Raw genomic sequence first — 57671 nt, 5'->3', positions numbered from 1 at the left:
CTCGGCCGCCACCGCACCGCGGGTCACCACGCCATGGCGGTCGAGCAGGGTGCGGGCAATGGCGTGCGCGCGGTGGGTCGGATCGGGTTCGGTGGCGGGGAGCAGGGACCAGCGGCCGCTCACCGTCGGCGGACCCGTACGCGAGGCGGGGCGGGCCGCCGCCGTCAGGCTGCCGTACCGCCCGCGCGGCACCGTCCGTCTGGCGCGATGAGCCGTCGACCCGGCGGTGCGGCCCGAGCCGAGCAGCGAACGGAGCGGCGCCAGGGTGTCATTGGTCAGCCGGCCCGACCAGGCCAGGTCCCAGATGACGTCGGCCAGTTGGGGATCGGTGGCGTCCGGGTGGGTGGTGGCCCGGACCTGGTCGGCGAGCTGGCGGAAGAACAGACCATAGCCGGGGGAGAGGGCGCTGAGCACCGACTCGTGGAGCGCGGTGAGCTCCAGTGGATGCGGCTGGGGCAGCAGCAGTGGGGCGGCGTCGGCGAGATAGAGGGAGATCCAGCCGTCCTTGCCGGGCAGCGAGCCCGCTCCGGCCCAGACGACTTCGCCCGTCGTGGTGAGCTCGTCGAGCATCCCCGGGGCGTACCCGGACACCCGGGACGGCAGGATCAGCTTCTCCAGGGCGGAGGCGGGCACCGCGGCTCCCTGGAGCTGCTCCACCGCGCGGGCAAGTCCGTCGATGCCGCGCAGGCTGTTGCTGCCCAGGTGCTGCCACTGCGGGAGGAAGCTGGCCAGGGCAGCAGGCGGGACGGGCTCCAACTCCTGGCGCAGGGCGGCCAGCGAGCGTCGCCGCAGCCGCCGCAGCACGGTCGCGTCGCACCACTCCTGGCCGATGCCGGACGGGTGGAACTCGCCCTGTACGACCCGCCCGTTCGCCGCGAGGCGCTGAAGGGCGCCCTCCGTGACGGCCACACCGAGGCCGAAGCGGGCCGCGGCCTGGGTCGAGGTGAACGGCCCGTGCGTACGCGCGAATCGGGCGAGCAGGTCCCCGAGCGGATCCTTGACCGGTTCGGTGAACGCCTCCGGAACGCCCACCGGAAGCGCCGTGCCCAGGGCGTCGCGCAGCCTGCCCGCGTCCTCGATCGCCGCCCAGTGGTCCCCGCCCGCGATCCGGACCCTGATGGCCCGGCGCGATGCGGCCAGATCCCGCGCCCACTGCGGATCGCCACCGCGCTCGACCAACTCGGCGTCGGTCAGCGGGCCGAGGACCCGCAGCACGTCGGCGACGCCCTCACCGTCCTTGATCCGGCGGTCCTCGGTGAGCCACTGGAGCTCGCTCTCCAGCTCGGCCAGCACCTCCGCGTCCAGCAGCTCGCGCAGCTCGGCCTGACCGAGCAGCTCGGCGAGCAGCCGCGAGTCCAGCGAGAGGGCGGCGGCGCGCCGCTCGGCGAGCGGCGAGTCCCCCTCGTACAGGAACTGCGCGACATAGCCGAACAGCAGCGAACGGGCGAAGGGCGACGGCTCGGGCGTGGTGACCTCGACCATCCGGACCCGGCGGGACTCGATGTCGCCCATCAGCTCGGTCAGCCCCGGCACGTCGAAGACGTCCTGGAGGCATTCGCGGACCGCTTCGAGGACGATCGGAAAGGACCCGAACTCGCTCGCCACCTGCAGCAGTTGGGCAGCGCGCTGACGCTGCTGCCACAGCGGGGTGCGCTTGCCCGGACTGCGCCGGGGCAGCAGCAGCGCACGCGCCGCGCACTCGCGGAACCGGGAGGCGAACAGCGCGGAGCCGCCCACCTGATCGGTGACGATCTGATCGATCTCGCCCTTGTCGAAGACGGCGTCCGCCGCGCCGACCGGGGCATGCTCGCTGTCGTACGTCGTATCCAGCTGGACCGGGTCCTGATCGAGCAGGTCCAGGCTCATCAGATCCGCGTCGGGCAGCCGCAGCACAATGCCGTCGTCGGCGTGCATGACCTGCGCGTCCATGCCGTACCGCTCGGCGAGGCGGGCACCGAGCGCCAGCGCCCAGGGGGCATGCACCTGGGCGCCGAACGGGGAGTGGATCACCACCCGCCAGTCGCCCAGCTCGTCGCGGAAGCGCTCCACCAGGATCGTCCGGTCGTCCGGGACATGGCCACAGGCACGGCGCTGCTCGTCGAGATAGGCGAGGACATTGTCGGCGGCCCATGCGTCCAGACCGGCGGCCAGCAGCCGCAGCCGGGCGTCCTCTTCAGACAGCGCGCCGACCTCGCGCAGGAACGCGCCCACTGCACGGCCCAGTTCGAGCGGGCGGCCCAGCTGGTCGCCCTTCCAGAACGGCAGGCGGCCCGGCACGCCGGGGGCGGGCGAGACCAGCACCCGGTCGCGCGTGATGTCCTCGATGCGCCATGAGGTGGTGCCCAGGGTGAAGACATCGCCCACCCTCGACTCGTACACCATCTCCTCGTCGAGCTCACCGACCCGGCCGCCGCCCTTCTTGGGGTCGGCGCCCGCCAGGAAGACGCCGAACAGACCGCGGTCCGGAATTGTGCCGCCGGACGTGACCGCGAGCCGCTGCGCGCCCGGCCGGCCCGTGACCGTCCCCGCGACGCGATCCCACACCACGCGCGGGCGCAGCTCGGCGAAGGCGTCGGAGGGATAGCGCCCGGCGAGCATGTCGAGGACGGCGGTGAAGGCCGACTCGGGGAGCGCGGCGAAGGGCGCGGCCCGGCGCGCCAGCGCCAGCAGGTCGTCGAACTGCCAGGTGTCCAGTGCGACCATCGCGACCAGCTGCTGGGCCAGCACATCCAGCGGGTTGGACGGGATGCGCAGCGCTTCGATGGAGCCGCTGCGCATCCGCTCGGTCACCACAGCCGCCTGCACCAGATCGCCGCGGTACTTGGGGAACACCACACCCGTGGAGATCGCGCCCACCTGGTGGCCCGCGCGGCCCACGCGCTGGAGGCCGGAAGCGACGGACGGCGGCGACTCGACCTGGACCACCAGGTCCACCGCGCCCATGTCGATACCGAGCTCCAGGCTGGAGGTGGCGACCACCGCGGGCAGCCGGCCCGCCTTCAGGTCCTCCTCGACCAGGGCGCGCTGCTCCTTGGAGACCGAGCCGTGGTGCGCGCGGGCGAGCAGCGGTGGTGCGCCCCGCGCGGCCCCGGACTGCGCCATGATCTCGGCCGGCGGTGCCTCTTCGGGCATCGCCTCACCCGTGGCGCGCTCGTACGCGATCTCGTTGAGGCGATTGCACAACCGCTCAGCCAGCCGGCGGGAGTTGGCGAAGACGATCGTCGAGCGGTGCGCCTGGACGAGATCGGCGATCCTCTCCTCGACATGCGGCCAGATCGAGGGCTTCTCCGCGCTGCCGTCGGGCGAGGACGAGGCGTCCGAGGCGGGGGAGCCGCCCAGCTCTCCCAGATCCTCGACCGGCACGACCACCGACAGGTCGAACTCCTTGCCCGAGGGCGGCTGGACGATCTCCACCTTGCGCTGCGGCGAGAGATAGCGCGCCACCTCGTCCACGGGCCGCACCGTCGCCGACAGACCGATCCGCCGGGCCGGGCGCGGCAGCAGCTCGTCGAGCCGCTCCAGCGACACGGCGAGATGCGCGCCCCGCTTCGTCCCGGCGACGGCGTGCACCTCGTCGAGGATCACCGTCTCGATGCCCGTGAGCGCATCCCGCGCCGATGAGGTCAGCATCAGGAACAGCGACTCGGGCGTCGTGATCAGGATGTCCGGCGGCTTGGTTGCGATCGACCGCCGCTCGGCGGCCGGGGTGTCGCCGGAGCGGATACCGACCCGCACCTCCGGTTCGGGCAGCCCCAGCCGCAGGGACTCGTGCCGGATCCCGGTGAGCGGGCTGCGGAGATTGCGCTCCACATCGACCGCGAGGGCCTTGAGCGGAGACACATAGAGCACACGGCAGCGCTTCTTCGGGTCGGCGGGCGCAGGCGTGGAGGCGAGCTGGTCCAGCGCGGCGAGAAAGGCGGCCAGCGTCTTGCCGGAGCCGGTCGGGGCGACGACCAGCACGTCCGAACCCTCCTCGATGGCCCGCCAGGCCCCCTCCTGCGCGGCGGTGGGCGCGCTGAAGGCTCCCGTGAACCAGCTCCGGGTCGCGGGAGAGAAGGAGTCGAGTGCAGTCCTGGCCATGCCCCCCATCGTGCACCGCGCCACTGACAACGGGTGTCCAGGACATGGACGTGCAGGTCAGGGACTTGGAGGGAGGGCGCAGAATGGGTCCATGGCGGCGGTGCGTAAGGACGAGTGGGCCAGGCACTGGCAGTATCCGGGCGTGCCAGGACTCGACCTGCTCCGTGCCCGCTATGTACGCCACTCCTTCGCCCGGCACAGCCATGAAGGCTTCGTCCTCGGCGCGGTCCGCCGCGGCATCGAGGACGTGGTCATGCCGCAGGGCACGATCCGGGCCCGTCCGGGCACCGTCGTCATGATCAACCCGGAGGTGCCGCACTCCGCGCACGCCGGGGTCCCCGAAGGCTGGTCGTACGCCACGCTCTACCCGTCCTCGCAGCTGATCGCAGACATCGCCGAGGAGGAGACGACCCTGCGCGGCACCGTGGGGTTCGCCGAGACCATCGTCGATGACGAGGACACCGCCCGGCTCATCGCCGCCGTGCACCGGGCCGCGGAGGAGGGCAACGCGCTCGCCGCCGACAGCCTCCTGCGGATCGCCGTGGTCCGGCTGCTGCGCAGCCACGGCCAGTCGCTGCCCGCGCGCACGCCGCTTGCTGCCGGAGCCCGCACCGCCGCCCTCGCAAGGAACCTCCTCGAGGAACGCATGGCCGAACCGCCGTCCCTGGAGCGGCTGGCGCACGAGCTCGGCACCAGCCCCTTCGCGCTGCTGCGCGCCTTCAAGGCGGCATACGGCATGCCGCCGCACAGCTGGCTCACCAACGCGCGCGTGCGTAGCGCGCGCCGCCTTCTGGAGGCCGGAACGGCGCCCGCGGAGGCCGCCGCCGCGGTCGGCTTCACCGACCAGCCGCATCTCAACCGGCATTTCACCCGGATCGTCGGGGTTCCGCCGGGGGCCTACCAGCGGGAGCGCGCAAGAACGTACAAGACCGGCGGCGGCGGGCAGGCGTAGCGTCCGGGACGTGGCAGAAGAGCAGATGGCACCCACACAGACAGGTGCAGAGACACCCGTACAAACCATGACAGAGACACCTGCACGGACAGTGACCGAAACACCTGCACAGACGGGGGCAGAGACACCCGCAGAGACAGGCACCCGGCCCGCGGCGAAACCCGACAGTGCCGTCGTCCGTGACGCGCTCGGCGTCGGCCTCGCCGTCGGCCTCTCCGGCTTCGCCTTCGGTGTGACCTCCGCAGGAGCCGGCCTCACCCTGCTGCAGACGTGTGCGCTCAGCCTGCTGGTCTTCACCGGCGCCTCGCAGTTCGCTCTCGTCGGCGCGCTCGCGGCCGGCGGAAACCCGCTCACCGCCGCAGCGGGGGCCTTCTTCCTCGGCGTACGCAACGCCTTCTACGGGCTGCGGCTGTCCCAACTGCTCGCACTGCCCCGCTTCCTGCGTCCGCTCGCAGCGCACTGGGTCATCGACGAGACCACGGCCGTCGCGCTCGCCCAGCCGACGCGGCGGGCCGTACGCCTCGGCTTCACCGTCACCGGGCTGACGCTGTACGTGCTGTGGAACCTGACCACGCTCCTCGGGGCGCTGGGCGCCGAGGCCCTTGGTGACACCGACGCCTGGGGCCTTGACGCCGCGGGTCCGGCGGTCTTCCTCGCGCTGCTCGCGCCCATGCTGCGTACGACGACCGAGCGGGCCGTCGCCGGGCTCGCGGTCGTACTCGGGCTCGGGTTCCTGCCGGTGCTGCCCGCAGGGGTGCCGGTGCTGGCGGCGGCGCTGGCCGCGCCCGCCGTCCTGTGGTTCAAGGGCCGCACGATCGCCAGGAACGAGAAGAAGCTCGCAAAGAGCCAGCACCAGCAGCGGAACCAGCAGAGGAGCGAGGACCGATGAGCATCTGGATCGCGATCGCGGCAACCGCCGTCGGCTGCTATCTCGTCAAGCTGGCCGGCCTGCTGGTGCCGGCCGGCGCCCTTGAGCGCCCGCTCGTCCAGCGGCTGGCCGCGCTGCTGCCTGTCGCTCTGCTGGCGGCGCTCACCGCGCAGCAGACGTTCAGTACGGACAGTTCCCTGGTCGTCGACGCCCGCGCGGCGGGGCTTGCGGCGGCAGCGATAGCCCTGGTTCTGCGCGCACCCTTCCTGGTGGTCGTCGGAGCGGCAGTGGCGGTCACGGCGGGCGTTCGCGCGCTCGGAGGCTGACCTCGGGTGCCCCGGACAGTGGCCGGGGCCCGTTGCGTCATCCGATGGCGTGACCGTGCGCCCGCAGCGTACGCAACGCCTCGATCGTCACGATCGGCCGCGCCTCGAGGGCGGTCCCGGGCGCCCACTGACGCCAGTTGACCGGCCAGCCGCCGTCCTCGCGTTGTTCGGCGGCGAGATGCTGCAGCGAGCGCGCCATCTCCTCGTCCGTGAACCACCGGCGGGCGAGCGACTGCGGCGTACGGGCGTAGTGGTACGGAAAGTGGTGCTCGCCCGGCGCGTAGCCGGGCGCGACCGGGTAATCCTCCAACCGGTCCGGGTCGAGAGCCGCGAGGCGCTGCTTGCGCACCAGCCGGCCGAGCCGGTCCGCCGTGGCCTCGGCGCGCGAGCGGTCCGGCACCCCGTCCAGGAAGGCGACAGCCGCCTCGATCTCGTAGGGATGGGACTTCTCGAGTCCGTCGACGGCGGCCCAGCAGAAGTCGGTGGCCCGGAACAGCCATGCGTGCCACACCTGATTGCGGTGCAGCAGTCCGACCACCGGGCCTGTCGCCAGCAGGTCGCTCGGAGGGTCGTCGACGATCGGGATGAAGGGCGCGGCCGGATAGCCGCGCTGTGAGGGGTGGATCGCGGGCAGCGCCCCGTCGCTCGTCGACACCTCGGTGAGATAGCGGCACATCCGCTCCACGCGCAGCCCGCCGCAGCGGCCGATGGAGTCCAGGATGCGCAGGGCGTGCGCCGTGTGCAGGGGCTGGCTGACCGGCCCGCGAAGATCGGGTTCGAGTGCGTGGCCGTAGCCGCCGTCCTCGTTGAGGTAGGCGGCCAGGGCGGTCTCGACGGTGTCCGAGTCGCCGCCCAGGAAGTGGTACGCGAACCTCCGCTGCTCGAGCACCCGGGCGGTCAGCCAGATGAAGTGCTCGGCGCGGGAGAGGGCAGACGTGCGCGAGGGCGCGGGGGTTGCTCCGGTTCCAGCCATGTTGCAGACCGTAGAGCGGAAAGGGCTTTCGGCATGCGGGACGGACGGACCGCACCCCCGGGGGCGGGATACTGGCGTCATGCGGTTGACGATTTTCTGGGAGCGGATGGCGGACCACTTCGGTCCTGGCTATGCCGACTCCTTCGCGCGCGACCATGTGATGGCCGAGCTCGGGGGCCGAACGGTGCATGAGGCGCTTGCGGCCGGCTGGGAGGCGAAGGACGTGTGGCGCGGGGTCTGCGCGGCGGTCGGTGTCCCGCCCGAGAAACAGTGATCTGCTCGCGAATTGATCAGCGGGAGACGGTTCGAGCCACGAGATCCGGTGCGGCCGATGAGCGGCGGCGGCCGTAGGCGACACTGGCAAGGTGGCCGAGACCGACAAGACCGAGCAGGACAGCACAGCGCAGGACGTGACCGATCGGGACACGGCCGCCCAGGACGCGACCGCTCAGCACACGACCGAGCACACAGCTGATCAGAATGTGATCCCGCCGGGCACGCCGCCCGCCCCACCAGTGGCCGGATCCGGTGCGCGCATGCCCCGCTGGCTGCCGCGTGCCATGGTGCTCGGGCTGGCGCTCTACGCCTGCTTCCAGCTGGGCAGTTGGGCCTTCCATCAGCTCATCGGGCTGCTGATCAACATCCTGATCGCCTTCTTCTTGGCGCTGGCGATCGAGCCGGCAGTGGGCAGGATGGCTGCGCGCGGTATGCGCCGCGGGCTGGCCACCTTCCTGGTGTTCTTCGTCGTGCTGATCGCGGGCGCCGGCTTCATCGTGCTCCTCGGCTCGATGCTGGCGGGTCAGATCGTCGACATGGTCGAGGGTTTCCCCAGGTACATCGACTCGGTCATCCGCTGGATCAACGACACCTTCCACACCGAGCTCTCCCGGGTGGAGGTCCAGGAGAGCCTGCTGCGCTCGGACTGGCTGCGGAAGTACGTGCAGAACAGCGCGAGCGGAGTGCTGGACATCTCCGCCACGGTCCTCGGCGGGCTGTTCAAACTGCTGACGATCTTCCTGTTCTCCTTCTACTTCGCGGCCGACGGGCCCAGGCTGCGGCGCGCGCTGTGCTCCGTACTGCCGCCTGCCAAGCAGACCGAGGTGCTGCGCGCCTGGGAGATCGCCGTCGACAAGACCGGCGGCTATCTCTACTCGCGCGGTCTCATGGCGCTGATCTCCGGAATCGCGCACTACATCCTGCTGGAGATCCTCGGCGTGCCGTATGCACCGGCGCTCGCCGTCTGGGTGGGGCTGGTCTCGCAGTTCATCCCGACGATCGGCACCTATCTGGCGGGCGCGCTGCCGATGCTGATCGCCTTCACCGTCAACCCCTGGTACGCGCTGTGGGTACTCGGATTCGTGGTGATCTACCAGCAGTTCGAGAACTACGTGCTGCAGCCCAAGCTCACCTCCAAGACGGTCGACATCCATCCTGCGGTGGCCTTCGGCTCGGTCGTCGCGGGTACGGCGCTGCTGGGAGCGGTCGGCGCGCTGATCGCGATCCCGGCGGTGGCCACCCTTCAGGCGTTCCTCGGCGCGTATGTGAAGCGGTACGCGGTGACCGACGACCCGCGGGTCCACGGCCACCGGCGACGAGGCGGCGGCCAGGCGCTGGCACGGCTGCGCGGCCTGGTCCAAAAGGACCGCGATGCCCACAGGGGCGCCGAGACCGGCGATACAGGCCAGAGCGAGGGCGCCGGGCCGGAGACCGACGACCGGCCCTGAGGCGGCCGTGTGGTGCCGCTTGACACCAAAATCGAACATCCATTCTTATGGGATTCCGGCCCTCGGTTCCGCCTCGGTCTTCCGTCTCGGTTTCCGGGAGTTATCCACAGGCTGGACGGACGTCGGGGCCCATTGTCAGTGGCAGGGGTTAGCGTCTTTGACGTGAAGCGATCGACTCAAGCAAATCGGGTGGAACCCATGGCAGGAACCGACCGCGAGAAGGCGCTCGACGCCGCGCTCGCACAGATTGAACGGCAATTCGGCAAGGGCGCGGTGATGCGCCTGGGTGAGCGGCCGAACGAGCCCATCGAGGTCATCCCCACCGGGTCGACCGCACTCGACGTCGCGCTCGGCGTCGGCGGCCTGCCGCGCGGCCGTGTGGTGGAGGTGTACGGCCCGGAGTCCTCCGGTAAGACGACCCTGACCCTGCACGCCGTGGCCAACGCCCAGAAGGCGGGCGGCGCGGTGGCCTTCGTGGACGCCGAGCACGCCCTCGACCCCGAGTACGCGAAGAAGCTGGGCGTCGACATCGACAACCTGATCCTGTCCCAGCCGGACAACGGCGAGCAGGCGCTCGAGATCGTCGACATGCTCGTGCGCTCCGGCGCCCTCGACCTGATCGTCATCGACTCCGTCGCCGCGCTGGTGCCGCGTGCGGAGATCGAGGGCGAGATGGGCGACTCGCACGTCGGTCTGCAGGCGCGGCTGATGAGCCAGGCGCTCCGGAAGATCACCAGTGCGCTGAACCAGTCGAAGACCACGGCGATCTTCATCAACCAGCTGCGCGAGAAGATCGGTGTGATGTTCGGTTCGCCGGAGACCACGACCGGTGGTCGCGCGCTGAAGTTCTACGCCTCGGTGCGGCTCGACATCCGCCGTATCGAGACCCTGAAGGACGGCACCGACGCGGTCGGCAACCGCACCCGCGTCAAGGTCGTCAAGAACAAGGTCGCGCCGCCCTTCAAGCAGGCCGAGTTCGACATCCTCTACGGCCAGGGCATCAGCCGCGAGGGTGGCCTGATCGACATGGGCGTGGAGCACGGCTTCGTCCGGAAGGCGGGCGCCTGGTACACGTACGAGGGCGACCAGCTGGGCCAGGGCAAGGAGAACGCCCGCAACTTCCTGAAGGACAACCCCGATCTCGCGAATGAGATCGAGAAGAAGATCAAGGAAAAGCTGGGCGTCGGCGTCAAGCCGGAGGCCCCGACCGCCGAGCCCGGCGCGGACGCTGCCGGCGCCGGTGCGGCCGCACCGGCCGGGGACGCGGCGAAGTCGGTGCCCGCGCCCGCCTCCAAGGCCAAGTCGGCCAAGACGGCGGCGGCCAAGGGGTAGCCCGTGGCCCGGCGAACCGAATGGCCGGGCGACAGCGCCGACTCGTCGAGGGCCGAGAAGGAGCTGTCGCCCCAGGGCCCGGCAGAGCGGGCGCGGGCGATCTGTCTGCGCCTGCTCACCGGGACCCCGCGCACTCGCAAGCAGTTGGCGGATGCGCTGCACAAGCGGGAGATCCCCGCGGAGGTGGCCGAGGAGGTCCTCTCCCGTTTCGAGGACGTGGGACTGATCAACGACGCGGCTTTCGCGGACGCGTGGGTGGAGTCCCGGCACCACGGCCGGGGCCTTGCCCGGCGCGCTCTGGCGCGGGAGCTGCGCACCAAGGGGGTGGACTCGGCCCTGATCGACGAGGCGGTCGGTCAGCTCGACTCCGACCAGGAGGAGGAGACCGCGCGCGAACTGGTCGCGCGCAAACTCCGCTCGACCCGCGGCCTGGACCGCGACCGCCGACTGCGCCGTCTTGCGGGCATGCTCGCCCGCAAGGGCTACCCGGAGGGCATGGCCCTGAGGGTGGTCCGCCGGGCGCTCGAGGAAGAGGGTGAGGACGTGGAGGACTTGCCGGAGGACGGCGGCTTCTAGACCGCGCCGGGGCCGCGGCCGCCCCGGGACGCGACTGCCGGTGCGCGTCCGCCGGGCTCGGCACTCGCAGCGCCGGTCTCTGCCCGTGCGGCTCCTGGCGCACCGGGACGACGACGCCCGCCGTGCATCCACTGGGCCCGGGGGTCCCCGCCCAGCAGTCCCGTCCGCCGTGGGCACTGCTGGCGCTCCCGGCCGGGCGGCCGGTACTCACCGCGGGCTCCGGCGCCAGGGACGCCACGACCCCCGTAGGCGCCGGCCCTCAGCGACCGGCAACCACCGCCGCGCCCCGTCAGCGTTCGACCGGCAGTCCCGCTGACTTCCAGGCCTGGAAGCCTCCCACCAGGTCCGTCGCGCGGTGCAGGCCCAGCCGGCGCAGGGACACTGCCGCCAGCGACGAGGCGTAGCCCTCGTTGCAAATGACCACGACCCGCAGGTTGTGGCTGACCGCCTCCGGGGCGCGGTGGCTGCCCTGGGGGTCCAGTCGCCATTCGAGTTCGTTGCGCTCCACGACCAGCGCGCCCGGGATCAGCCCGTCCCGCTCGCGCAGCGCGGCATAGCGGATGTCCACCAGGAGCGCGCCCTCAGCGGCCGCCTCGAAGGCCTCCTTCGGGTCGACCCGGTCCAGGTCCTCGCGTACCCGCTCGAGAAGCTCGTCTATGCCGAGACGCTCGCTCACTGCCAGTCCTCCGGACGCTCGACCTGCTCAAGACGGAGCACCGCGCCGGACCGGCTGAAGCGCCGGAGCAGCGGCAGCGGCGGATAGTACGCATGGACCGAGACCGCATGTTCGGTCGTCGACTCGTTGAGCACCTCGTGCACATGGTGCTTCCCGAAGGCCCGGCTCTTGCCCGCCCCCAACTGCCGCTCGCGGTCGACCCCTTCGTTCAGCTCCAGGGTCTTCCAGCCGCTCGCGGGCAGCCGCACGGTGAGGGAGTTCTCCTTCAGCTCGCCCGTGGCCGTGGCGAACGCGCCGTGCGATTCGGCGTGGTCGTGCCAGCCGGTGCCCGTGCCCGGCGGCCAGCCGATCAGCCAGGCCTCACTGCCGCCAGGGCCTTCGAGCCGTACCCACGTACGGCCCTCGGGATCGAGCGGGAGCGATGCGATGAGTTCGGCGTCAGTGGCAGAGCGCTGCACGAAGTCGAGCAGCTCGGCGGCGGTCGGCGCCGGCGCCTCCGTACGTACGGAAGTGGAAACAGGCTGGGACACGGATACCGTCCTGGAAGTTCGCTGAAGGGCGCGCAGGGCGGGCAGGCCACGGCGCGAGGGAAGACGAATTCAGCAGGACGGCCGACACACGCAGCCCGCATAGCGGACGAGGTCCATATGGACCCTCCGCCACAGGCGCACATCGGTGTCGGTCACGCTCCGGAGTACATCATGCGCGCCCTCGAGGGTCAATTGATGTCCGCTGTGCGGTCACTGCGTTCCGCTGACGGGGAGCCACCGCGCGCCGCGTCCGCCGCCGAGTACAGCTCCGCAGGCCGCACGCCCGCGAACGACGCCACGAGATGACCGTCCGGCCGTACCAGCAGCACCGTGTGCGCCGAAGCGCCGGGGTAGCTCTCCGTCACCAACAGCTCTGCCCGTACCGGCAGCGCGGTGACCGCCGCCGCCAGTCGCGGCATCACGCCCGCACTCACCCAGTGCCGCCGGTCCCACACTCCCGTGCCCGGAGCGACGAGGACCACCAGCAGCTGCCCCTGCCCCAGCCGGTCCCGCAGCCGTGCGCTCGTCCCGTCCGGTGTGGTGACCTTCACATCCGCGACCGGTGCGCCCGCCTCCGTACCGACGAATGTCTGCGAAGGGGCGTATTCGGGTGCGAGTGGGGAGTGCGTGTAAACGGGGGGCGCGCCCAGCGGGCCGTGCCCCAGATGGCCGTCGGTGAGCAGGGCGTCGTGCCCGCGCGCGGCACCCGGGAGGTACGTGCGCAGCCCGCTGCCGCCGCGCAGTATCGGCAGCGACTGGTCCGCCGCGCGCAGCCGGGCGGCGACGGCGGCCCGCCGCTCCGCCTGGTAGCTGTCGAGCAACGGCTCGCACCGGCCGTGGTGCCAGGCGTGTGCCAGCTTCCACGCCAGGTTGTCCGCGTCCCGCAACCCTTCGTCGAGCCCCTGCGTGCCGAGCGCCCCCAGCAGATGTGCGGCGTCGCCCGCGAGGAAGGCCCGGTCCACCCGCCAGCGCCGCGCGAGCCTGTGGTGCAGCGTGTAGACGCCGGTGTCGATGAGCTCGTACGGAGGTGTCTGGCCGCACCAGCCGGCGAGCGTGTCCCGTACGCGCGCCACCAGGGCGTCGGGGGTGACCAGTTCGCCGCGCGGCGGCAGCAGCCAGTCCAGCCGCCAGACGTCGTCCAGCAGCGGCCGGGCCGTGACCTCGTCACCGCCCGTGCGCCACGGCGGCTGGCGGTGCAGCAACGCCTCGTCCGGCCAGGGGAGCTCGGTGCGCAGGGCGGCGACGGCATGCCGCTCCACCGCGGTGCGGCCGGGAAAGCGGATGCCGAGGAGCTTGCGGACCGTCGACCTGGCCCCGTCGCACCCGACCAGGTGACTGCCGCGCCACCAGGTCGCCCCGGGCCCGCGGGTGTGCACGCTGATCCCGTGTGCGTCCTGCTCCAGTGAGTCCACGCGGCTGTCGGTGACAAGCCGGATCAGCGGCTGCGCGGCGACCGCGTCCCGCAGGCCACGCGCGAGGGAGTGCTGGGGGATGTGCAGCGGCGCGGGGGCGCCCTCGTCGCCGAACGCGAGTTGCCGTACGTCCTGCCGGCGTCGCATGGAGCGCCAGCCGACCCAGTGGGCTCCTTCGTCACGGACAGTGGTGCAGCCGAGCCGTTCCACCATCGAGGTGATGTCGGGGCGCAGGACGACCGTGCGGGCGGGTCGCAGCTCGTCCTTCTCGCCGCCCTCGTCGAGCACGACGGAGGGGACGCCCTGCTGGGCGAGGGCGAGCGAGAGCGCGAGCCCGACGGGGCCCGCGCCGACAATGATCACCGGGTCCACGGCGCGACTCCTCGGGCCCGAAGGGTCGTACGGAAAGGTTCGGTTGGAGGCCGGTGCACGATCACAGAACGTATGCAACCCACTGCGGGTGCCCCCGTCAAGCGACGGAGGCAGCGGCACCGCGCGCCGCTGCCTCCGTGGATCCCTGGAGCCTTGGAACCGTACGGTCAGATGTCGCCGCCTCCGGCGCCGGACTTGAAGTCACCGGCCACCGAGATCGGGGCCGTGTCCTCGACGGTTGTGGCGCCCAGTACCGCGCCTGTGCTCTTCTTGGCGCGTCGCAGCTTGCCCTCCAGCCAGCTCGCGAACGAGGTCAGCGTGAAGTTCACGGCGATGTAGATCAGGGCGATGACGGTGAAACACGCGATGGTGTTGGCGCCGTAGTTGGCGCTCATCGGACGAGCCGATGCCAGCAGTTCGGAGTAGGTCAGCACCGCGCCGCCGAGGGCGGTGTCCTTCACGATGACCACGATCTGACTGACGATGGCGGGCAGCATGGCGGTCACCGACTGCGGCAGCAGCACGTACCGCATCGTCTGGCCCTTGCGCATACCGATCGCCTTGGCCGCGTCGGTCTGGCCCTGAGGGAGTGACAGGATTCCGGCCCGTACGATCTCGGCGAGCACCGAGGCGTTATAGAGGACGAGACCTGTGACCACGGCGTACAGGGGACGCTGTTCGGAACTGACGTCGGTGAACTGGGAGTACGCCTCGTTCGCGAAGATCATCAGGACCAGAACCGGGATGGCTCGGAAGAACTCCACGACAACGCCGGACGGCATACGCACCCAGTGGTGATCGGAGAGTCGGCCGATGCCGAACAGCGCTCCGAGGGGCAGCGCGATCACCAGGGCGAGGCCCGCAGCGATGAGCGTGTTCTCAAGCCCCGGCCAGAGGTATGTCTCCCATGGCTGGCTGCTGGTGAAGAACGGCTTCCACTTGATCCAGTCGAGCTGGTGCTTGGAGTTGAGGCTGTCGTACACCCACCACAGCACACCCGCGAGCGCGAGCAGGAACAGCACCGTGTACAGGACGTTGCGCTGTTTGGCGCGCGGTCCCTGTGCGTCATAGAGGACGGACGTCATCGCTTCACCGCCACCTTCTTGCTCACCCAGCCGAGGATCAGTCCGGTCGGGAGGGTGAGGCAGATGAATCCGAACGCGAAGATGGCGGCGATCAGCATGAGTTGGGCCTCGGCCTCGATCATGGTCTTCATCAGCGCCGCGGCCTCGGCGACACCGATCGCAGCGGCCACCGTGGTGTTCTTGGTCAGCGCGATGAGCACATTGGCCAGCGGATTGACGACCGAGCGGAAGGCCTGCGGGAGGATGATCAGTCGCAGCACCTGGGTGAAGCTCAACCCGAGGGCACGCGCTGCCTCCGCCTGGCCGACGGGGACCGTGTTGATGCCCGACCGCAGCGCCTCGCACACGAAGGCCGAGGTGTACGCGATCAGACCGAGCACCGCCAGCCTGAAGTTGATCTTCTCGAAGTCCCCCTCCGCGCCGAGGGTGACGCTCAGCGTCTGGAACAGGCCCAGCGAGGTGAAGAGGATGATGACGGTCAGGGGGATGTTCCGGACCACGTTTACGTAGGTGGTACCGAAACCGCGCATCAGGGGGACCGGGCTGACCCGCATTCCGGCCAACAGCGTTCCCCATATCAGGGAACCGAGGGCGGAGTAGACGGCGAGTTGCACCGTCACCCAGAAGGCCCCCAGTAGGTCGTAATCTTGAGAAAAGTCGAACACGATCTCCCGCGCTTCCGCGTGTGGCGTGTGGAAAGGGCCGGCGCGCCGCCCGCATGGCGGCGCGCCTCGTCACCCCTGCTGCACTACTTGACGATGTTGCCGATCTTCGGCGCGGGCTCGTTCTTGTAGTTCGCCGGGCCGAAGTTGGCCTTCACGAACTTCTCCCAGGAGCCGTCGGAGACCATCTTGGTCAGGGCTGCGTCGATCTTCTTCTTGAGGTCGGCGTCGCCCTTCTTCAGGCCGATGCCGTAGTTCTCGTTGCTCATCTTGAAGCCGGCCAGCTTGAACTTGCCCTTGGCCGAGTCCTGCGAGGCGTAACCGGCGAGGATGGAGTCGTCGGTGGTCAGCGCGTCGATGACCTTGTTCTCCAGGCCCGTGAGGCACTCGGAGTAGCCGCCGTACACCTGCAGCTGAGCCTTGGGCGCGAGCTTCTCCTTGACGTTCGTCGCGGAGGTCGAGCCGGTGACCGAGCAGAGCTTCTTGTTGTTCAGGTCCGCCGGGGACTTGATCGTTTTGTCGTCGGCGCGGACCAGGATGTCCTGGTGGGCCAGCAGGTACGGGCCCGCGAAGTCGACCTTTGCCAGGCGCTTGTCGTTGATCGAGTAGGAGGCGGCGATGAACTTGACGTCACCGCGCTCGATCGCCGTCTCGCGGTCGGCGCTCTTCGTCTCCTGGAAGGTGATGTCCTTGGCGTCGTAGCCGAGCTCCTTGGCGATGTACGTGGCGACGTCGACGTCGAAGCCGGTGTACTTGCCGTCGGGCGTCTTCAGGCCGATGCCCGGCTGGTCGATCTTGATGCCGATCGTGATCTTCTTGCCGCCCCCGCCCCCGCCGGCCGAGTCGCTGTCCTTCTTGTCGGAGCCACAGGCCGTGGCGGCCAGGGCGAGCGCGAGCACAGCGGCCGAAGCGGCGGTGACCTTGCGAAGCTTCATGGTGACTTCCCTAGAGTTGACGCGATGTAAGTGATCAGCTGGTCTGGGACTCAGTGGTGCAGGATCTTCGACAGGAAGTCCTTGGCCCGGTCGCTGCGCGGGTTGCTGAAGAACTCGTCGGGCGTGGCCTCTTCGACGATCTTGCCGTCGGCCATGAACACGACCCGGTTGGCGGCGGAGCGCGCGAAACCCATCTCGTGGGTGACGACGACCATCGTCATCCCGTCCTGGGCCAGCTGCTGCATGACCTCGAGCACCTCGTTGATCATCTCGGGGTCGAGCGCAGACGTGGGCTCGTCGAAGAGCATGACCTTGGGGTTCATGGCCAACGCCCTTGCGATCGCGACTCGTTGCTGCTGCCCCCCGGAGAGCTGAGCCGGGTACTTGTCGGCCTGCGATCCGACGCCCACCCGGTCGAGCAGGGCGCGAGCCTTCTCCTCGGCGGTCTTCTTCTCCGCCTTGCGGACCTTGAGCTGGCCCAGCATCACGTTCTCGAGCACCGTCTTGTGCGCGAAGAGATTGAACGACTGGAAGACCATGCCGACGTCGGCGCGCAGCCGGGCGAGCTCCTTGCCCTCCTGGGGCAGCGGCTTCCCGTCGATCGAGATGGCTCCGGAATCGATCGTCTCCAGGCGGTTGATCGTGCGGCACAGCGTGGACTTGCCGGACCCGGAGGGCCCGATCACGACTACGACCTCGCCGCGGGCGATGGTCAGGTCGATGTCCTGGAGCACATGCAGCGCGCCGAAGTGCTTGTTGACGTTGCTCAGCACGACCAGGTCGCCCGGGGTGGGTACGGCGTCCTCGGGGCCCTTGGTCACTGAAACTCCGCTCATCGGCTTCTTGCTCCGTCCTCCTCGGTTGGAAGGACGTTAATGAGGCGGTGCGACCAGTGTCATTACATCTGAGCGGAAATTGAGCATAACGATCCGGCTGCAACCGGACACTATGTGTGAACGGGGAGGTGATCGGCGTACCGGGTGGGTAACGGAAACGGGCTTGCAACGGGAAGCCTCTTGACTGTCCCTGCGGGCATGGGTCTTGTTGCCCTGGTACTCAGGGCAACCATGCCCGGATACTGCACACGTCCGCGATACTGCATGCGACCGAGTCACTGCGGACGACCGCGATACTGCACATGACGACCGCACGACCGGAGGGGGGCCATGAGACTGCTGCTCGTCGAGGACGACGACCATGTGGCCGCGGCCCTGTCCGCGGTGCTCGCGAAGCACGGCTTCGAGGTGGTGCACGCCCGCAACGGCGAGGAGGCCCTGCACGCCGTGCTGCCCGCCTCGCATCCCGCCAAGCCGGCGTTCGGGGTCGTACTGCTGGATCTGGGGCTGCCGGACCAGGACGGCTACCAGGTGTGCGGCAAGATACGGAAGCTCACCGCGACGCCCGTGATCATGGTGACAGCGCGGGCCGATGTCCGCTCCCGCATACACGGGCTCAACCTCGGCGCCGACGACTATGTCGTCAAGCCGTACGACACCGGGGAGCTGTTGGCCCGCATCCATGCGGTCAGCCGGCGCACCGCGAGCGGCGACGAGGCCGGCGCGAGCGCCGCCGACAATGCGCTGCGGCTCGGCCCGGTCACCGTCGAACTGTCCACCCGGCGCGTCAGCGTCGACGGTGCGACGGTGCAGCTGACCCGCAAGGAGTTCGACCTGCTGGCGTTGCTTGCGCAGCGGCCGGGTGTGGTCTTTCGCCGGGAGCAGATCATCAGCGAGGTGTGGCGCACCAGTTGGGAAGGGACCGGCCGCACGCTCGAGGTTCATGTGGCGTCCCTGCGCTCCAAGCTCAGGATGCCCACCCTGATCGAGACCGTGCGCGGCGTCGGCTACCGGCTCGTCGCGCCCGCGGGCGCGTAGGACCCGTACACGCCGGTGCGTACCCGACTTCTTCCTCTGCTCATCGTCCTCATGGCGGGCGTGCTGCTCGCGCTCGGCTTTCCGCTCGCCGTGAGTGTGGCTGCCGCGCAGCAGCAGCAGGTCGTCGTCGACCGGATCGACGACACCGTCCGTTTTGCGGCACTTGCGCAATTTGCCACGGAAGGCTCGCGGCTGGACGAGAGACTGCCCACGCTCCAGGAGCAGCTCAACCGCTACTACGCCACCTACGGCATCAGGGCGGGCGTCTACTACCGCGACGGCGAGGCCATGGCGCGCGCCCCCGAGAACAGCTGGTTCGTGACGGAAGAGGGGGTGGCGCGCGAGGCATTCGAGGAGGCGCTGTCAGGGCGGCGCAGCCAGGACCCGCCGCAGGTCTGGCCGTGGCAGCAGGGCGCCCGGCTGGTCGTCGCCTCGCCGGTGGTGCGGGACGGGGACGTTGTCGCCGTCGTGTTCACCGACTCGCCCACGGGCCAGCTGCGCTCGCGCGTACTGCGGGGCTGGCTGCTGATCGCGGCCGGCGAGTCCGCGGCGATGCTGCTCGCCGTCGGCGCCGCCATCCGCCTCACGGGCTGGGTGCTGCGGCCCGTAAGGATCCTGGACGCGGTCACGCACGACATCGCGACCGGGCAGATGAACTCACGCGTCGCGGCGGCCGGCGGCCCGCCGGAACTCAGGCGCCTGGCCCGCTCGTTCAACGAGATGGCCGACAACGTCGAAGAAAGCCTGGAGCAGCAGCGGGCGTTCGTCGCCGACGCCTCCCACCAGCTGCGCAACCCACTGGCCGCACTGCTGCTCCGGATCGAACTCCTCGCACTCGAACTGCCCGACGGGAACGAGGAGATCGCCTCGGTCCGCACCGAGGGCAAGCGCCTCGCCCAGGTTCTCGACGACCTGCTGGACCTGGCGCTGGCCGAGCACGCCTCCGCCGCCCTCCACCTGACCGATATCGGCGAGCTGGCCGCCGAGCGGATCGCCGCCTGGCGTCCACTCGCCGACGAAAAAGGCGTCCGGCTGACCGAGAACGGCGCCGCGGTCACCGCCTGGGCCGACCCGATCGCGCTCTCCAGCGCCCTCGACGCGGTGATCGACAACGCCCTGAAGTTCACCCCGCAGGGCGAGGAGGTCACCGTCTCGGTCGCCTCCAACGGCGATACGTCCAGCATCGTGATCACCGACCGCGGCCCCGGACTGACCGACGAGGAGCTGGCCCGCATCGGCGACCGCTTCTGGCGCAGCGGCCGCCACCAGAACGTCAAGGGATCGGGCCTCGGGCTGTCCATCTCGCGAGCCCTGCTGGCGGCGGGCGGCGGTTCGATCGCATACGAGCATCACGACCCGCGGGGCCTGAAGGTGACGGTGACGGTCCCGCGTACCTCGCCCACTGCCTGAGCGAGCGATACGTCGTTGAGTGCTGAGCGAGCGGTACGTCGCTGAGGGCTGGGCGGATGTCGGCTACGGCTTGACCGAGCGGTAGTAGCGCGTTGCGCCTTCGTGCAGCGGCAGCGGATCCGTGTAGAGAGCGGTACGCCCGTCCACCAGCTGGGCCGGGTGCACGGTATTGCCGATCCGGTCGCGGCTCCTGATCACCGTACGGGTGAAGCCCTCGGTCATCTCCGGATCCATCCGATCGGTGGTGACCAGCAGATTCGCCACGGCCACGGTCGGCACGGTCACTCCGTTCTGCGCTTCCAGGTAGGCGTCGGCCGGCATCACGGCCGAGCGGTAATAGCTGGTCGCCGGGCCGGTGGCGTGCAGCTTCTCGACGAGATCGGCCTCAATCGGCACCAACCGGATCTGGAAGCGCTCGGACAGCTCCTCCACAGCGGCTGTGGGCAGTCCGCCCGACCAGAAGAACGCGTCGAGATCGCCCGCCTCCAGCCGTCCCGGCACGGTGTCGATACCGGCCGGGAGCGGGCTGATGTCCCGCTTCGGGTCGATGCCCGCGGCCTTCAGCAGCCGCTCGGCGATCAGCCGTACACCGGACCCCTCCTGCCCGATGCCCACCCGCTTGTGGCGCAGATCGCGGACGGACAGCACCGGCGAGCCCCGGGGGACGATCAGGTGCACGTAGTCGTCGTACAGCCGGGCACAGCCGCGCAGGTGCGTGGCGCCCGGCTTGTTGTCCCGCTTGTACTTGGCGACCGCATCGGCCGTGGCGATGGTGAAGTCGGCCTCGCCGGTGGCCACCCGCGCGAGATTCTGCTGCGAGCCCTCACTGGTCCGCAGATCTATCGTCACTTCCGGCATGTCACGGGCGAGTGCGTCCTTCAGCAGTACGCCGTACCGCTGGTAGACGCCGTTCTGCGACCCGGTGCTGAAGGTCAGCTCCCCGTGCGGCGTCGGCTCCCCGAACGGCAGCAGCCACCACAGCAGCAGCCCGAACACCGTGAGCGCGACCGCGGAGCCCTGGAGGGCGCGGCGGCGGCTGATGCGGAAAAGGGCCGGGAACATAGCGGCGATCCTGCCAGCTCACTCCCGGTAATGGCCAGGGCCCTCATCCGGCGGTCAGCAGCCGCGCCGCGAGTCGGCCCGCCCCTGCATGAAGATGAGCGCCACCAGGGCCAGTCCGACCACGGCACCCGCAAATTGCGCGCCGATGAAGCCCGGGACCGAGCCGGGCGCTATGCCGGCGAACGTGTCGGTGAACGCGCGGCCGATCGTCACCGCCGGATTGGCGAACGAGGTGGACGAGGTGAACCAGTAGGCGGCGCCGATGTAGGAGGCGACGGCGACCGGCACGAAGCGCAGACGGTCCGTGCGGGCCAGGCCGAAGATCAGCAGGATCAGGCCCGCCGTGGCCACGACCTCGCCCAGGAGGAGATTCCCGGCCGAGCGCTCATGAGTGGACCACTTCACCAGGGGCTCGCCGAACATCGCGTCGGCCAGTACGGCGCCCGCGATCGCCCCCACGATCTGGGCGGGGACGTACACGACCGCCTCCCGGGTGGTGACCCCGGCGCCGCCGCGGCGGGCGGTCCACCACTCGGCGAGGGTGACGGCTGGGTTGAAGTGAGCGCCCGAGACCGGGCCGAGCAGCGCGATCAGGACACCGAGTCCGAAGACTGTGGCGAGGGAGTTGGCGAGGAGCTGTAGGCCGACATCCTGGGTCAGCTCGGTGGCTTGGATGCCGGAGCCGACCACCACGGCGACCAGAGCCGCGGTGCCGACCAGCTCGGCCGCGCCGCGGGCGATCAGCGGGGTGCGGGGAGGAGCGGCGCCCGGCGCGGGCCGGGGCTCGGCAGATGTGGCTGACTCCGCCGTGGTCTCGGTACCGGCGGCCCGGGTGGCGCTCAACGGGACTCCTTCGTGCGGACGCAACAGGACAACGTGCTCAGGGCGTGGTCAGGGGCAGGAGCGCTTGAGGTTCGCTTCGGCGGTGCTGCGCGCGGTCTCGGCCAGATCGGAGAACTGGCCGGCGAGCGCCTCGATGACCTCGGGCCTCAGCCGGTAGTACGTGAACCGTCCGCACGGCTCGGTATCCACGACCCCCGCCTCGCGCAGCACCTTCAGGTGGTTGGAGAGGTTGGTCTGCTTGGCGCCCGTCTCCTCGACCAGGTGCGTGGTGCACAGCGTCTCGCGGGCGAGCAGAGTCACGATCTGGAGCCTGAGCGGGTCGGCCAGCACCCGGATCAGGTCAGTGTCGACTGACGTCATCATGGGCTGATACTGTCACATCATCCGGAGCTGATACCAGTCCGGGCTGAATCGCAGGGCCCGTTGAACCTGACCGGGTTCACTGGCCCGCTTCACTGGCCCGCTTCACGAAGGAAGAACCGATGTCCTCCACCCCGCTCGCCTCGGTCCTCTTCGTCTGCGTCCACAACGCAGGGCGCTCGCAGATGGCGGCTGGATTCCTCGCCCACCTCGCGGGCGACCGCGTCGAGGTGCGCTCCGCCGGCTCGCTGCCCGCCGACCAGGTCAACCCGGCCGCGGTCGAGGCGATGAAGGAGGTCGGCATCGACATCTCCGGCCAGGCGCCGAAGGTGCTGACCACCGAGGCCGTCCGGGCAAGCGACTACGTCATCACCATGGGCTGCGGCGACGCGTGCCCGATCTTCCCCGGCAAGAAGTACCTCGACTGGGCCCTTGAGGACCCGGCGGGCAAGGGCGTCGAGTCCGTCAGGCCGATCCGCGACGAGATCAAGACCCGCATCGAGGCGCTGATCGCCGAAATCGACGCGAAGCCGGAGGCCTGACCGAGGGGGAGCGCGGCGATCCCGATATGCGGAGAGAGCCCCTGCGGGATTCCTCCCGCAGGGGCTCTCGGTTGCGTTTGCGACGTCAGGCGACGGCACCCTCCCCGTGCGCCAGCTGCCATTCCCTGTTGAAGGAGCCCAGGGGGATGCGGTGCTGGATGACGGGCGTACCGAAGATCGACAGCTGCAGTTGCAGCCATCCCGTCAGATCCACCCCGCCGTAGAGCTTCCAGGACCCCACGAGGGAGCTGGGCGTGGCAGCGGCGGAGGCTTCACCGCGTACGTACGGCGCGAGGTCGCCAGTGACGCCGACCGCGCCGTACAGCCCGACCGTGGCCTCGGCGCCCATGGCGGCCTTCACCTGGCCGGCGGCGGTCACCTTCGCCCGTACCGGAGTGCTGGTCATGTCGGCAGTGCTGACCGGCTTCCAGCCGCCCGCCTTCGAATAGCTGCCGCCGATCCGGAAGTCGCCCTTGAGGTCCTGCCGGACGTCGACGGTGACGGCTCCGTCCGCGGCCACCTGGACGTACGCGGTCAGGTCGAGGTTCACCACGACCGGCACAGGCCCGACCTGGATCACGGGATCCGCGTGCAGCTTGGCGAACGGGATGCGCACCGGCTTGCCGTTCGCGACGGCCTTGCCCTTCAGCTCCCACCCCGAGGTCCAGTCACCGCTCAGTCCGAGGAAGGCGGAGTCGGGGGCGATGACGGAAGACCCGTCGTAGGAGAACTCGACCTCGGGCGCGAGCTGCACATAGCCCGCGACCGACGCCGCTCCCGACACGGGCGCGCCCTCGGTGACCGGGAGCGGAACCGAAGCTCCCAGATCGATCCGCAGGCTTCCGAGCGGCACTTTCGCACCCTGGGGGCCGAAACGGATGTTGCCCGTCTTCGCCCAGGAGACCTTCACTCCCTGGACCAGCGGCTCGACGTCCACTGTCGCCGGGTCGACCGGGACTGTGCCCTGGGCCTTGTCGTCACCGAGCAGGGCGCCCAGCGTGGCCGGCTCGGTGCGGACCTCGGTGCCCTTCTCGGTCTTTCCCGCCACGTCGGTGACCTTGGCGAGCAGCCCGTCGGGAGCCCCGGGCGCGGGCCCGCTGGCGATGATGTCACCGACGGCGGGAGCGCTCTCGGCGGGTGTGGTCGGACCCGCCGAAGGCGCCTTCTTCTCGGTGGATATGACGGCCCGTCGACTGGTGCGGTCGTAGGAGGCCACCTTCAGCGGCGACTGCTTCGCCTTTTCGCCACCGCCCGCGCGGGCGAGGGCGGTCGGCTTTCCTTCCGGCACTCCCGCCACGGCGAGCTGCTTTGCGGGGCTGGGGTCCGCGGTCGCAACGGTGGTGGGACGAACTTCGGCGCCGGCGGCCGCGGGGGAGGGTGCTCCGGTCCCGGCCGAACAGCCGGTGGCGAGCAGGGAGATGGAAGCCAGTGTCACTAACAGGACATGTCTGACCAGGGGCTTACGCACGTAGGAGTCCTCGGGGCGTGTGGTGGGGGGTACGCGTCATGGGTTGGACTCGCGAGTACCAGCGAGTAACAACCGGCCGTACGATCCCACACGCATCGCAGTCGCCGCGGAGATTCGGTGAAATCGCGGGGGATGATCTGCACCACGTTGCCGTCCCGCCGCGGCAGGGCGCCGGAGGCCTTCCGGATGTCCCGCCCCCGGGGCCGGATCCTGCCGGGAGGCTCCGGGGCCGGGAGGTACTTCAGGTACCGCCTACCCTTACTGCATGAGCAGCAGTGACCGGAGCCAGGCCGTGGACATCAATCGAACATATGAGGTGCGCACCTACGGGTGTCAGATGAATGTCCACGACTCCGAGCGGCTGTCGGGCCTGCTGGAGGACGCAGGCTATGTCCGCGCCCCCGAGGGCGCCGACGGTGACGCCGACGTCGTCGTCTTCAACACCTGCGCGGTGCGGGAGAACGCCGACAACAAGCTGTACGGAAACCTCGGCCGGCTCGCGCCGATGAAGTCCAAGCGGCCGGGGATGCAGATCGCCGTCGGCGGCTGCCTGGCCCAGAAGGACCGCGACACCATCGTCACCAGGGCGCCATGGGTCGACGTCGTCTTCGGAACGCACAACATCGGCAAGCTGCCGGTGCTGCTGGAGCGCGCCCGCATCCTGGAAGAGGCGCAGGTCGAGATCGCGGAGTCGCTGGAGGCCTTCCCCTCGACGCTGCCGACCCGCCGTGAGTCCGCGTATGCCGCATGGGTATCCGTCTCGGTCGGCTGCAACAACACCTGCACCTTCTGTATCGTCCCGGCGCTGCGCGGCAAGGAGAAGGACCGCCGGCCCGGCGACATCCTGGCGGAGGTCGAGGCACTCGTCGCCGAGGGCGTCTGTGAGATCACCCTGCTCGGCCAGAACGTCAACGCATACGGGTCCGACATCGGCGACCGCGAGGCCTTCAGCAAGCTGCTGCGCGCCTGCGGAAGGGTCGAGGGTCTGGAGCGGGTCCGCTTCACCTCGCCGCACCCCCGCGACTTCACGGACGACGTGATCGCGGCGATGGCCGAGACGCCGAACGTCATGCCGCAGCTGCACATGCCGCTGCAGTCGGGTTCGGACACGGTTCTGAAGGCGATGCGCCGCTCGTACCGGCAGGAGCGTTTCCTGGGGATCATCGAGAAGGTGCGCGCCGCGATTCCGCACGCGGCCATCTCCACCGACATCATCGTGGGCTTCCCCGGCGAGACCGAGGAGGACTTCGAGCAGACCATGCACACGGTGCGTGAGGCCCGCTTCGCGAACGCCTTCACCTTCCAGTACTCCAAGCGCCCCGGGACCCCGGCGGCGACCATGGACGGGCAGATCCCGAAGGAGGTCGTGCAGGACCGCTACATGCGCCTGGTCGCCCTTCAGGAGGAGATCTCCTGGGAGGAGAACAAGAAGCAGATCGGCCGGACCCTGGATGTGATGGTCGCGGAGGGTGAGGGCCGCAAGGACGGTGCCACCCACCGGCTCTCCGGCCGAGCCCCCGACAACCGTCTGGTGCACTTCAATCCGAGCTTGCGAGGATTGAACGACAAGCACAGCACCAAGCCGGACGAGGAGCTGCGCCCGGGCGATGTGGTGACCGTCGAGATCACCTATGCCGCGCCGCACCATCTGCTTGCCGAGGGCGCCGCGATGTCCGTACGGCGGACCCGCGCGGGCGACGCCTGGGAGAAGCGGCACGCCGCCGAGGCCGCGAAGCCGGCGGGCGTGATGCTGGGGCTGCCGAAGATCGGTGTGCCGGAGCCGCTGCCTGCGGCCGCGGCGCCCGGGTGCGGCTGCGACTGACGGACGCGGTACGGGACCGACTGCGTGGGCTGAGTGGCCCGGGGTGCGGTTTGCGACTGACCCGTCGCGGGCGGCCGAGCGGCGAGCGAGCACCCGGATCGGCCGCCTCGTGAGCACGCATTAGGCTGCCGATCATGCTTGTCGCCGCCGCCGTGTGTCCCTGCCCGCCGCTGCTCGTTCCCGAGGTCGCCGCGGGTGCCGCGCCCGAACTGGACGCGGCGCGGACCGCGTGCGCCGACGCCGTCGGGGTGCTGGCCGCAGCCCGGCCAGATCTGCTCGTCGTGGTCGGGCCCGCCGAACAGCACGGCCGTGGCCCGCACCCCGCGGGCGCGACCGGTTCCTTCCACGGCTTCGGTGTGGACATCGACGTACGGCTCGGAGCGGGCGAGGGCCAGGAGCGGCCGCTGCCGCCTTCGCTGGCCGTCGGTGCCTGGCTGCTCACCTGCGCACAGTGGGCACTCGCCCCGGTGGAGGGCCTCGGTGTCGGTGAGCCGCTCGCCAGTGAGCGCTGCCTGGCCGTCGGGCGCGAGCTCGGCGCCCGGGCGGAGCGGGTCGCGCTGCTGGTGATGGGTGACGGCAGCGCCTGCCGCACGCTGAAGGCTCCCGGTTATCTGGACGAGCGGGCGGCCGACTTCGACGAAGGGGTCGCCCGTGCCCTGGGCGCGGCCGACGTGGAGGCGCTCAAGGCGCTGGACGCGTCACTGGCGTACGAACTCAAGGCGGCGGGTCGCGCTCCCTGGCAGGTGCTTGCGGGGGCGGCCGAGGGCGCGGGCCTGGCCGGCCGGCTCCTCTACGAGGACGCGCCCTACGGCGTCGGCTACTTCGTCGCTGCCTGGTCGTAGCGGACTGGAACGCGGCACAGCGGCGCGGACCGGGCCGCGTACGGCGGCGCACTGCCGCCGAACAGCGGTACAGCGGCGGACGGCCGCGGAACGAGTCGTTCCGCGGCCGTCCGTCGGTGAATATCAGGAAGCCGGCGGCGTAGTGCCGTCGCCCTTCTTCGCGTCGTCCTTGTGGGCAATGCGGCCCAGGGCGTCCTTGGCCTTGCCGGCGCCAGCCTCGACCTTGTCTCTGTACTTGCCCTTGGTCTTCTCGTCGACCGTCCTGGCGGCCTTGTGCAGACCGTGCTCAATCTTGCCCCCGTGCTGCTGCGCGAGGTCAGAGACCTTGTCTTTGGCCGGGGCGAGTTTGGCCTTCATCGTGTCCTTGAAGCCCATGGGCCACCTTCCCTCGTGGGGACTTACTTGCGGGCGCCCTCGCCGGCTTCGTTGTCCGCCGCCTCCTCGGCCGACTGCTGCTTCGGAATCTCCACGCCCTCAGCAGGTGCGGTCTCGGCGGCCGCAGCCTCGCTGTCCCCGGTGGCCTCATCCGCCGCGTCCTTCAACGCCTCGGCCTCGGAACCGCCCTCAGCCGCGGGCTCGGCCATCAGAGTGTCGGCTGTCGCCTCCTCGGTTGATGCCTCGGTTGATCCCTCGGCGGTCGACTTGGACCCAAAAAACCGTGCAAAAACACCCATATTTGCTCCATAGCGTACTCGTGTGGGCGAAGTTCCGCGCCGCCCGGAGCGTCCCATTGCGCCGCCCGCGAGCACCGGTCGGAAAACCGGCGTTCGGAACCTCGCAACAGGCAACGAACCCGTCCCTGTACCGTCACCTCGCTCGTTCGGGGACACGTCCGCGGGTTTGCGAGACTGGGGCAGTGAAAAGAGCAGCTCCCGCACCGCGGGTCATCGCCGTCGTCGGTCCCACTGCGGCCGGAAAGTCCGATCTGGGCGTCTTCCTCGCCCAGCGGCTGGGCGGCGAAGTCGTCAACGCCGACTCCATGCAGCTCTATCGGGGGATGGACATCGGCACCGCCAAGCTGACGACCGACGAGCGCGGCGGTATCCCGCACCAGCTGCTCGACATCTGGGACGTCACCGAGACGGCGAGCGTTGCCGAGTACCAGAAACTGGCCAGGGCCGAGATCGACCGCCTGCTCGCCGAAGGCCGTACGCCCGTCCTGGTCGGCGGCTCCGGGCTGTATGTGCGTGGCGCCATCGACGCCCTCGAGTTCCCCGGCACCGACCCCGCGATCCGCGCCCGGCTGGAGGAGGAGCTCACCGCTCACGGCTCCGGCGCCCTGCACGAGCGGCTCGCTGCCGCCGACCCCGAGGCCGGCCGGGCGATCCTGCCCAGCAACGGCCGACGCATCGTGCGGGCTCTCGAAGTCATCGAGATCACCGGCAGGCCCTTCACCGCCAACCTTCCCGGCCACGATGCCGTGTACGACACGGTCCAGATCGGCGTCGACGTGGCCCGCCCCGAGCTCGACGAGCGCATCGCCCTGCGCGTGGACCGGATGTGGGAGGCAGGCCTCGTGGACGAGGTGCGCACGCTGGAGGCGCGGGGGCTCCGCGAGGGGCGTACGGCCTCGCGCGCGCTCGGCTACCAGCAGGTGCTCACGGCGCTCGCGGGGGAGTGCACCGAACAAGAAGCTCGCGAGGAGACCGTGCGCGCCACCAAACGCTTCGCGCGCCGACAGGACTCCTGGTTCCGGCGGGACCCGCGTGTGCACTGGCTGAGCGGCGCTGCCGAGCACCGGTCGGAACTTCCGCATCAGGCGCTGGCGTTGGTCGAACGAGCGGTCACAGCCTGATCACGTGATTGCATCGGGACGCACTGCCCGTCATTTCGGGCCCCTGGGGCGTGCCATCATCGAGCATCGATCGACGTGGAGTCCGAATTGGGAGGGCGCGTGGCGATGGAGGCCGGCCCTCGCGACAGAGAACAGGAACGACGGGACGCAGCGGACAGCGCGTCCCGTCTGAGTCCCGATGGACCAGATGACCATGGTGTGATCCCGGACGAGGTGATCACGGACGAGGTCGAGGTCGAGCTGCGCCCGCCGCGCAGGCTGCGGATCTGGCAGCTCGCCCCCATCGTGATGCTCGCCGCGGTCGGCTCCCTGATGTTCGCCTTCCCTCTCGCCTTCGGTACCGGGGACGGCGGAGCGGTCGTCGCCATGCTGGGGCTGTTGATCAGCTGCTGCGCCGCGGGCTGGGGCGTGATGGCGGCGCGCCGAGTGGGCCACACCTGGCCGGGCCTGCCGCCGCGTGGCTCCGGCGAGCGCCCCGACTGGCGGGTCATCGCCCTGTACGTCGGCGTGGGCGTGGTGCTCGTCGCACTCGCGGTCTGGCGAGTGGCCCGGCTCCGCTGAGGACCGGGCGCCGCTGTACAGGGATGACGGTCCGGGCGTCCCTGTCCAGGCATGACGAGAACCAGGTACGCGGCCAGGTACGCGCGGTGTCCGAGGCTCCTCGTACGATGGACGGCGTGAGCCATTCGAAGACCTCGCCGATCGCCTTCCTCAAGGGCCACGGGACCGAGAACGACTTCGTGATCGTCCCCGACCCGGACAACGTCATCGACCTGCCCGCCCCCACCGTCGCCACGCTCTGCGACCGTCGGGCCGGCATCGGCGGCGACGGCCTGCTGCATGTCGTACGGTCCGGTGCGCACCCAGAGGCGCGCGCCATGGCCGACGCGGCCGAGTGGTTCATGGATTATCGCAACGCCGACGGTTCGATCGCGGAGATGTGCGGCAACGGCGTACGGGTCTTCGCCCGCTACCTGGAGCGTGCGGGCCTCGTCGAGGCGGGCGACCTGGCAGTGGCGACCCGCGGCGGCGTCAAGAAGGTGCATATCGCCAAGACCGAGTCCATCAGCGGCTCGGCCGGAGGTGACATCACGGTCTCCATGGGCCGCGCGCTGCTCCCCGAGGACGGCGTCACCGTCACCGTCGACGGCCGCAGCTGGCCCGCGCTGAATGTGAACATGGGCAATCCCCACGCGGTCGCCTTCGTCGACGACCTGGACCACGCCGGAGATCTGTTCTCCGCGCCCCCCTTCAGCCCGGCGTCCGTCTATCCGGACGGGGTGAACGTCGAATTCGTCGTCGACCGGGGCGAGCGCCATGTCGCCATGCGCGTGCACGAGCGTGGCTCCGGCGAGACGCGCTCCTGCGGCACGGGCGCATGCGCCGTCGCCGTCGCGGCGGCCCGCAGGGACGGCGCCGACCCGGCGGCCACCGGTGTGCCCGTCACGTACACCGTGGACCTTCCCGGTGGGCGTCTGGTGATCACCGAGCGGCCCGACGGCGAGATCGAGATGACCGGTCCCGCGGTGATCGTCGCCGAGGGGCACATCGACCCCGCGCTCATCGCTCCGATCCACCCCCGGTAGCGCTGCTTAGGCCACTGCGCGTAGAGCGGCGTGCACAGACCGAAACCGTGATCGTATAGAGCTTCGCTCGAATGGGTGATCCCTTTCACGCTGAGCGAGAGCGGGACTGCTCCACGTGGTGGGCTCGGTAGCATCAAGCACCGGCCCGGAGGGCACACCTGCCCTACCCACCGCCGGTCGAAGCTGCCGGAGGTGCCCATGAGTGCAGAGGCCACCAACCCTGGTGCCCACAGCCGCAGGCGCGGCCGTCCCAGGATCGACCTCCGCAGGCTGGGCCGTGCCGCGCTGCTGGGGCCCGCCGCCCGCGACCGGCTGCCCGACGCGATCGGCCATGTCGCCGATGCGCACCGCGCCCACCACCCGGACGCGGACCTCGCCATCCTGCACAGGGCGTATGTTCTGGCTGAGTCTTCGCACCGCGGACAGTTCCGCAAGAGCGGCGAGCCGTACATCACGCACCCGCTCGCCGTCACGCTGATCCTCGCCGAACTGGGCGCGGAGACCACCACATTGACCGCCTCCCTCCTCCACGACACCGTCGAGGACACCGAGGTGACGCTCGATCAGGTGCGGACCGAGTTCGGTGCCGAGGTCTGTTATCTGGTCGACGGCGTCACCAAGTTGGAGAAGGTCGACTACGGCGCGGCGGCCGAGCCCGAGACCTTCCGCAAGATGCTCGTCGCCACCGGCAACGACGTCCGCGTGATGTCGATCAAACTCGCCGACCGCCTGCACAACATGCGCACGCTCGGCGTGATGCGTCCCGAGAAGCAGGCACGCATCGCCAGGGTCACCCGCGACGTTCTGATCCCGCTCGCCGAACGGCTGGGCGTCCAGGCGCTCAAGACGGAGCTGGAAGACCTCGTCTTCGCGATCCTCCACCCGGAGGAGTACGAACGCACCCGGGCGCTGATCGCCGACAATTCCTCCGCCTCAGGCGCGCTCGACGCGATGGCGGAGAGCTTCAGATCGGTGCTGCGGGACGCCGGCATCGCCGCCGAAGTCCTCATAAGGCCACGGCACTTCGTCTCGGTACACCGCATCAGCCTCAAGCGGGGCGAGCTTCGGGGCACAGACCTCGGACGGCTGCTCGTGCTGGTCGGCGAGGACGCCGACTGCTATGGCGTCCTCGGCGAGCTGCACACCTGCTTCACGCCGGTGATCTCCGAGTTCAAGGACTTCATCGCCGCCCCCAAGTTCAACCTGTACCAGTCGCTGCACACCGCCGTCGCCGGCCCGGAGGGCGCGGTCGCCGAAGTGCTCATCCGTACGCATCAGATGCACAAGGTCGCCGAGGCCGGAGTGATCGCCCTCGGGAATCCGTATGTACCGGTCGAAGGGGCCGAGCCTGCCGACGGCGAGCGCGCCGACCCCACCCGGCCCGGCTGGCTCTCCCGCCTCCTCGACTGGCAGCAGTCCACGCCCGACCCCGACACCTTCTGGACCTCGCTGCGCGCCGATCTGGCGCAGGACCGCGAGATCACCGTCTTCCGCGCCGACGGCGGCATGCTCGGCCTGCCGGCCGGCGCAAGCTGTGTGGACGCCGCCTACGCGCAGTACGGCGAGGAGGCGCACGCCTGTATCGGCGCACGCGTCAACGGCCGCCTGGCGACGCTGAGTACGGTGCTGAGCGACGGTGACACGGTGCATCTGCTGCTCGCCCAGGACGCCGCCTCGGGACCCTCGCCCGACTGGCTCGACCACGCCCGCACTCCCGGCGCGCGCATCGCCATCACCACCTGGCTCGCGGAGCATCCGGAGGGCGCGAAGGTGCAGGCGGCCGCCCCCCGCAGACCCGCGCCCGTCACCGCCGACCGGCCCGCCGCGGCCAATGCCGTCGTCGACCTGCCGGACGCGACCGTACGACTCGCGGGGTGCTGTACGCCGGTGCCGCCCGACGCAGTCACCGGGTTCGCCGTACGCGGCGGCACCGTGACGGTCCACCGCGAGAAGTGTCCCGCCGTGGCCCGGATGAAGTCCCTGGACCGGGAGCCAGTCCCGGTGCGCTGGGGCGACGCGGCCGAGTGCAGAGTGACCCTGGTCGCCGAGTCCTTCGGCCGCCCGAGGCTGCTCGCCGACCTCACCGAGGCCATCGCCACCGAGGGCGCGGCAATCGTCTCGGCGACCGTCGAACCGCCGAGTCAGCAGCGCGTACGGCACACGTACACCCTTCAACTCCCGGACGCAGCAGGTCTTCCCGCCCTGATGCGGGCCATGCGCGATGTGCCGGGTGTGTACGACGTGAGCCGCACCCAGCATCCGGCGGCCACCGCCTGACCCCGTTCGGGTGGGCGCGACGCGCGCCGTCACGGTCCCCGCCGGGTGCGCTGATAGCCGTAGGTCATGCTGCTCACATCTCGGCGCCTGCGTGCCGCCCTGCTGGCCACCTCCGCGGCCACCCTCGTCGCCGCGGCCCTGCCCCCACCCGTACCGCTCGGCATCGGCGATCCGCTCTTCCCGCACCTCGGCAATCCCGGCTACGACGTCACTGCGTACGACATCGCTCTCACCTACAGCGGCAGCAACACCAAGCCGCTGGACGCGGTCACCAAGATCGACGCCCTGACGACGGAGCGACTGGACCGCATCAACCTCGACTTCACCAACGGCACGGTCAGCTCGGTGGAAGTCAACGGCCGGCCCGCCGAGTTCTCGAAGGCCGGAGAGGACCTGGTGGTGGAGCCGGAGAACGCCGTGGCGCGCAACGCCCGCCTGCGGATCACGGTCCATCACACGAGCGACCCCGGCGGTTCCGCGGACGCCGGGGGCTGGGTGCGCACCTCCGACGGACTGGCGATGGCGAACCAGGCCGACGCCGCGCGCCGGGTCTTCCCCTCCAACGACCACCCCGCCGACAAGGCCTACTTCACCTTCCGGATCACCGCTCCCAAGGAGCTCACGGCGGTGGCCAACGGGCTGCCGACGGTCAGGACCGCAAACGGCGACACCACCACCTGGGTGTACCGGACCAAGCACCCCATGGCCACCGAGCTGGCGCAGGTCTCGATCGGCCGCTCCGCCGTCCTCGCCCGCACGGGGCCGGGTGGAATGCCGGTGCGCGACGTGGTTCCGGCCGCCGACCGCAAGACGCTGGAGCCCTGGCTGAAGCGGACACCGGCGCACCTGGAGTGGATGGAGAAGCACGTCGGCCGCTACCCCTTCGAGACGTACGGAGTGCTGATCGCCGACGCGCAAACCGGATACGAGCTGGAGACCCAGACACTCTCGCTGTTCGAGCGCTCGCTCTTCACCAACGGCGCGTTCCCCGAGTGGTACGTCGACTCGATCATGGTGCACGAGCTCGCCCACCAGTGGTTCGGCAACAGCGTCTCGCCCCGCACCTGGTCCGATCTGTGGCTGAACGAGGGACATGCCACCTGGTACGAGGCGCTGTATGCAGAGGAGACATCGGGGCAGGAGACATCGGGGCAGCCGGGACGGTCGGTGCTGGAGCGGATGCGCGAGGCGTACAAGTACTCCGATCAGTGGCGGGCCGACGGCGGGCCGCCCGCGGCGCCCAAGCCGCCGTCGCCGGGACAGAAGATCAGCCTCTTCCGGCCCGTGGTCTACGACGGCAGCGCGCTGGTTTTGTACGCCCTGCGGCAGACGATCGGGACAGGCGCCTTCGAGCAGCTGGAGCGCGCCTGGGTGCGGGAGTACCGGGACGGGACGGCGACGACCGCGGACTTCATCGCGCTCGCCACGCGGATCTCGGGGCGTGATCTGTCGAAGTTCTTCCAGGAGTGGCTGTACGCGAAGCGGACGCCTGCGATGCCGGGGCACGCAGACTGGCGGAGCACCGCTGCGACGACGCCCCCGACCCGCTGAAATCGGGGTGACGGCCCAGGCACGCGCGTGCGACCATCAACAGGTCGGCGACGCGGCCGGGGCCGGAACCTCTCCGGAATCATCCGGGAATCATCCGGACCCGTTACGCGTTGTGACTGACGTACCGGACTTTCCCGTGCGGGATTTTCCTCCGGCACTTTTCATCACTCTTCGATCGACGTAAGGATCCAATGACCTCCTCTTCATCCCCTTCCCAGGACGAGCAGAGCTTCGCGGAGACGCGCACCGAGAGCCTTCGGGCCGATGCCCTGATGGAAGAGGACGTCGCCTGGAGCCACGAGATCGACGGAGAGCGGGACGGCGATCAGTTCGACCGCTCCGAGCGCGCCGCGCTGCGGCGTGTGGCGGGTCTCTCCACCGAGCTCGAGGACGTCACCGAGGTCGAGTACCGGCAGCTGCGCCTGGAGCGTGTGGTGCTGGTCGGCGTATGGACCTCGGGGACGGTGCAGGACGCGGAGAACTCCCTCGCCGAGCTGGCGGCACTCGCCGAGACGGCGGGCGCGCTGGTGCTCGACGGCGTCATCCAGCGCCGTGACAAGCCGGACCCGGCCACCTTCATCGGCTCGGGCAAGGCGCGGGAGCTGCGCGACATCGTGCTCGAAACCGGCGCCGACACCGTCGTCTGCGACGGTGAGCTCAGCCCCGGTCAGCTCATCGCACTCGAAGACGTAGTCAAGGTGAAGGTGGTCGACCGGACCGCCCTTATCCTCGACATCTTCGCCCAGCACGCCAAGTCCCGAGAGGGCAAGGCGCAGGTCGCGCTCGCGCAGATGCAGTACATGCTGCCCAGGCTGCGCGGCTGGGGTCAGTCACTGTCCCGGCAGATGGGTGGCGGCGGCGGTGGCGGCATGGCCACTCGTGGTCCCGGTGAGACCAAGATCGAAACGGACCGTCGGCGGATCCGCGAGAAGATGGCGAAGATGCGCCGGGAGATCGCGGAGATGAAGACGGGCCGCGAGATCAAGCGCAAGGAGCGCCGGCGCAACAAGGTGCCTTCGGTCGCGATCGCCGGATACACCAACGCAGGAAAGTCGTCGCTGCTCAACCGCCTCACGGGCGCCGGCGTCCTGGTGGAGAACGCGCTGTTCGCCACCCTGGACCCGACCGTCCGCCGGGCCGAGGCGCCGAGCGGCCGGACCTACACCCTGACCGACACCGTCGGGTTCGTACGGCATCTGCCGCACCACCTCGTCGAGGCGTTCCGCTCCACGATGGAGGAGGTCGGGGACTCCGACCTGATCCTGCATGTGGTGGACGGGGCACACCCGGCGCCGGAGGAGCAGCTGGCCGCCGTGCGCGAGGTGATCCGCGATGTGGGCGCCACGGACGTGCCCGAGATCGTGGTGATCAACAAGGCGGACGCGGCCGATCCGCTGGTGCTGCAGCGACTGCTGCGCATCGAGCGGCATGCGATCGCGGTGTCGGCGCGGACCGGTGCAGGCATCGACGAGCTGCTCGCGCTCATCGATGTCGAGCTGCCACGGCCCAAGGTCGAGGTCGAGGTTCTCCTGCCGTACACGCAGGGTGGGCTGGTCTCGCGGGTGCACGCCGAGGGCGAGGTTCTCTCCGAGGAACACACCACGGAGGGCACGCTGCTCAAGGCGCGGGTGCACGAGGAGCTGGCCGCGGCGCTGGCGCCCTATGTCCCGGTGACTCACTGACGCGTCCCACTGCCAGACCGAAGGCCCGCACCCCACACGGGGCGCGGGCCTTCGGGTTTTATGCGATCCCGTCGGCTACTTGTCGCCGTACTTCTCGCTCATCACGTTGTAGAGCTGCTCGGCTCCCGCGCCCAGCTGAGGGCCGGCCAGCCAGCCATTGGTGACCGGGCCGATCGAGGTGTTGGAGACCAGTACGGTCTTCTTGCCCAGGACGCGGAACCAGCCGCCACCGGAGGAACCGCCGGTCATGGTGCAGCCGATGCGGTACATCGCAGGGGTGCCGGCGACCACCGTAAGACGGCCGGGACGGTCGATGCACTTGTGCATGAGGAGGCCGTTGTACGGCGGAGCGGCCGGATAGCCCCAGGCGCCCATCGCGTCGACGGAAGAGGCCGCCGGAGCGGAGAAGTCGACCGACAGGGCGTTGCCGACCGTCTGCTCAAGGGACTTGGTGCCGTGCTCGGGCTTGACGTGCAGAACGGCGTAGTCGTACGGAGCACCGCCCGCGCCCGTCGGGCCGCCCGCACTGATCCACTCGTTCGATGTCGAGACCCAGTCCGCCCAGAACATGCCGTACGGTGCGATCTCCTCAGGCCGGGCGTTCGCCAGCTCGGCCTCCGACTTGCCCTTGTCGTTGTACGACGGCACGAACGTGATGTTGCGGTACCAGCCGCCCTTCATGCCTGCGTGCACACAGTGGCCCGCGGTCCACACGAGGTTGGACTTACCGGGGTTGCGCGGATCCTTCACGACGGTGCCGGAGCAGACCATCGTGCCTTCGGGGGAGTCGAAGAAGACCTTACCGACAGGGGCCGCGTAGTCGTGGTACGGGAGCTTCTCAGCCTGGGCCTTGACGGGCCGGGGCTCCGGGTCGGTGCCGGAGTCGACCGGGGCATCCTTCGTGGCAAGCGTCTTCGAGGGGTCCTTGGCCTCCTTCATCCGCTGGGGCTTCCACAAGCCCTCGATCACCGGATTGACGAAGTCCTTCGCTTCACGGAGCCACTTGTCCTTCTCCCAGTTCTTCCACTCGCCGTTCTTCCACTTGTCCAGGTCGACACCGTGCTCCTTGAGTTTGTCGGCCAGGTCCGCGGGAAGGGCGTCGCCGCCCGTGTCGGCGGCGGTGCTGGAAGAGGCGGGCTTGTCGGCGGCCTTGTCCTCGCCGGGGCCACAGGCGGTGGCCGTCAGCGCGAGGGCCGCGGCGATGCCGGTGGCGGCCAGCAACGGACGTATGGATCGCATGGAAACGATTCCCCCTGAAGTGCAATGGATTTGTGCCATGAACGTGTCACGCGAAAGGGCGGCCTTCCGGGGCCGCCCATGACGCGGCACCACTCTAAGGCGGTGCGGAGCTGTGGAGTTGAGAGGGGCTCCCACCTGCACGGAGTCTCCACGAGAGGGGCTCTCGGAGCCGGCGGTCTGCACGAAAAGGGAGGCGGGAGCCTGCGGCCTGGCAGCCGCGGACCCCCGCCTCCCTCGGTAGACGCGGACTGGTGCTCAGCGACCCGCGAACTTCTTGCTCACCGCGTTGTAGACGCCCTTGGCCTCGTCACCGAGGCGCGGACCGGCCAGCCAGCCGGCCGTGACCGGGCCGATGGAGGTGTTGGACACGAGGGCGGGCTTGCCGTCCTGGCCCTTGGCCACCCAGCCGCCGCCGGAGGAACCACCGGTCATGGTGCAGCCGATGCGGTACATCGTCGGCTCGTTGGCCTTGACGGACAGCCGGCCCGGCTTGTCGGAGCACTGGAACAACTTCTCGCCGTCGAACGGCGGCGCCGCCGGGTAACCGGTGGCGGTGATGTTGTCGATCTTCGGCACTGCCGGAGCGTTGAACTCCACCGGAAGCGCCGAACCGACCGTCTCCTCGAGGGACTTGCCCGTGCTGCCCTTCTCCGGAGTCACATGGATCACCGCGAAGTCGTACGGCGCGCCCTGGCCGCCGGTCGCGGCGCCCTGGGAGATCCACTGCTCGGAGGTCTGGGCCCAGTCGCCCCACCACACGCCGTACGGAGCGATCTGCTCCTTGGTCATCTTCGCCAGCTCGGCGGTGGACTTGGCGCCGTCGTTGTACGACGGCACGAAGGCGATGTTGCGGTACCAGCCGCCCTTCTTGCCCGCGTGCACACAGTGGCCCGCGGTCCACACCAAGTTGGACTTGCCAGGGTTGGCCGGGTCCTTCACGACGGTCGCGGAGCAGACCATCGAACCCTCCGGTCCGTCGAAGAGGACCTTGCCGGCCTCCGCCGCGTTGGAGTGGTACGGGGCCTTCACGGCCTGCGCGTTGACCGGCTCGGGCGTCGGGTCGGTGACTCCCTTGTCGCCCGAGATGTCGTTGTCGACGGGCTTCTCCGGCGGCTTCTCGGCCTCGCGCATCCGGTCCGGGTCCCACAGGTCCTCGATGATCGGATTGACGAAGTCCTTGGCTTCACGGAGCCACTTGTCCTTGTTCCAGTTCTTCCACTCGCCGTTCTTCCACTTGTCCAGGTCGATCCCGTGCTCCTTGAGCCGGTCCTTGAGGTCGTCCGGGATCGTGATCTTGTCGTCGGCGGGCTGGCTCGCGGGAGTGGTCGGCTTGCCGCCCGCGTTGTCCTCGCTCGGACCACAGGCGGTGGCAGCCAGCGCGAGCACGGCGGCGATGGAAGCCGCTGCCAGCGTCGGGCGAATGGGTCGCATCTCTTGATCCCCCTGGGACTTCAGTACTTCTGAACTGTCGGGCGGCCCTCAACTATGCCGGTGCCGATGGGGACGGCACTCACCAGGTCCGCGGTTCCGTCACCAACGATCGTCCGCCCCAAGGATCTTCCGATTGCCCGTGATCCCCAGCTTGCGGCGTCGTTGGTACGTACGGGGTACCCAAGGTGAGCGTTCAGCCCGGCCGGGCGGCGTACGAACGCTGTACCGATGTGCAACGCAACCGTTACAGCAGGAGGACCAACAGCCGTGGCCGTGACCGAACCTGCTCCGGTGGCGCCGCCCGTCGCGCACGAGGGAATTCTGCGCCGTCAGTCGCTCCGTGAGTCCGCGGCCCGTACGTATGCACGCTCGCTGCCCATCGTTCCTGTCCGGGCCAGGGGGCTGACGATCGAGGGAGCGGACGGTCGGCGCTATCTCGACTGCCTCTCGGGTGCGGGAACCCTGGCGCTCGGTCATAACCATCCCGTGGTGCTCGAAGCGATCAAGAAGGTCCTCGACTCGGGGGCGCCGCTGCACGTCCTGGACCTCGCCACGCCGGTCAAGGACGCGTTCACCACAGAGCTGTTCGCCACGCTGCCGCGCCAGTTGGCCGATGACGCACGCATCCAGTTCTGCGGGCCCGCGGGTACCGATGCGGTCGAGGCGGCTCTCAAACTCGTCCGCACGGCGACCGGCCGCAACGGCCTCCTCGCCTTCACCGGCGCCTACCACGGCATGACGGCAGGCGCCCTCGACGCATCGGGCGGCGCCACCGATGTACGGGTGTCCCGGCTGCCCTTCCCGCAGAACTACCGCTGCCCCTTCGGCATCGGCGGCGAACGCGGTGCCGAACTCGGCGCACGCTGGACCGAGAGCCTCCTCGACGACCCCAAGGGCGGGGTGCCCAGGCCGGCCGGAATGATCCTGGAACCGGTGCAGGGTGAGGGCGGGGTGATCCCGGCCCCGGACGCCTGGATGCGCAGAATGCGGGAGATCACCGCCGCCCGCTCCATCCCCCTGATCGCCGACGAGGTACAGACGGGCGTCGGGCGCACCGGCACCTTCTGGGCGGTCGAACACAGCGGCGTCGTACCGGATGTGATGGTCCTGTCCAAGGCGATCGGTGGCTCCCTTCCACTGGCCGTGATCGTCTACCGGTCCGAACTCGACGCCTGGCAGCCCGGCGCCCACGCCGGCACCTTCCGCGGCAATCAGCTCGCCATGGCGGCGGGCGCGGCCACCCTTGCCTTCGTACGCGAGAACCGGCTGGCCGAGCGCGCCGCAACCCTTGGCGCGCGCATGCTGGGCCGCCTGCAGGGGCTGGCGGCGGCACACCCCTGCATCGGGGACGTACGCGGCCGGGGCCTCATGATCGGCGTCGAGCTCGTGGACCCCGACGCCGCACCGCCGGACGCCCTGGTCCCGCCCTCCGCACCCGCCCTTGCCGCCGCCGTTCAGCAGGAGTGCCTGACGCGCGGGCTCATCGTCGAACTCGGCGGACGCCACTCCGGCGTCGTACGGCTGCTCCCTCCTCTCACACTCACCGACGAGCAGGCCATGGCTGTCCTCGACCGCTTCGCCGACGCCCTGGCCGCCGCCGAGCGCTCACGGCAACGCTGCACCGACGGCGGACAGTCCTACTGACCCGGACGATCACAAGGAAGACCCCCGTGAATCCCACCCCCGCACCCGATGCGCCCGAGGCCGACGGCCGTTCCACCGCCCCCGAACGAGGACAGGCCGGCGGGCGCGGCCGCGTCACTGTTGAATCGCCGACGGTGCCGTGCCAACAGACTCCCGGTCACGGCGAACAGCAGACCTCCACCACTGGCCCGTCCGCGGGGATCGCAGACACCGAGCTTCTCGACCACCCCGATCCGTACCGCGCCGCGGACGCGGCGGCTGTCGAGAATCTGCTCCGCTGCTGGGTGCGGGAGAACAACCTCGACAAGCCCGACGGACATACCCTGCGCATCCCCCTGCCCACCACCGGCACGGCACTGCTCGTCCCCGTCCGGTACTGGTCGCCCTGTGGATGGCACCGCTTCGGCCTGCCGGTCCTGGAGGGAGCGCTGCGCGACGCGCCCGCCGCCGACGGCGTCACCGTCGCAGCCCTCCTCGGCCGTGAGGCGGGCCAGACCGAAGGAGCCGACCTGGTCGGCCGGGTCGCCGATTCCGTACGGCGCACCGCCGACTTCATCAGCGACCGGCGCGCGGACCCCACTCCCACCCCCGAGGCGGACCTCTTCCTCACCGCCGAGCAGTCGCTCCTGCTCGGCCACCCGCTGCACCCCACGCCCAAGAGCCGCGAAGGACTCTCCGAGGCAGAAGCCGAGCTCTACTCACCGGAGTTGCACGGCTCCTTCCCTTTGCACTGGATGGCCGTCGACAGATCAGTACTGGCCACCGAATCGGCCTGGACCGAACAGGGCCGCACTCTGCCGGCCGAGCGGCTCATCACTCGTCTCTGTGGGGACCTCCAACTCCCCGACCACGCGGTTGCGTTGCCGCTCCACCCCTGGCAGGCCCGCGAACTGCGACACCGACCCGGCGTCAGGGCCCTTCTCGATGCCGGCCTCCTGCACGACCTGGGGCCCTTTGGAGACCACTGGCATCCCACCTCTTCGGTCCGCACCGTGCACCGGCCCGGCGCCCCGGCCATGCTCAAACTCTCCCTCGGCCTTCGCATCACCAACTCCCGTCGTGAGAACCTCCGCAAGGAACTCCACCGCGGCGTCGAAGTCCACCGCCTGCTCCGCACCGGACTCGCCAAACAGTGGCAAGCCGCCCACCCCGGCTTCGACATCGTGCGCGACCCTGCCTGGCTCGCGGTCGACTCAGTTGACGGCGAGCCGCTGCCCGGACTCGACGTCGTGCTGCGCCACAATCCGTTCGGGCTCGGCGACGACGCTGTCTGCATCGCGGGTCTGACCGCCCCCCGCCCATGGCCGGGCCGACCCGGGATGTACTCGCGCCTCGCCGACATCGTGGCCAGGCTTGCCGAGCGCACCGGCCGCCCCACCGGCGCCGTAGCCGCAGAGTGGTTCCTCCGCTATCTCGACCACGTCGTACGCCCGGTGCTCTGGCTGGACGCCAAGGCGGGCATCGCCCTCGAAGCCCACCAGCAGAACACCCTGGTGATCCTCGACCCGGAAGGCTGGCCCGTCGGCGGCCGCTACCGCGACAACCAGGGCTACTACTTCCGTCAGTCGCACCGTGCCGCACTCGAGAGCCGGCTCCCCGGCATCGGATCCAGGAGCGACACCTTTGTCTCCGACGATGTCACCGACGAGCGCTTCGCCTACTACCTCGGCATCAACAATGTCTTCGGCCTGATCGGAGCCTTCGGCTCGCAGCGCCTTGCCGACGAGCGCGTACTCATCGCCGCATTCCGGCAGTTTCTCTCCGCGACCGCGGCCCTCGGCTCGCCGCTGCCCATGCAGCTCCTCGACGCCCCCACGCTCCGCTCCAAGGCCAATCTGCTCACCCGGCTGCGCGGCCTCGACGAACTCGTCGGCCCGGTCGACACCCAGTCCGTTTACGTCACCATCACCAACCCCCTTCGTTCTTGAGGCAACACAACCCGACCGACCTGCGAGAGGAGAGCGCCACCGTGCCTCCCACCGATGCGAGCACCGACACCGGAGCCGGCCCCCCACCCCGGCTCGCGGGGGGCAGTCCCGCACCGCAGCTCGCCGGGGGCGTCGAGGACACCTTGGACCTGCGGCTTCCAGAGGAGTTCCTCGCGCTGTTCCGGGAGGACGAGGCGTCCGCCGGCCCCGAGCAGGCGGACACCGCGGCTGCCGGCGATCTGCTGGACGCCCCGGCCGAGTGGGGGTCCGTGACCACCTCGCTCGGGGCCTTCCAGCTCGTCCCCGTACGCATCGAGCGTGACCTGGCACTGATTACCCGCTGGATGAACGACCCCGCCGTGGCTGCCTTCTGGGAAATGGCGGGACCCGACTCCGTCACCGCCGCCCATCTGCGCACCCAGCTCGACGGTGACGGCCGCAGCGTCCCCTGTCTCGGGGTGCTCGATGGCATCCCCATGAGCTACTTCGAGATCTACCGCGCCGATCTCGACCCACTGGCACGGCACTATCCCGCCCGTCCGCATGACACCGGCATCCACCTCCTCATCGGCGGCGTGGCAGACCGCGGCCGCGGTATCGGCTCCATCCTCCTCAGAGCCGTCACCGATCTCGTGCTCGACCATCGCCCTCGATGCGCACGCGTCATCGCTGAACCCGATCTGCGTAACACCCCTTCCGTCGCGGCCTTCTTGAGCGCCGGCTTCCGCTTCTCCGCCGAAGTCGACCTTCCTGACAAGCGAGCCGCGCTCATGGTCCGCGACCGCGCCCTTCGCAACCTGCTGTGAACGACCCGCTGCCCTACTTACACCGCTCGACCCGCATCGGTTCCACTCGAGGAGTCCCCGTGCCGAAGTTCCCTGCCACCCACGACTCCGAACAGCCGCACGTGGTCCCGTTCACGCCGCCAGGCCTGACCCCACAGGCATGGGACCTGGCCGCCGGCCGCCTTCTGGCCAAGATGCTCGGCGAGTTCGCCTATGAAGAGATCATCAAGCCGGAAGAGGTCACGGAGCCGGAGGAGATCACCGGGCCCGAAGTGCTCACCGGGCCCGAAGCGCTCACCGGGCGGGAGGAGATCAGCGGGCGGGAAGAGGCCACCGTGCCGGTCCCGGCATCCCGTGCCCGCCGCTATACGCTCACGATCGACGACGGCAGCAGCCTCTCCTTCCGGGCCCGGCGCGGAGCGTACGGAGGCTGGCGCGTCGATCCTGCCTCCATCGAACACGACTCCCGGCGCTTCACCGATCCGCTCGCCTTCCTCTCCCGGGCCCATCACCTGCTCGCTCTCGACGGCGCCACCCTCGGTCATCTCCTGCGAGAGCTGACCGTCACGCTTCTCTCCGACACCGGGCTCGATCACAGCGCGTTGACCGCAGCCGAGCTCGCAGACCTCGGCTATGCCGAAATCGAAGGCCACCAGACAGGTCACCCCTGGCTCGTACTCAACAAGGGCCGTATCGGCTTCTCCGCCACCGACACCGCCCGCTGGTCGCCCGAGGCCCGCAGGCCGGCCCGGCTCCCCTGGCTCGCGGTCAGCCGCAGCCTTGCCGACTACCGTGGAGTCCCCGGGCTCGCCGGACCCGACGATCTGTACGCCCGTGAACTGGACGCCTCCGTACGCGAGTCCTTCGCCACCACGCTGCGCGGCAGGGGCCTCGACCCCGATTCGTACCTCTTTCTCCCCGTACACCCCTGGCAGTGGGACGAGGTGCTCCTGCCCCTCTTCGCCCCCGCCGTCGCGCGAGGAGACATCGTTCCGCTTGCCTCGGACGGTGACCTGCGGCTGCCGCAGCAGTCCATCCGCACCTTCGTGAACGTCGACCGTGCAGAACGGCACACCCTCAAACTGCCGCTGTCCATCCTCAACACCCTGGTCTGGCGTGGCCTGCCGACCGAACGCACCCTCGCCGCCCCCGCAGTCACCGCCTGGGTGCACGGCCTGCGCGACACGGACCCTTTTCTGCGCGACGAATGCGGCGTGATCCTGCTCGGGGAGGTCGCGTCCGTCACCGTCGAGCACCCTCTCTACGACCACCTTCCCGAGGTGCCCTACCAGTACAAGGAGCTCCTCGGGGCGATCTGGCGCGAGCCGCTGGGGCCCCGCCTCGCCCCTGGCGAGCGGGCCCGCACCCTCGCCTCACTGCTGCACACCGACCCCCACGGCCGAGCGTTCACCGCCGAACTCGTCGCCCGCTCCGGGCTCGCCCCGGCTGCCTGGCTCCGGCGGCTCTTCTCCGCGCTGCTCCCGCCGCTGCTGCACTTCCTCTACCGCTATGGCACCGTCTTCTCCCCGCACGGAGAGAACGCGATCGTCGTCTTCGACGACAGTGATGTGCCGGTGCGGCTGGCGATCAAGGACTTCGTCGACGATGTGAACGTCAGCGCCCAGCCGCTGCCCGAGCACGCTTCCATGCCCGACGACGTGCGGCAGATCCTCCTCACCGAGGAGCCCGCCTTCCTCACGCAGTTCATCCACGCAGGGCTCTTCATCGGGGTCTTCCGCTATCTTGCGCCCCTCTGCGAGGAACAACTGGGCGTCCCGGAGAACCAGTTCTTCTCGCTCGTACGGGCCGAGATCCTGCGCCACCAGGCCCGTTTCCCGGAGCTCAAGGAGCGTTACGAGACGTTCGACCTGCTCACGCCGCGTATCGAGCGTCTCTGCCTGAACCGCAACCGGTTGCATCTCGACGGCTACCGGGACCGCCCTGACCGCCCGCACGCCGCCGTGCACGGCACGGTCCCCAATCCGCTGGGCGCCGTCTGATGACCTCGTCGACGAACCCATCGATAAACCGATGCCTGACCGCGTTGTCAGTGGCGCCCCGTAGGCTGGTACGGCTATGACGAAGCCATCCCTCCCCGAGCTCCTCCACGCCGCCGTCACCGCCGTCGGCGGTGTGGAACGACCAGGCCAGGTCACCATGGCCGAGGCCGTCGCCGAGGCCGTCGACGACAATTCCCACCTGCTTGTCCAGGCCGGCACCGGCACCGGAAAGTCCCTCGGATATCTGGTGCCCGCCCTGGCGCACGGGGAGCGTGTGGTCGTGGCCACGGCCACGCTGGCCCTGCAGCGGCAGCTGGTGGAGCGTGATCTTCCGCGTACGGTCGAGGCGTTGCACCCACTGCTGCGCCGCCGCCCCGAGTTCGCCATGCTCAAGGGCCGTTCCAACTATCTCTGTCTGCACCGCCTGCATGAGGGCGTACCGCAGGAAGAGGAGGACGGGCTCTTCGACCAGTTCGAAGCTGCCGCGCCCACCAGCAAGCTCGGTCAGGATCTGCTGCGGATGCGTGACTGGTCCGACGAGACCGAGACCGGGGACCGGGACGATCTCACCCCGGGAGTCTCGGACCGGGCGTGGGCACAGGTCTCCGTCTCCTCCCGGGAGTGCCTCGGTGCCTCGAAGTGCGCGTACGGTGCCGAGTGCTTCGCCGAGGCTGCGCGCGAGCGCGCCAAGCTCGCCGATGTCGTCGTCACCAATCACGCACTTCTGGCCATCGATGCCATCGAGGGCGCTCCAGTGCTCCCGCAGCATGAGGTGCTGATCGTCGACGAGGCCCATGAGCTGGTCTCCCGGGTCACCGGCGTCGCGACCGGCGAGCTCACGCCGGGCCAGGTCAACCGTGCCGTGCGCCGCGCCGCCAAGCTGGTCAACGAGAAGGCGGCGGACGCTCTGCAGACCGCTGCCGAGACCTTCGAGCGGCTGATGGAGCTCGCGCTGCCGGGCCGACTCGAGGAGATCCCCGAGGACCTGGGGTACGCCTTGATGGCTCTGCGGGACGCTGCCCGCACGGTCATCTCGGCCCTCGGCAGCACCCGCGACAAGTCCGTCCAGGACGAGGACGCCGTACGCAAGCAGGCCCTCGCCTCCGTGGAGAACATCCATGACGTGGCCGAGCGCATCACGCAAGGGTCCGAGTACGACGTCGTCTGGTACGAGCGCCACGACCGTTTCGGCGCGTCCCTGAGGGTGGCCCCGCTCTCGGTCTCCGGTCTGCTGCGCGAGAAGCTGTTCGCCGAACGGTCCGTGGTGCTGACCTCTGCCACGCTGAAGCTCGGCGGCGACTTCAACGGGGTCGGGGCCTCGCTGGGCCTCGCTCCCGAGGGCACCGCAGGCGATGCCCTCGGCGGAGCCGCAGATGTCGTGAGTCCGCAGTGGAAGGGGCTCGACGTCGGCTCGCCGTTCGACTACCCGAAGCAGGGCATTCTGTATGTCGCCCGCCATCTGGCGACACCGGGGCGGGAAGGCTCCCGTGGCGACATGATGGACGAACTCGCTGATCTGGTGGAGGCGGCCGGCGGTCGTACGCTCGGCCTCTTTTCCTCCATGCGGGCCGCCCAGGCTGCGGCCGAGGAGCTGCGCGGCAGGCTCGACAAGCCGATTCTGCTTCAGGGCGAGGAGACTCTGGGTGAGCTGATCAAGTCCTTCGCCGCCTCCCCCGAGACCTGTCTGTTCGGCACGCTCTCCCTGTGGCAGGGCGTCGATGTCCCAGGGGCCAGCTGCCAGCTGGTCGTCATGGACCGGATTCCGTTCCCGCGTCCCGATGATCCGCTGATGAGCGCCCGGCAGAAGGCCGTGGAGGAGGCCGGCGGCAATGGCTTCATGGCCGTCGCCGCCACGCATGCCGCACTGCTGATGGCCCAGGGCGCCGGCCGTCTCGTACGCGCCACGGGCGACCGCGGCGTTGTCGCCGTACTCGACCCGCGGCTGGCCAACGCCCGTTACGGCAGCTATCTGCGCGCCTCGCTGCCGGACTTCTGGTACACCACCGACCGCAACCAGGTGCGGCGCTCGCTGGCCGCGATCGACGCCGCCGCCAAGGCCGACGGCAGGTAGTACCCAAGACAGCCACCCGTAACGGCCTCGGGGGCTTGCGGGCACAGCAGGGCCCCGGGACCGGCGCAGTGGGTCCCGGGGCCCGGTCAGAGCCGGCGGGTGCCTCACACCCGCCGAAGCACAGCCACCACCTTGCCGAGAATCGTCGCCTCGTCACCCGGAATGGGCTGATACGCAGCATTGTGCGGGAGGAGCCACACATGGCCGTTCTCCCGCTTGAAGCGCTTGACCGTCGCCTCGCCCTCCAGCATCGCGGCCACGATGTCCCCGTTCTCCGCGACGGGCTGGCGGCGGACCGTAACCCAGTCCCCGTCGCAGATCGCGGCCTCGATCATCGAGTCGCCCACGACCTTCAGTACGAACAGCTCGCCGTCGCCGACAAGCTGGCGGGGGAGCGGGAACACATCCTCGACCGACTCCTCGGCGAGGATCGGGCCACCGGCGGCGATCCTGCCGACCAGCGGAACGTACGACGCGGCGGGCTTGCCGCTGGTGTCCGTCGGCTGGGTGCTGGGCTGGTCGGAGCCGCGCACCTCATACGCCCTGGGGCGGTGCGGGTCCCGGCGCAGGAAGCCCTTGCGCTCCAGCGCCATCAGCTGATGTGCGACGGAGGAGGTACTGGACAGCCCGACAGCCTGGCCGATCTCACGCATCGACGGCGGGTATCCCCGACGCTGCACGGAGTCGCGGATCACCTCGATGACGCGCCGCTGCCGATCCGTGAGTCCGGAGCTGTCGGCCCGGATACCTGGAGGTCGGCCGGGCAGCGAACGCGTGGGCTTCTGCCCCTCGGGGGGCGTGGCTGCGTCATTCATGGCATGCACCGGCTCGAATCGGTTCTGGGAGCGGTCCTGGGCAGTGATGGCGGCACTGTCTGCGGTGGTGGTCACGTCGGCCCCTCTCGAATGGTCTCCCTAGCTGGACAACGGTAGTGGGTTTCGAAAGGTTGCGCCAAACACACGTTCGAGTGAAAAATCGCAGATTGCCTGACGTAGGCGCCTGCCTGGGTGTATGTGCGAACGATGAGACCGTAAGGCAATGCCGGCCAGTACGGTAGCCTCCACCGGCGGGGTGCCGAGGGGCGGGGTGATTCCAGTCTTGCACCCGGCGGCCCGGAATCCAGGGAGCCGTGCGTTTCGCGTAGTCGCTGGCCGGTTCCTGGCCGCTCGTCGGCTTGCCTGCGGCCCGTCGGTGATCTCTCCGTGGCCTGTCTGCGGCCCGTCCGATGCCGGTACCGCGCCGCCTTGATGACACGGCGCCACCACTCGTACGCCTCCCGTAGGCGACCACCCCCGCGCGACACGCGCTGAGGGTAGAAAACGCGGCTCAACCCCAGATCTAGTGGTTGGATTGTGTCCGCCGCCCAGAAGTTGTGGTCCCCGGTCCGCCAAGACCGTGGCCATCGCCTATGCTTGGGGCTGCTTCGAAGGGCTTCGACAAGCCGGTCGAGGCTATTCAGTCGTGCTGTGAAGGAGGGTTGGGAGAGCCATGCACTGCCCCTTCTGCAGGCACCCCGACAGCCGTGTCGTCGACAGTCGCACCACCGACGACGGAACGTCGATCCGACGCCGTCGGCAGTGCCCCGACTGTTCCCGCCGCTTCACGACGGTGGAAACCGCCTCGCTGATGGTGATCAAGCGCAGCGGAGTGACCGAGCCCTTCAGCCGTACCAAGGTCATCTCCGGCGTGCGCAAGGCATGCCAGGGGCGACCGGTCACCGAGGACGCCCTCGCCAAGCTCGGCCAGCGGGTCGAGGAAGCGGTGCGCGCCACCGGCAGTGCCGAGCTGACCACCCATGACGTGGGTCTGGCCATACTCGGCCCCCTGCAGGAACTCGACCTCGTCGCGTACCTGCGATTCGCGTCCGTGTACCGGGCTTTCGACTCGCTCGAAGACTTCGAGGCCGCCATCGCGGAACTCCGCGAACAGCGGCCTCCCGCAGAGGAGCGCGGGACCGGCGAGACCCTTGAGGTCCCGGTTCCCGCCACCGCCGCCGACTGAGCACAACCGCGCCGATCCCCAGGGCCCGCCTCATCGGCCCGCCGATCGGCAGCAGGGCGGCAAGAAGACCTGTCACGGGCGCCGTGCGCGGCGCCCGCGGCATCAGACAAGACTGTGCCACGGGAAGATCTGGGCACTTCAGAGCGTTTTTGCCCGTATATGGGAGGCGGCATGACAGAGACGACGAGCGGCCCGGCACGAGGGTCCCGAGCCAAGGGATCCAAGGCGAACAAGGGTCTGCGTATCGAGCGAATCCACACCACCCCCGGCGTGCATCCGTACGACGAGGTGGTCTGGGAGCGTCGTGACGTCGTCATGACCAACTGGCGCGACGGCTCGGTCAACTTCGAGCAGCGTGGCGTCGAGTTCCCCGACTTCTGGTCGGTGAACGCGGTCAACATCGTCACCAGCAAGTACTTCCGCGGGGCCGTCGGCACCCCGCAGCGCGAGACCGGTCTCAAGCAGCTGATCGACCGGATCGTGAAGACGTACCGGAAGGCCGGCGAGGACTACAACTACTTCGCCTCGCCCGCCGACGCCGAGATCTTCGAGCACGAGCTGGCGTACGCCCTCCTGCACCAGATCTTCAGCTTCAACTCGCCGGTGTGGTTCAACGTCGGCACGCCCCAGCCGCAGCAGGTCTCGGCCTGCTTCATCCTGGCCGTCGACGACTCAATGGAGTCGATCCTCGACTGGTACAAGGAAGAGGGGATGATCTTCAAGGGCGGCTCGGGCGCCGGTCTGAACCTCTCCAGGATCCGTTCCTCCAAGGAACTGCTCTCCTCCGGCGGCAACGCCTCCGGCCCCGTGTCCTTCATGCGCGGCGCCGACGCGTCCGCGGGGACGATCAAGTCGGGCGGTGCGACCCGGCGCGCGGCCAAGATGGTCATCCTCGACGTCGACCACCCCGACATCGAGGGCTTCATCGAGACCAAGGTGAAGGAAGAGGAGAAGATCCGCGCTCTGCGTGACGCGGGCTTCGACATGGACCTGGGCGGCGACGACATCACGTCCGTCCAGTACCAGAACGCCAACAACTCGGTCCGGGTGAACGACGAGTTCATGAAGGCCGTCGAAGCCGGTGGCAAGTTCGGCCTGCGTGCCCGGATGACCGGCGACGTCATCGAGGAGGTCGACGCCAAGACCCTCTTCCGCAAGATGGCCGAGGCCGCCTGGGCCTGCGCCGACCCCGGCATCCAGTACGACGACACCATCAACCACTGGCACACCTGCCCCGAGTCCGGCCGGATCAACGGCTCGAACCCGTGCAGCGAGTACATGCACCTGGACAACACCTCGTGCAACCTCGCCTCGCTGAACCTGATGAAGTTCCTCAAGGACGACGGCGAGGGCCACCAGTCCTTCGACGTCGAGCGCTTCGCCAAGGTCGTCGAGCTGGTCATCACCGCGATGGACATCTCGATCTGCTTCGCCGACTTCCCGACACAGAAGATCGGTGAGAACACCCGCGCCTTCCGCCAGTTGGGCATCGGCTACGCCAACCTCGGCGCCCTGCTGATGGCCACGGGCCACGCGTACGACTCCGACGGCGGCCGCGCGCTCGCCGGTGCCATCACCTCACTGATGACGGGTACCTCGTACCGGCGCTCCGCCGAGCTCGCCGCGGTCGTCGGCCCGTACGACGGCTACGCCCGCAACGCCGCGCCGCACAAGCGCGTCATGAAGCAGCACGCCGACGCCAACACCGAGGCCGTCCGCGTGGACGACCTGGACACGCCGATCTGGGCCGCCGCCACGGAGGCCTGGCAGGACGTGATCCGCCTCGGCGAGAAGAACGGTTTCCGTAACTCCCAGGCATCCGTCATCGCCCCGACCGGCACCATCGGTCTCGCGATGTCCTGCGACACCACGGGCCTCGAGCCCGACCTCGCCCTGGTCAAGTTCAAGAAGCTGGTCGGCGGCGGCTCGATGCAGATCGTCAACGGCACGGTCCCGCAGGCGCTGCACCGCCTCGGCTACCAGCAGGAGCAGATCGAGGCGATCGTCGCCCACATCGCCGAGAACGGCAATGTGATCGACGCTCCCGGCCTGAGGACCGAGCACTACGAGGTCTTCGACTGCGCCATGGGTGAGCGCTCCATCTCCGCGATGGGCCACGTCCGCATGATGGCGGCCATCCAGCCGTGGATCTCCGGCGCCCTCTCCAAGACGGTCAACATGCCGGAGTCGGCGACCGTCGAAGAGGTCGAGGAGATCTACTTCGAGGCGTGGAAGATGGGCGTCAAGGCGCTCGCGATCTACCGCGACAACTGCAAGGTCGGCCAGCCCCTCTCCGCCAAGACCAAGGAGAAGGAGAAGGCCGAGGTCACCGAGAAGGCCGAGGAGACGATCCGGGCCGCGGTCGAGAAGGTCGTCGAGTACCGCCCCGTCCGCAAGCGGCTCCCCAAGGGCCGTCCCGGCATCACCACCTCCTTCACGGTGGGCGGCGCCGAGGGCTACATGACCGCCAACTCCTACCCGGACGACGGTCTCGGCGAGGTCTTCCTGAAGATGTCGAAGCAGGGCTCGACCCTCGCGGGCATGATGGACGCCTTCTCGATCGCCGTCTCGGTGGGTCTGCAGTACGGCGTTCCGCTGGAGACGTACGTCTCGAAGTTCACCAACATGCGCTTCGAGCCGGCCGGTATGACGGACGACCCGGACGTGCGGATGGCGCAGTCGATCGTCGACTACATCTTCCGCCGCCTGGCGCTGGACTTCCTGCCCTTCGAGACGCGCTCGGCGCTCGGCATCCACTCGGCCGAGGAGCGTCAGCGTCACCTGGAGACCGGTTCGTACGAGCCGTCCGACGAGGATGTGGACGTGGAGGGTCTGGCCCAGTCCGCCCCGCGTCAGCAGGAGCCCCTGAAGGCCGTCGCCGCAGCTCTCCCGGTGGAGGTTCCGGCCCCGAAGCAGGCGCACACCTCGGCGGAGCTCGTCGAGATGCAGCTGGGCATCAGTGCGGACGCGCCGCTGTGCTTCTCCTGCGGGACGAAGATGCAGCGGGCGGGCTCCTGCTACATCTGCGAGGGCTGCGGCTCGACCAGCGGCTGCAGCTGACTCCGGGCACCGGGCAGGCATGATTTGCCCGTTGGGGGCGGGGTATCCGAAGAATTCGGATACCCCGCCCTCATTCAGTGCAACGTGCAGGCGGGCAGTGCAACGTGCAGGCGGCGGTGCCCGAAGCACCGAGGCGGGTATTTCGCTCGGCATTCCTGCCTTGCCATTCACGCCGGCTGAAATTGCGGGGAACCAGCTGTGGCGGGCCTCCCTCGTCGGCGTGTCCCTCGTCATTGACCGTCCGGTCGTGGACCCGTGGGGCGGCTATCGTTGAGACGCACGAACGGCGACGGGCGCGGTGATGACAAGAGATCACGAGCACGGCCCCGATTCAGCGAAGGCGATCCCGGTCACCAACACGGTGGCCGGAGCCGTCGCCGGACATGTTGTGCAGGCCGGTGTGGTAACCGGCGGTGTCCACCTGTACGCCGCTCCGCCCACCGCACCGTTACCCCGGCAGCTTCCCGCGGCGCAGTCCGTGTTTGTCGGACGCGGTGACGAGCAAGAGCGGCTGACCTCTGCCTTGGAAGAGACAATGGCCGTGGGGAGGACGGTGGTCATCTCCGCGATTGTCGGAACCGGAGGGATCGGCAAGACGTGGCTCGCACGGCACTGGGCCAACCAGCACGTCGACCGGTTTCCTGACGGTCAGTTATTCGTCGATCTGCGGGGCTTCTCCCCCCAGGGAGAGCCGATGCCGCCAGGGGTGGCGGTACGCAACTTTCTGGACGCGTTCGGGGTGGACCCCAGCCGAATACCGGTGGAACCGGATGCCCAGGCGGCGCTGTACCGGAGTCTCGTCGCCGGTAAACGCATGCTGATCGTGCTGGACAACGCCCGCGATACTGCCCAGGTCAGCTCGCTGCTGCCGCACAGTCCGACGTGCACAGTACTGATCACCAGCCGCAACCGACTGGCCGGCCTGATAGCTGCTCATGGCGCCCGCTCGCTGCCGTTGGACGTGCTCGGCGAAGACGAGGCACGCGAACTGCTCGCCGCACGTCTCGGTGCCGGACGGATCGCCCACGAGCCTGACGCGGTGGACGCACTGCTGGTCCATTGCGGAGGCTTCCCGCTGGCTCTGAGCATCGTCGTCGGCCGGGCCGAAGCGCACCCCGGCTTTCCGCTGGCCGTGCTGGCCACCGAACTACGCGACGCCTCGACTCGGCTGGGTGCCTTGGACGACGGGGATGCCTGTGCCAGTCTGCCCGCCGTGCTGTCGTGGTCGTATGCGGCTCTCCCGGCTGAGCAGGCCCGCGCGTTCGGCCTGGTCGGTATCGCTCCAGGCGCGGACATCAGTCTGTTCGCGACGGCCGCCCTTACCGGCCTGCCCGTCAGCCGGGTCGGTCCGGTGATCCGGGCACTGGAGCGAGCCTCGCTGCTCCAGCAGGATTCACCGGGCCGATACCGGATGCATGACCTGGTCCGCCTGTATGCCGCTGACGAAGCCAGTCGTGACCTCGCGGCGGACGACCGGGACGCGGCGCTGCGCAGGCTCGCCGACTTCTACACTCACACGGCCTTCGCCGGCGACCGGATCCTGCATCCTCACCGTCAGCTGATCCATCTCGATCCGCCCGTTTCTGGTTGCCACCCCGGCACCTTGGGCGACGAGGCCGCGGCGCTGCAGTGGTTCGATGCCGAGCACCCCTGTCTGCTGGCCACTCAGCGCATGGCCGCGGAGCGCGGCTGGCACCGCACAGCGTGGGAGTTGGCGTGGGCTCTGACCACCTTCCACTACCGACAGGGACATCTCCACGACGATCTCTCCGTGTCCCGGACGGCGTTGGACTCTGCTTACCACCTGGGCAGTTTCGTCAGGCAGAGCATGGCTCACCGGCTCCTCGGCCTGGCATACGCTCGCATGGATCGGCAAGAAGAGGCACTGGAGCACATCGAGCAGGCGCTGGCACTCGCCGAGCGTGCTCACGATCCCTCAAATCAGGCTCACGCTCACCGCTACCTGGCGTGGGCATGGGAGCGAAGCGGAGAGGACCGTCGTGCGCTGGAGCACGCCGCTCGGGCGCTACGCCTGTTCCGTGCGATCGGCGACACGATTTGGGAAGCCGACGCACTTGGCCTGATGGGCTGGTACTCGGCCCGGCTGGGCAACTACGCCCAAGCACGCATTCACTGCGAGAAGGCACTGGTCCTGCACCGTGACCGGCGGAACCGTGCAAGTGAGGCGGACACTCTGGACACCCTGGGCTACATCGCTCACCACACCGACGACCATCTCCGTGCCCTGGACCACTACGGTGAAGCACTCGCCCTGTATCGCGACATTGGTAATCCTTACGAGGAAGCGGACACTCTTGACCGGCTCGGTCAGACCCATCTCGCCCTCGGCCACCACGGTCAGGCCCATCGGGCGTGGCAGCGAGCGCTGGAGTTGTTTCAAGCGCAGCACCGCATCGGCGAGTCCAGCCGCATCCGGCAGCAGCTCGCCGCCCTTGACCGACGGCCAGAGGTGGCTCCGTCTCGATCCGAGGGGAATACCGCCCGCGATGAATAAATGTGCTCCGCCAGTAATGTGAGCGCTTTTCAGGCGTGAAGTACTGCTCGGGGTGGGGAGTCGGCGAAATGCCGGCTCCCCACTCGGCCGCCATGACGATCGGGGCTATATGTCGCCCGGTTCCCCAAGTGTTCTTGCTATCAGATCGGTATCGCAGTACTCAGTCAGTGATTGCAGCTTTCCCTCTCTGATGTGGCAAACCCAGCAGTACGTGTTGTGATAGGGCTTCCCTTCCGTGGTTGTGGCGCGACCTCTGCACTCCACGACCACGCAGTCCCCAGCGGCGATGAAACGTTGTGGGATGTTCGTGTATGTGTCCGCGAACTGGGCGAGCAGCGGCCGAAAGAGCTCGTTGAGGACGGCCTGTTTACCCTCGTAGGTCCCAGACCATTTCGTCGTACCGATGATCGTCCAGCGGAAGTCGTCGGCGAGGCTCTCGGCGAGGGGTCGGCCGTTCCCTTCCGCCAGCCCGGCGAAGATGTGCTGCATCAGTCGCGTGTTCTCGGTCTCGCCCATGACTCCTCCGTCACCTTGTGCCTTGAAGGTTCGGCCTGCCATTCAACAGACTGGAGTGCCGTCGCGGGCGCCGTCAGCCGCCCATCAGGGCCACGAACTCCTGCGGCTCCGCGTCGAATCCGCGGACGGTGCGGTGGAATTCCCACTCGCCCGCCTCGCTCCGTGTGAACTCGCCGACGACGGCGGCCGTGGAACCGGCGACGGCGGCGAAGTCACTGCTGCCCAGCTCGATGTGCCCCTCCAGAACGCGCACGAGGGCGTTCGCGACATCGGCGAACACCGTCCGACCGTCCCGCTGCTGAATGACCACTCCCACGACGACGCGCCCGTACGTGGCCGCCAGCCGGTCGAACTCCAGCGTCATGACCTCGTCCGAGCCGAAGCCCTGACCCGTCTTGCTGTCCCTGACCAGGATGATGGTGCCGTCCGGCGACCGGCTGTCGAAATGCACGACGTACGCAGGCTCGCCGTGCGGGGCGTCCGCGCGGTACGTCGCGGCGACGATGTCGAGATCATGCGCGGGCTGACCGAGGGGGCTCGGATCCCACCTCAGGGTCACCTCGGCCTTCCGGACCCCCTTGTTGAAACTGCTCACCGGATTCCCCTTTCCCGTGATTCACCGAACTGCCAGGTGATTTGCATCGGTTGACCATGGTGTCACGTCCACGCTTCCGCATCAGGCGGTGCCGTGTCCCGGGCAGACAAAGGGTTGGCGTGCAGCGCCGTCATGGTGATCATTGGGAGGGCGGCACCGCTCGGGACCGCCTGATTGTTCACGGGGGTGGGGATCATGATCTGGAGCAGCGAAGAGCTGGATCTGGACGCGTACTTGGCACGTATCGGATACGCAGGGCCGGTCGCGGTGGACCTGGAGACGCTGCGGGCCCTTCAGCGGGCGCATGTCGCGGCGATTCCCTTCGAGAACCTGGAAGTGGCGCTCGGTCGCCATGTGCCGCTGGATCTGAAGAGCCTGCAGGCGAAGCTGGTCGGGCGGCGGCGCGGTGGCTACTGCTACGAGCAGAACTCCCTGTTCGCCGCAGTGCTGGAGCGGATCGGCTTCCAGGTGGCCGGGCGCGGGGCCCGGGTCCGGGCGAGCGCAGCCAGGAGGCGGCCCGTGACGCATGCCGTCCTGGTGGTCACGGTGGACGGCGAACCCTGGCTCGCCGACACGGGCTTCGGCGGTGGGGGAATTCTGGAGCCGGTGCGCTTGAGGGATGGCGTCGTGGTGGAGCAGGGAGGGTGGACCTATGGGATCAGCTTGGAGGACGAAGGGATTCACGTACTGCGGACTCTCGGTCCCGAAGGGTGGGCCGATGTGTACGCGTTCGCTCCCCAAACGCTCTATCCCGAAGACTTCACGGTCATGAACCACTACAGCTCGACACATCCGCAGTCGCGGTTCGTCGGTCAGGTGGTGGCGCAGAAGCCCGGCCCTCAGGTGCGTCATGCCTTGCTGCGCGGCGAATTGAGTGTCTCGCACACCAACGGGACGAATGAGAGGCGCAGAGTGCCGCCGGGTGAGCTGATCTCCGTACTGGACGAGATCTTCGGCATCGAGCTCGATACCGAGGATGCCGCGCGGCTGCGTGCCCTGAGCGAGCAGAGCGAGCAGTCGCGTTGAGGTTCCGGCGGGGGAGTTGGTGCAGATCCTGGCTGATGTGTTTCGGAATCGAACTGAACGCCAAGGATTCGGTCGACCCGGTACGAGTGCACTCCGCAGGAGAGTGACCGGGGCCACGTTGCGCGCCGTACGATGGCGCGGTGCTGGTCAAGTGGATTCGCTGCACCGTGGTGGACCGTCGTGGGTTCGAGCGGGGACAGCGGAAGTGGGCGGGGCTGCTGGGTGAGCCGGGATTCCGGGGACAGGGCGGTGGGTGGAGCAGAGGGCGGCAGAATGTCGCGCATGTCTTCGGCTTCTGGGAGAGCCGGGCGTTCTACGACTCGTTCATGGCGCGCTCCCATGACCGGCTGGCGGCCGGCCAGTTTGGGACGTACAAGGACATACAGGTCAAACTGTTCGACTACCGCTTCGACGTGAAGACGGGGTTCGAGCCGCGGTTCACAGACGCGGACGTGGTGCGCGTCGCGCACTGCAGGGTCCGCGAGGACCGGGTCGAGCACTACGCGCTGATGCAGGAGAAGGTGTGGAACCCGGCCATGGCGGGGTCACCCGGGATGGTGCGCGGGTTGTTCGGGGAGGCGCCGGGGAGCGAGTTCCTGGTGATGTCGATGTGGCAGTCGGCGGCCGAGCACGGGAAGTACCGCAGGGAGCGGGTGGAGCGGCTGCTGCTGCGCGCGCAGACGGAGGCGGATGTCGCGGCGCTGGCCGGTGATGTGGTGGAGCTCGAGCCCTCGTGGACGGTCTGACGCCGGGCGCCGGCGCCGGCCGCTCCGACTACCGGCCACCACCCGCCTCACCGGCGAACGGTCACTGCGGGCCGCGGGCTCCGCTCGCCCCACCTGTGGTGGGCCACTGCGGGCCGCGGGCCCCCGCGTCGGCTGCGACCGGCCATCTGGTGCCCCGCCTCAGCTGCCGATACGCCGCGTGGACTCGGACCCGACTGCTCGACGCCGTCCGGACCGATCTACTGTCAAGACATGGCAAGACCGCGACGCATCGTCCTCGTCCGGCACGGCGAGTCGGAGGGAAATGCCGATGACACCGTGTACGAACGCGAGCCCGACCATGCACTGCCGCTGACGCCGACCGGCTGGGCCCAGGCCGAGGAGACGGGTGCACGACTGCGTGAGCTGTTCGGGCGCGAGCGCGTCAGCGTCTATGTCTCGCCCTATCGGCGGACCCATGAGACCTTCCGTGCCTTCGCACTCGACCCGGAGCTGGTACGGATCAGGGAGGAGCCCCG

The 57671-nt window shown here is 69.4% G+C and carries 50 protein-coding genes (2 of these 50 running past the window's edge); 29 read left to right on the top strand and 21 right to left on the bottom strand.

Annotated features, from left to right (window positions below):
* Positions 1–4080: the 5' portion of an ATP-dependent helicase gene (locus tag OG729_RS10500; protein ID WP_405805706.1), read on the bottom strand. 555 nt of this gene lie to the left of the window's left edge; only the first 4080 of its 4635 coding nucleotides appear in the window; it begins with the start codon at positions 4078–4080; its stop codon lies beyond the left edge, outside the window.
* Between the two features lie 91 nt (positions 4081–4171).
* Between OG729_RS10500 and OG729_RS10495 the strand changes: the two genes are divergently transcribed.
* The 3 genes from OG729_RS10495 (at position 4172) to OG729_RS10485 (ending at position 6226) form a co-directional block, all read left to right on the top strand.
* Positions 4172–5032, top strand: coding sequence for an AraC family ligand binding domain-containing protein (locus OG729_RS10495; protein ID WP_405805705.1), 861 nt, complete (start codon positions 4172–4174; stop codon positions 5030–5032).
* A gap of 67 nt (positions 5033–5099) precedes the next feature.
* On the top strand, positions 5100–5921 hold the full coding sequence (locus OG729_RS10490; RefSeq protein ID WP_405805703.1) for an AzlC family ABC transporter permease: 822 nt from the start codon (positions 5100–5102) through the stop codon (positions 5919–5921).
* Positions 5918–6226 carry an AzlD domain-containing protein gene (locus tag OG729_RS10485; protein WP_405805702.1) on the top strand — a complete coding sequence of 103 codons (309 nt, stop codon included), beginning with the start codon at positions 5918–5920 and terminating at the stop codon, positions 6224–6226. The genes OG729_RS10490 and OG729_RS10485 overlap by 4 nt, the downstream gene beginning before the upstream one ends.
* Positions 6227–6263: 37 nt before the next feature.
* On the opposite strand, the gene OG729_RS10480 is transcribed toward OG729_RS10485, so the two are convergent.
* A complete protein-coding gene (locus OG729_RS10480; protein WP_360882330.1) occupies positions 6264–7199 on the bottom strand; it encodes a hypothetical protein in 936 nt (311 codons plus the stop codon).
* Between the two features lie 79 nt (positions 7200–7278).
* On the opposite strand from OG729_RS10480, the gene OG729_RS10475 reads away from it, so the two are divergent.
* The 4 genes from OG729_RS10475 (at position 7279) to recX (ending at position 10831) form a co-directional block, all read left to right on the top strand.
* Positions 7279–7473: a DUF3046 domain-containing protein gene (locus tag OG729_RS10475; RefSeq protein WP_360882328.1), complete on the top strand. Its 195-nt coding sequence runs from the start codon at positions 7279–7281 to the stop codon at positions 7471–7473.
* A gap of 262 nt (positions 7474–7735) precedes the next feature.
* Complete coding sequence (locus OG729_RS10470; RefSeq protein ID WP_405811098.1) at positions 7736–8923, top strand: AI-2E family transporter; 1188 nt, start codon at positions 7736–7738, stop codon at positions 8921–8923.
* A 198-nt stretch (positions 8924–9121) separates the two neighbouring features.
* Complete coding sequence (gene recA / locus OG729_RS10465; protein WP_360882326.1) at positions 9122–10255, top strand: recombinase RecA; 1134 nt, start codon at positions 9122–9124, stop codon at positions 10253–10255.
* Between the two features lie 3 nt (positions 10256–10258).
* The gene (gene recX, locus OG729_RS10460) at positions 10259–10831 is read left to right on the top strand and encodes a recombination regulator RecX (protein ID WP_405805701.1); all 573 of its coding nucleotides are present in this window, start codon (positions 10259–10261) and stop codon (positions 10829–10831) included.
* Positions 10832–11120: 289 nt separating this feature from the next.
* Here recX and OG729_RS10455 read toward each other — a convergent pair whose 3' ends face one another.
* The 8 genes from OG729_RS10455 to OG729_RS10420 all read right to left on the bottom strand — a co-directional run bounded on the left by OG729_RS10455 (position 11121) and on the right by OG729_RS10420 (position 17339).
* Positions 11121–11513 (bottom strand): rhodanese-like domain-containing protein, encoded by a 393-nt coding sequence (locus OG729_RS10455; RefSeq protein WP_405811097.1) that lies wholly within the window; start codon positions 11511–11513, stop codon positions 11121–11123.
* Positions 11504–12037 carry a cysteine dioxygenase gene (locus OG729_RS10450; protein WP_405805700.1) on the bottom strand — a complete coding sequence of 178 codons (534 nt, stop codon included), beginning with the start codon at positions 12035–12037 and terminating at the stop codon, positions 11504–11506. Before OG729_RS10450 ends, OG729_RS10455 begins: the two co-directional genes overlap by 10 nt.
* Positions 12038–12106: 69 nt before the next feature.
* Complete coding sequence (locus OG729_RS10445; protein ID WP_309544753.1) at positions 12107–12178, bottom strand: putative leader peptide; 72 nt, start codon at positions 12176–12178, stop codon at positions 12107–12109.
* A gap of 47 nt (positions 12179–12225) precedes the next feature.
* On the bottom strand, positions 12226–13821 hold the full coding sequence (locus OG729_RS10440; RefSeq protein ID WP_405805698.1) for an FAD-dependent monooxygenase: 1596 nt from the start codon (positions 13819–13821) through the stop codon (positions 12226–12228).
* A 167-nt stretch (positions 13822–13988) separates the two neighbouring features.
* Complete coding sequence (locus OG729_RS10435; RefSeq protein ID WP_405805696.1) at positions 13989–14906, bottom strand: amino acid ABC transporter permease; 918 nt, start codon at positions 14904–14906, stop codon at positions 13989–13991.
* The gene (locus OG729_RS10430) at positions 14903–15571 is read right to left on the bottom strand and encodes an amino acid ABC transporter permease (RefSeq protein WP_405805694.1); all 669 of its coding nucleotides are present in this window, start codon (positions 15569–15571) and stop codon (positions 14903–14905) included. Before OG729_RS10430 ends, OG729_RS10435 begins: the two co-directional genes overlap by 4 nt.
* An 83-nt stretch (positions 15572–15654) precedes the next feature.
* Entirely contained in the window at positions 15655–16503 is an 849-nt protein-coding gene (locus tag OG729_RS10425) for a glutamate ABC transporter substrate-binding protein (protein WP_405805692.1), read from the bottom strand.
* 50 nt (positions 16504–16553) lie between these two features.
* Complete coding sequence (locus OG729_RS10420) at positions 16554–17339, bottom strand: amino acid ABC transporter ATP-binding protein (protein WP_405805691.1); 786 nt, start codon at positions 17337–17339, stop codon at positions 16554–16556.
* 330 nt (positions 17340–17669) lie between these two features.
* On the opposite strand from OG729_RS10420, the gene OG729_RS10415 reads away from it, so the two are divergent.
* Together OG729_RS10415 and OG729_RS10410 are read left to right on the top strand one after the other, a co-directional pair.
* The gene (locus OG729_RS10415) at positions 17670–18377 is read left to right on the top strand and encodes a response regulator transcription factor (RefSeq protein ID WP_360882310.1); all 708 of its coding nucleotides are present in this window, start codon (positions 17670–17672) and stop codon (positions 18375–18377) included.
* A gap of 15 nt (positions 18378–18392) precedes the next feature.
* On the top strand, positions 18393–19787 hold the full coding sequence (locus OG729_RS10410) for a sensor histidine kinase (RefSeq protein ID WP_405805690.1): 1395 nt from the start codon (positions 18393–18395) through the stop codon (positions 19785–19787).
* Positions 19788–19850: 63 nt separating this feature from the next.
* Here OG729_RS10410 and OG729_RS10405 read toward each other — a convergent pair whose 3' ends face one another.
* From OG729_RS10405 to OG729_RS10395, 3 genes are read right to left on the bottom strand one after another with little or no spacing between them, the layout of a single operon-like run.
* Entirely contained in the window at positions 19851–20849 is a 999-nt protein-coding gene (locus OG729_RS10405) for a TAXI family TRAP transporter solute-binding subunit (protein WP_360882306.1), read from the bottom strand.
* A 54-nt stretch (positions 20850–20903) separates the two neighbouring features.
* Entirely contained in the window at positions 20904–21692 is a 789-nt protein-coding gene (locus OG729_RS10400) for an MIP/aquaporin family protein (protein WP_360882304.1), read from the bottom strand.
* A 48-nt stretch (positions 21693–21740) separates the two neighbouring features.
* On the bottom strand, positions 21741–22055 hold the full coding sequence (locus tag OG729_RS10395; RefSeq protein WP_360882302.1) for a metalloregulator ArsR/SmtB family transcription factor: 315 nt from the start codon (positions 22053–22055) through the stop codon (positions 21741–21743).
* Between the two features lie 119 nt (positions 22056–22174).
* On the opposite strand from OG729_RS10395, the gene OG729_RS10390 reads away from it, so the two are divergent.
* On the top strand, positions 22175–22594 hold the full coding sequence (locus OG729_RS10390) for an arsenate reductase ArsC (RefSeq protein WP_405805689.1): 420 nt from the start codon (positions 22175–22177) through the stop codon (positions 22592–22594).
* Between the two features lie 85 nt (positions 22595–22679).
* On the opposite strand, the gene OG729_RS10385 is transcribed toward OG729_RS10390, so the two are convergent.
* Positions 22680–24062: a hypothetical protein gene (locus OG729_RS10385; protein WP_405805687.1), complete on the bottom strand. Its 1383-nt coding sequence runs from the start codon at positions 24060–24062 to the stop codon at positions 22680–22682.
* Between the two features lie 265 nt (positions 24063–24327).
* Here OG729_RS10385 and miaB point away from each other — a divergent pair, with 265 nt between their 5' ends.
* Together miaB and OG729_RS10375 are read left to right on the top strand one after the other, a co-directional pair.
* A complete protein-coding gene (gene miaB, locus OG729_RS10380; RefSeq protein ID WP_405805686.1) occupies positions 24328–25884 on the top strand; it encodes a tRNA (N6-isopentenyl adenosine(37)-C2)-methylthiotransferase MiaB in 1557 nt (518 codons plus the stop codon).
* 134 nt (positions 25885–26018) lie between these two features.
* On the top strand, positions 26019–26726 hold the full coding sequence (locus tag OG729_RS10375; protein WP_405805684.1) for a class III extradiol dioxygenase subunit B-like domain-containing protein: 708 nt from the start codon (positions 26019–26021) through the stop codon (positions 26724–26726).
* Positions 26727–26849: 123 nt separating this feature from the next.
* On the opposite strand, the gene OG729_RS10370 is transcribed toward OG729_RS10375, so the two are convergent.
* Both OG729_RS10370 and OG729_RS10365 read right to left on the bottom strand, forming a co-directional pair.
* Entirely contained in the window at positions 26850–27101 is a 252-nt protein-coding gene (locus tag OG729_RS10370) for an antitoxin (protein ID WP_360882292.1), read from the bottom strand.
* Between the two features lie 23 nt (positions 27102–27124).
* Complete coding sequence (locus OG729_RS10365; protein WP_360882290.1) at positions 27125–27400, bottom strand: hypothetical protein; 276 nt, start codon at positions 27398–27400, stop codon at positions 27125–27127.
* A 182-nt stretch (positions 27401–27582) separates the two neighbouring features.
* Here OG729_RS10365 and miaA point away from each other — a divergent pair, with 182 nt between their 5' ends.
* The 6 genes from miaA to hflX all read left to right on the top strand — a co-directional run bounded on the left by miaA (position 27583) and on the right by hflX (position 35617).
* Positions 27583–28521 carry a tRNA (adenosine(37)-N6)-dimethylallyltransferase MiaA gene (gene miaA / locus OG729_RS10360; RefSeq protein WP_360882288.1) on the top strand — a complete coding sequence of 313 codons (939 nt, stop codon included), beginning with the start codon at positions 27583–27585 and terminating at the stop codon, positions 28519–28521.
* 105 nt (positions 28522–28626) lie between these two features.
* Entirely contained in the window at positions 28627–29082 is a 456-nt protein-coding gene (locus OG729_RS10355) for a hypothetical protein (RefSeq protein WP_360882364.1), read from the top strand.
* Positions 29083–29189: 107 nt separating this feature from the next.
* Positions 29190–30107 carry a diaminopimelate epimerase gene (gene dapF, locus OG729_RS10350; protein ID WP_405811096.1) on the top strand — a complete coding sequence of 306 codons (918 nt, stop codon included), beginning with the start codon at positions 29190–29192 and terminating at the stop codon, positions 30105–30107.
* A 198-nt stretch (positions 30108–30305) separates the two neighbouring features.
* Positions 30306–32384 carry a RelA/SpoT family protein gene (locus OG729_RS10345; RefSeq protein ID WP_405805682.1) on the top strand — a complete coding sequence of 693 codons (2079 nt, stop codon included), beginning with the start codon at positions 30306–30308 and terminating at the stop codon, positions 32382–32384.
* A 66-nt stretch (positions 32385–32450) separates the two neighbouring features.
* Positions 32451–33935, top strand: a complete 1485-nt coding sequence (locus OG729_RS10340) for a M1 family metallopeptidase (RefSeq protein WP_405805681.1) — start codon at positions 32451–32453, stop codon at positions 33933–33935.
* A gap of 191 nt (positions 33936–34126) precedes the next feature.
* Positions 34127–35617 (top strand): GTPase HflX, encoded by a 1491-nt coding sequence (gene hflX, locus OG729_RS10335; protein ID WP_360870028.1) that lies wholly within the window; start codon positions 34127–34129, stop codon positions 35615–35617.
* Between the two features lie 75 nt (positions 35618–35692).
* On the opposite strand, the gene OG729_RS10330 is transcribed toward hflX, so the two are convergent.
* Together OG729_RS10330 and OG729_RS10325 are read right to left on the bottom strand one after the other, a co-directional pair.
* Positions 35693–36856 (bottom strand): trypsin-like serine peptidase, encoded by a 1164-nt coding sequence (locus OG729_RS10330; protein WP_405805679.1) that lies wholly within the window; start codon positions 36854–36856, stop codon positions 35693–35695.
* 255 nt (positions 36857–37111) lie between these two features.
* Complete coding sequence (locus OG729_RS10325; protein ID WP_360870034.1) at positions 37112–38287, bottom strand: hypothetical protein; 1176 nt, start codon at positions 38285–38287, stop codon at positions 37112–37114.
* Positions 38288–38554: 267 nt separating this feature from the next.
* On the opposite strand from OG729_RS10325, the gene OG729_RS10320 reads away from it, so the two are divergent.
* The 5 genes from OG729_RS10320 to OG729_RS10300 all read left to right on the top strand — a co-directional run bounded on the left by OG729_RS10320 (position 38555) and on the right by OG729_RS10300 (position 46715).
* Positions 38555–39931, top strand: a complete 1377-nt coding sequence (locus OG729_RS10320; RefSeq protein WP_405805678.1) for a diaminobutyrate--2-oxoglutarate transaminase family protein — start codon at positions 38555–38557, stop codon at positions 39929–39931.
* Positions 39932–39957: 26 nt separating this feature from the next.
* Positions 39958–41859 (top strand): IucA/IucC family protein, encoded by a 1902-nt coding sequence (locus OG729_RS10315; protein WP_405805677.1) that lies wholly within the window; start codon positions 39958–39960, stop codon positions 41857–41859.
* 41 nt (positions 41860–41900) lie between these two features.
* Positions 41901–42665, top strand: coding sequence for a GNAT family N-acetyltransferase (locus OG729_RS10310; protein WP_360870043.1), 765 nt, complete (start codon positions 41901–41903; stop codon positions 42663–42665).
* Between the two features lie 59 nt (positions 42666–42724).
* The gene (locus OG729_RS10305; RefSeq protein WP_405805676.1) at positions 42725–44644 is read left to right on the top strand and encodes an IucA/IucC family protein; all 1920 of its coding nucleotides are present in this window, start codon (positions 42725–42727) and stop codon (positions 44642–44644) included.
* Between the two features lie 76 nt (positions 44645–44720).
* Positions 44721–46715 carry an ATP-dependent DNA helicase gene (locus OG729_RS10300; RefSeq protein ID WP_405805674.1) on the top strand — a complete coding sequence of 665 codons (1995 nt, stop codon included), beginning with the start codon at positions 44721–44723 and terminating at the stop codon, positions 46713–46715.
* A 104-nt stretch (positions 46716–46819) separates the two neighbouring features.
* On the opposite strand, the gene lexA is transcribed toward OG729_RS10300, so the two are convergent.
* Positions 46820–47605 carry a transcriptional repressor LexA gene (lexA, locus tag OG729_RS10295; RefSeq protein ID WP_360870052.1) on the bottom strand — a complete coding sequence of 262 codons (786 nt, stop codon included), beginning with the start codon at positions 47603–47605 and terminating at the stop codon, positions 46820–46822.
* A 598-nt stretch (positions 47606–48203) separates the two neighbouring features.
* Between lexA and nrdR the strand changes: the two genes are divergently transcribed.
* The 3 genes from nrdR to OG729_RS10280 all read left to right on the top strand — a co-directional run bounded on the left by nrdR (position 48204) and on the right by OG729_RS10280 (position 54291).
* Positions 48204–48716: a transcriptional regulator NrdR gene (gene nrdR / locus OG729_RS10290; RefSeq protein WP_355824232.1), complete on the top strand. Its 513-nt coding sequence runs from the start codon at positions 48204–48206 to the stop codon at positions 48714–48716.
* Positions 48717–48887: 171 nt separating this feature from the next.
* A complete protein-coding gene (locus OG729_RS10285; RefSeq protein ID WP_360870055.1) occupies positions 48888–51776 on the top strand; it encodes a vitamin B12-dependent ribonucleotide reductase in 2889 nt (962 codons plus the stop codon).
* Positions 51777–52077: 301 nt separating this feature from the next.
* Positions 52078–54291: an ATP-binding protein gene (locus OG729_RS10280; protein WP_405805671.1), complete on the top strand. Its 2214-nt coding sequence runs from the start codon at positions 52078–52080 to the stop codon at positions 54289–54291.
* A gap of 105 nt (positions 54292–54396) precedes the next feature.
* On the opposite strand, the gene OG729_RS10275 is transcribed toward OG729_RS10280, so the two are convergent.
* Positions 54397–54807 carry a nuclear transport factor 2 family protein gene (locus OG729_RS10275; RefSeq protein ID WP_360870061.1) on the bottom strand — a complete coding sequence of 137 codons (411 nt, stop codon included), beginning with the start codon at positions 54805–54807 and terminating at the stop codon, positions 54397–54399.
* Positions 54808–54880: 73 nt separating this feature from the next.
* Positions 54881–55402, bottom strand: a complete 522-nt coding sequence (locus tag OG729_RS10270; protein WP_405805669.1) for a TerD family protein — start codon at positions 55400–55402, stop codon at positions 54881–54883.
* Positions 55403–55597: 195 nt separating this feature from the next.
* On the opposite strand from OG729_RS10270, the gene OG729_RS10265 reads away from it, so the two are divergent.
* The 3 genes from OG729_RS10265 to OG729_RS10255 form a co-directional block, all read left to right on the top strand.
* Positions 55598–56428, top strand: coding sequence for an arylamine N-acetyltransferase (locus tag OG729_RS10265; RefSeq protein ID WP_405805668.1), 831 nt, complete (start codon positions 55598–55600; stop codon positions 56426–56428).
* A 140-nt stretch (positions 56429–56568) separates the two neighbouring features.
* Positions 56569–57174: a YdbC family protein gene (locus OG729_RS10260; RefSeq protein ID WP_360870070.1), complete on the top strand. Its 606-nt coding sequence runs from the start codon at positions 56569–56571 to the stop codon at positions 57172–57174.
* Between the two features lie 231 nt (positions 57175–57405).
* Positions 57406–57671, top strand: the 5' portion of a protein-coding gene (locus tag OG729_RS10255; RefSeq protein ID WP_405805666.1) for a histidine phosphatase family protein. Its footprint extends 394 nt past the window's final position; only the first 266 of its 660 coding nucleotides appear in the window; its start codon is at positions 57406–57408; the stop codon falls past the right edge of the window.

It is taken from the genome of Streptomyces sp. NBC_00210, assembly GCF_045160975.1.
Taxonomy (GTDB): Bacteria; Actinomycetota; Actinomycetes; order Streptomycetales; family Streptomycetaceae; genus Streptomyces.
Note: the sequence above shows the minus strand (reverse complement) of the source record. Positions and strands in the feature narration are given on the sequence as shown.

Excerpts from the sequence above, each read along its gene's own strand:
- OG729_RS10475 (WP_360882328.1), top strand. The coding sequence starts at position 7,279 with ATGCGGTTGACGATTTTCTGGGAGCGGATGGCGGACCACTTCGGTCCT.
- OG729_RS10340 (WP_405805681.1), top strand. The coding sequence starts at position 32,451 with ATGCTGCTCACATCTCGGCGCCTGCGTGCCGCCCTGCTGGCCACCTCC.
- recA (WP_360882326.1), top strand. The coding sequence starts at position 9,122 with ATGGCAGGAACCGACCGCGAGAAGGCGCTCGACGCCGCGCTCGCACAG.
- OG729_RS10275 (WP_360870061.1), bottom strand. The coding sequence starts at position 54,807 with ATGGGCGAGACCGAGAACACGCGACTGATGCAGCACATCTTCGCCGGG.
- OG729_RS10280 (WP_405805671.1), top strand. The coding sequence starts at position 52,078 with ATGACAAGAGATCACGAGCACGGCCCCGATTCAGCGAAGGCGATCCCG.
- OG729_RS10435 (WP_405805696.1), bottom strand. The coding sequence starts at position 14,906 with ATGACGTCCGTCCTCTATGACGCACAGGGACCGCGCGCCAAACAGCGC.
- OG729_RS10370 (WP_360882292.1), bottom strand. The coding sequence starts at position 27,101 with ATGGGCTTCAAGGACACGATGAAGGCCAAACTCGCCCCGGCCAAAGAC.
- OG729_RS10265 (WP_405805668.1), top strand. The coding sequence starts at position 55,598 with ATGATCTGGAGCAGCGAAGAGCTGGATCTGGACGCGTACTTGGCACGT.
- OG729_RS10285 (WP_360870055.1), top strand. The coding sequence starts at position 48,888 with ATGACAGAGACGACGAGCGGCCCGGCACGAGGGTCCCGAGCCAAGGGA.
- OG729_RS10330 (WP_405805679.1), bottom strand. The coding sequence starts at position 36,856 with ATGCGATCCATACGTCCGTTGCTGGCCGCCACCGGCATCGCCGCGGCC.
- OG729_RS10495 (WP_405805705.1), top strand. The coding sequence starts at position 4,172 with ATGGCGGCGGTGCGTAAGGACGAGTGGGCCAGGCACTGGCAGTATCCG.
- OG729_RS10470 (WP_405811098.1), top strand. The coding sequence starts at position 7,736 with ATGCCCCGCTGGCTGCCGCGTGCCATGGTGCTCGGGCTGGCGCTCTAC.
- OG729_RS10415 (WP_360882310.1), top strand. The coding sequence starts at position 17,670 with ATGAGACTGCTGCTCGTCGAGGACGACGACCATGTGGCCGCGGCCCTG.
- OG729_RS10375 (WP_405805684.1), top strand. The coding sequence starts at position 26,019 with ATGCTTGTCGCCGCCGCCGTGTGTCCCTGCCCGCCGCTGCTCGTTCCC.
- OG729_RS10365 (WP_360882290.1), bottom strand. The coding sequence starts at position 27,400 with ATGGGTGTTTTTGCACGGTTTTTTGGGTCCAAGTCGACCGCCGAGGGA.
- OG729_RS10485 (WP_405805702.1), top strand. The coding sequence starts at position 5,918 with ATGAGCATCTGGATCGCGATCGCGGCAACCGCCGTCGGCTGCTATCTC.
- OG729_RS10490 (WP_405805703.1), top strand. The coding sequence starts at position 5,100 with ATGACAGAGACACCTGCACGGACAGTGACCGAAACACCTGCACAGACG.
- OG729_RS10480 (WP_360882330.1), bottom strand. The coding sequence starts at position 7,199 with ATGGCTGGAACCGGAGCAACCCCCGCGCCCTCGCGCACGTCTGCCCTC.
- OG729_RS10390 (WP_405805689.1), top strand. The coding sequence starts at position 22,175 with ATGTCCTCCACCCCGCTCGCCTCGGTCCTCTTCGTCTGCGTCCACAAC.
- OG729_RS10395 (WP_360882302.1), bottom strand. The coding sequence starts at position 22,055 with ATGATGACGTCAGTCGACACTGACCTGATCCGGGTGCTGGCCGACCCG.
- dapF (WP_405811096.1), top strand. The coding sequence starts at position 29,190 with ATGGACGGCGTGAGCCATTCGAAGACCTCGCCGATCGCCTTCCTCAAG.
- OG729_RS10425 (WP_405805692.1), bottom strand. The coding sequence starts at position 16,503 with ATGAAGCTTCGCAAGGTCACCGCCGCTTCGGCCGCTGTGCTCGCGCTC.
- OG729_RS10300 (WP_405805674.1), top strand. The coding sequence starts at position 44,721 with ATGACGAAGCCATCCCTCCCCGAGCTCCTCCACGCCGCCGTCACCGCC.
- hflX (WP_360870028.1), top strand. The coding sequence starts at position 34,127 with ATGACCTCCTCTTCATCCCCTTCCCAGGACGAGCAGAGCTTCGCGGAG.
- nrdR (WP_355824232.1), top strand. The coding sequence starts at position 48,204 with ATGCACTGCCCCTTCTGCAGGCACCCCGACAGCCGTGTCGTCGACAGT.
- miaB (WP_405805686.1), top strand. The coding sequence starts at position 24,328 with ATGAGCAGCAGTGACCGGAGCCAGGCCGTGGACATCAATCGAACATAT.
- OG729_RS10345 (WP_405805682.1), top strand. The coding sequence starts at position 30,306 with ATGAGTGCAGAGGCCACCAACCCTGGTGCCCACAGCCGCAGGCGCGGC.
- OG729_RS10405 (WP_360882306.1), bottom strand. The coding sequence starts at position 20,849 with ATGTTCCCGGCCCTTTTCCGCATCAGCCGCCGCCGCGCCCTCCAGGGC.
- OG729_RS10325 (WP_360870034.1), bottom strand. The coding sequence starts at position 38,287 with ATGCGACCCATTCGCCCGACGCTGGCAGCGGCTTCCATCGCCGCCGTG.
- OG729_RS10355 (WP_360882364.1), top strand. The coding sequence starts at position 28,627 with ATGGAGGCCGGCCCTCGCGACAGAGAACAGGAACGACGGGACGCAGCG.
- OG729_RS10420 (WP_405805691.1), bottom strand. The coding sequence starts at position 17,339 with ATGAGCGGAGTTTCAGTGACCAAGGGCCCCGAGGACGCCGTACCCACC.